The sequence below is a fragment of the Actinomadura sp. KC06 genome, from assembly GCF_004348735.1.
Lineage (GTDB): Bacteria > Actinomycetota > Actinomycetes > Streptosporangiales > Streptosporangiaceae > Spirillospora.
On record NZ_SMKT01000058.1, the window covers coordinates 1 to 48094 of the forward strand.

Annotated in this window: 50 protein-coding genes; 32 read left to right on the plus strand and 18 right to left on the minus strand. The window is 71.7% G+C overall.

Features of this window, described 5'->3' with window-relative positions; genetic code table 11:
* Positions 1-35: 35 nt before the first annotated feature.
* A complete protein-coding gene (locus E1287_RS19735) occupies positions 36-746 on the minus strand; it encodes a helix-turn-helix domain-containing protein (protein ID WP_165969091.1) in 711 nt (236 codons plus the stop codon).
* A gap of 89 nt (positions 747-835) precedes the next feature.
* Between E1287_RS19735 and E1287_RS19740 the strand changes: the two genes are divergently transcribed.
* From E1287_RS19740 to E1287_RS19755, 4 genes are all read left to right on the plus strand, one after another.
* Positions 836-1135 carry a hypothetical protein gene (locus E1287_RS19740; protein WP_165969092.1) on the plus strand — a complete coding sequence of 100 codons (300 nt, stop codon included), beginning with the start codon at positions 836-838 and terminating at the stop codon, positions 1133-1135.
* The gene (locus tag E1287_RS19745; RefSeq protein WP_131966484.1) at positions 1128-2291 is read left to right on the plus strand and encodes an acyl-CoA dehydrogenase family protein; all 1164 of its coding nucleotides are present in this window, start codon (positions 1128-1130) and stop codon (positions 2289-2291) included. Before E1287_RS19740 ends, E1287_RS19745 begins: the two co-directional genes overlap by 8 nt.
* A gap of 121 nt (positions 2292-2412) precedes the next feature.
* Positions 2413-3423 (plus strand): TauD/TfdA family dioxygenase, encoded by a 1011-nt coding sequence (locus tag E1287_RS19750; protein ID WP_131966486.1) that lies wholly within the window; start codon positions 2413-2415, stop codon positions 3421-3423.
* The gene (locus E1287_RS19755) at positions 3420-4355 is read left to right on the plus strand and encodes a TauD/TfdA family dioxygenase (protein WP_165969093.1); all 936 of its coding nucleotides are present in this window, start codon (positions 3420-3422) and stop codon (positions 4353-4355) included. The genes E1287_RS19750 and E1287_RS19755 overlap by 4 nt, the downstream gene beginning before the upstream one ends.
* A 16-nt stretch (positions 4356-4371) precedes the next feature.
* Here the strand turns inward: E1287_RS19755 and E1287_RS19760 are convergent, their stop codons facing one another.
* The gene (locus tag E1287_RS19760; RefSeq protein ID WP_165969094.1) at positions 4372-5097 is read right to left on the minus strand and encodes an enoyl-CoA hydratase/isomerase family protein; all 726 of its coding nucleotides are present in this window, start codon (positions 5095-5097) and stop codon (positions 4372-4374) included.
* Between the two features lie 75 nt (positions 5098-5172).
* On the opposite strand from E1287_RS19760, the gene E1287_RS19765 reads away from it, so the two are divergent.
* The 18 genes from E1287_RS19765 (at position 5173) to E1287_RS19850 (ending at position 25205) form a co-directional block, all read left to right on the plus strand.
* A complete protein-coding gene (locus tag E1287_RS19765) occupies positions 5173-5430 on the plus strand; it encodes a hypothetical protein (RefSeq protein WP_131966491.1) in 258 nt (85 codons plus the stop codon).
* A complete protein-coding gene (locus E1287_RS19770) occupies positions 5427-7016 on the plus strand; it encodes an amidase (protein WP_131966493.1) in 1590 nt (529 codons plus the stop codon). The genes E1287_RS19765 and E1287_RS19770 overlap by 4 nt, the downstream gene beginning before the upstream one ends.
* A 1-nt stretch (position 7017) precedes the next feature.
* Positions 7018-8130 carry an extracellular solute-binding protein gene (locus E1287_RS19775; protein WP_131966495.1) on the plus strand — a complete coding sequence of 371 codons (1113 nt, stop codon included), beginning with the start codon at positions 7018-7020 and terminating at the stop codon, positions 8128-8130.
* 87 nt (positions 8131-8217) lie between these two features.
* The gene (locus E1287_RS19780) at positions 8218-9096 is read left to right on the plus strand and encodes an ABC transporter permease (protein WP_131966497.1); all 879 of its coding nucleotides are present in this window, start codon (positions 8218-8220) and stop codon (positions 9094-9096) included.
* Positions 9093-9950 carry an ABC transporter permease gene (locus E1287_RS19785; RefSeq protein WP_131966499.1) on the plus strand — a complete coding sequence of 286 codons (858 nt, stop codon included), beginning with the start codon at positions 9093-9095 and terminating at the stop codon, positions 9948-9950. Before E1287_RS19780 ends, E1287_RS19785 begins: the two co-directional genes overlap by 4 nt.
* Positions 9947-11110, plus strand: a complete 1164-nt coding sequence (locus tag E1287_RS19790) for an ABC transporter ATP-binding protein (protein ID WP_131966501.1) — start codon at positions 9947-9949, stop codon at positions 11108-11110. The genes E1287_RS19785 and E1287_RS19790 overlap by 4 nt, the downstream gene beginning before the upstream one ends.
* Positions 11100-13256 carry an acetate--CoA ligase family protein gene (locus tag E1287_RS19795; protein ID WP_131966503.1) on the plus strand — a complete coding sequence of 719 codons (2157 nt, stop codon included), beginning with the start codon at positions 11100-11102 and terminating at the stop codon, positions 13254-13256. The genes E1287_RS19790 and E1287_RS19795 overlap by 11 nt, the downstream gene beginning before the upstream one ends.
* A gap of 12 nt (positions 13257-13268) precedes the next feature.
* Entirely contained in the window at positions 13269-14132 is an 864-nt protein-coding gene (locus E1287_RS19800; protein WP_131966505.1) for an enoyl-CoA hydratase/isomerase family protein, read from the plus strand.
* A 30-nt stretch (positions 14133-14162) separates the two neighbouring features.
* Entirely contained in the window at positions 14163-15887 is a 1725-nt protein-coding gene (gene hutU, locus E1287_RS19805) for a urocanate hydratase (RefSeq protein ID WP_131966507.1), read from the plus strand.
* On the plus strand, positions 15869-17020 hold the full coding sequence (locus tag E1287_RS19810) for a CoA transferase (RefSeq protein WP_131966509.1): 1152 nt from the start codon (positions 15869-15871) through the stop codon (positions 17018-17020). Before hutU ends, E1287_RS19810 begins: the two co-directional genes overlap by 19 nt.
* A 164-nt stretch (positions 17021-17184) precedes the next feature.
* Positions 17185-17484: an NADH-quinone oxidoreductase subunit A gene (locus tag E1287_RS19815; RefSeq protein WP_243719223.1), complete on the plus strand. Its 300-nt coding sequence runs from the start codon at positions 17185-17187 to the stop codon at positions 17482-17484.
* Entirely contained in the window at positions 17475-18713 is a 1239-nt protein-coding gene (locus E1287_RS19820; protein WP_131966513.1) for a hypothetical protein, read from the plus strand. Before E1287_RS19815 ends, E1287_RS19820 begins: the two co-directional genes overlap by 10 nt.
* Positions 18706-19608: a complex I subunit 1 family protein gene (locus tag E1287_RS19825; protein ID WP_131966515.1), complete on the plus strand. Its 903-nt coding sequence runs from the start codon at positions 18706-18708 to the stop codon at positions 19606-19608. Before E1287_RS19820 ends, E1287_RS19825 begins: the two co-directional genes overlap by 8 nt.
* Positions 19609-19617: 9 nt before the next feature.
* Complete coding sequence (locus E1287_RS19830) at positions 19618-20151, plus strand: NADH-quinone oxidoreductase subunit J (RefSeq protein ID WP_131966517.1); 534 nt, start codon at positions 19618-19620, stop codon at positions 20149-20151.
* Positions 20148-20453 (plus strand): NADH-quinone oxidoreductase subunit NuoK, encoded by a 306-nt coding sequence (nuoK, locus tag E1287_RS19835; protein ID WP_131966519.1) that lies wholly within the window; start codon positions 20148-20150, stop codon positions 20451-20453. The genes E1287_RS19830 and nuoK overlap by 4 nt, the downstream gene beginning before the upstream one ends.
* On the plus strand, positions 20450-22324 hold the full coding sequence (locus tag E1287_RS19840; protein ID WP_131966521.1) for a proton-conducting transporter membrane subunit: 1875 nt from the start codon (positions 20450-20452) through the stop codon (positions 22322-22324). The genes nuoK and E1287_RS19840 overlap by 4 nt, the downstream gene beginning before the upstream one ends.
* Positions 22321-23820: an NADH-quinone oxidoreductase subunit M gene (locus tag E1287_RS19845; protein WP_243719225.1), complete on the plus strand. Its 1500-nt coding sequence runs from the start codon at positions 22321-22323 to the stop codon at positions 23818-23820. The genes E1287_RS19840 and E1287_RS19845 overlap by 4 nt, the downstream gene beginning before the upstream one ends.
* Positions 23817-25205, plus strand: a complete 1389-nt coding sequence (locus tag E1287_RS19850; protein ID WP_207934323.1) for an NADH-quinone oxidoreductase subunit N — start codon at positions 23817-23819, stop codon at positions 25203-25205. Before E1287_RS19845 ends, E1287_RS19850 begins: the two co-directional genes overlap by 4 nt.
* A 61-nt stretch (positions 25206-25266) precedes the next feature.
* Here the strand turns inward: E1287_RS19850 and E1287_RS19855 are convergent, their stop codons facing one another.
* The 4 genes from E1287_RS19855 to E1287_RS19870 all read right to left on the minus strand — a co-directional run bounded on the left by E1287_RS19855 (position 25267) and on the right by E1287_RS19870 (position 29684).
* A complete protein-coding gene (locus tag E1287_RS19855) occupies positions 25267-26694 on the minus strand; it encodes an MFS transporter (RefSeq protein ID WP_131966523.1) in 1428 nt (475 codons plus the stop codon).
* A gap of 106 nt (positions 26695-26800) precedes the next feature.
* Positions 26801-28039, minus strand: a complete 1239-nt coding sequence (locus tag E1287_RS19860; RefSeq protein ID WP_131966525.1) for an MFS transporter — start codon at positions 28037-28039, stop codon at positions 26801-26803.
* A gap of 4 nt (positions 28040-28043) precedes the next feature.
* Complete coding sequence (locus tag E1287_RS19865; protein ID WP_207934324.1) at positions 28044-29162, minus strand: cysteine synthase family protein; 1119 nt, start codon at positions 29160-29162, stop codon at positions 28044-28046.
* Positions 29163-29240: 78 nt separating this feature from the next.
* Positions 29241-29684 (minus strand): hypothetical protein, encoded by a 444-nt coding sequence (locus E1287_RS19870; RefSeq protein WP_131966527.1) that lies wholly within the window; start codon positions 29682-29684, stop codon positions 29241-29243.
* A gap of 340 nt (positions 29685-30024) precedes the next feature.
* Between E1287_RS19870 and E1287_RS19875 the strand changes: the two genes are divergently transcribed.
* From E1287_RS19875 to E1287_RS19905, 7 genes are read left to right on the plus strand one after another with little or no spacing between them, the layout of a single operon-like run.
* Positions 30025-31413, plus strand: coding sequence for a Rieske 2Fe-2S domain-containing protein (locus E1287_RS19875; protein ID WP_131966529.1), 1389 nt, complete (start codon positions 30025-30027; stop codon positions 31411-31413).
* Complete coding sequence (locus E1287_RS19880; RefSeq protein ID WP_131966531.1) at positions 31410-31997, plus strand: 3-phenylpropionate/cinnamic acid dioxygenase subunit beta; 588 nt, start codon at positions 31410-31412, stop codon at positions 31995-31997. Before E1287_RS19875 ends, E1287_RS19880 begins: the two co-directional genes overlap by 4 nt.
* Positions 31994-32317, plus strand: a complete 324-nt coding sequence (locus E1287_RS19885; RefSeq protein WP_131966533.1) for a hypothetical protein — start codon at positions 31994-31996, stop codon at positions 32315-32317. The genes E1287_RS19880 and E1287_RS19885 overlap by 4 nt, the downstream gene beginning before the upstream one ends.
* Complete coding sequence (gene hcaB / locus E1287_RS19890; RefSeq protein ID WP_131966535.1) at positions 32314-33099, plus strand: 3-(cis-5,6-dihydroxycyclohexa-1,3-dien-1-yl)propanoate dehydrogenase; 786 nt, start codon at positions 32314-32316, stop codon at positions 33097-33099. Before E1287_RS19885 ends, hcaB begins: the two co-directional genes overlap by 4 nt.
* 39 nt (positions 33100-33138) lie before the next feature.
* A complete protein-coding gene (locus E1287_RS19895) occupies positions 33139-33336 on the plus strand; it encodes a ferredoxin (protein WP_131966537.1) in 198 nt (65 codons plus the stop codon).
* Positions 33333-34565: an FAD-dependent oxidoreductase gene (locus tag E1287_RS19900; protein ID WP_131966539.1), complete on the plus strand. Its 1233-nt coding sequence runs from the start codon at positions 33333-33335 to the stop codon at positions 34563-34565. The genes E1287_RS19895 and E1287_RS19900 overlap by 4 nt, the downstream gene beginning before the upstream one ends.
* Complete coding sequence (locus E1287_RS19905) at positions 34562-35299, plus strand: class II aldolase/adducin family protein (protein ID WP_207934325.1); 738 nt, start codon at positions 34562-34564, stop codon at positions 35297-35299. Before E1287_RS19900 ends, E1287_RS19905 begins: the two co-directional genes overlap by 4 nt.
* Here E1287_RS19905 and E1287_RS19910 read toward each other — a convergent pair.
* From E1287_RS19910 to E1287_RS19960, 12 genes are all read right to left on the minus strand, one after another.
* Positions 35271-36029, minus strand: a complete 759-nt coding sequence (locus E1287_RS19910) for a hypothetical protein (RefSeq protein ID WP_131966540.1) — start codon at positions 36027-36029, stop codon at positions 35271-35273. The two genes, E1287_RS19905 and E1287_RS19910, sit on opposite strands and share 29 nt — an antisense overlap.
* Entirely contained in the window at positions 36026-37159 is a 1134-nt protein-coding gene (locus E1287_RS19915; protein WP_207934326.1) for an alpha/beta hydrolase, read from the minus strand. Before E1287_RS19915 ends, E1287_RS19910 begins: the two co-directional genes overlap by 4 nt.
* Before the next feature lie 31 nt (positions 37160-37190).
* The gene (locus tag E1287_RS19920) at positions 37191-37961 is read right to left on the minus strand and encodes a glucose 1-dehydrogenase (RefSeq protein WP_165969095.1); all 771 of its coding nucleotides are present in this window, start codon (positions 37959-37961) and stop codon (positions 37191-37193) included.
* A 26-nt stretch (positions 37962-37987) separates the two neighbouring features.
* Positions 37988-38695, minus strand: a complete 708-nt coding sequence (locus E1287_RS19925; RefSeq protein WP_243719227.1) for an ABC transporter ATP-binding protein — start codon at positions 38693-38695, stop codon at positions 37988-37990.
* A 34-nt stretch (positions 38696-38729) separates the two neighbouring features.
* On the minus strand, positions 38730-39482 hold the full coding sequence (locus tag E1287_RS19930) for an ABC transporter ATP-binding protein (protein WP_207934327.1): 753 nt from the start codon (positions 39480-39482) through the stop codon (positions 38730-38732).
* Entirely contained in the window at positions 39475-40335 is an 861-nt protein-coding gene (locus E1287_RS19935; protein ID WP_131966543.1) for a branched-chain amino acid ABC transporter permease, read from the minus strand. Before E1287_RS19935 ends, E1287_RS19930 begins: the two co-directional genes overlap by 8 nt.
* A complete protein-coding gene (locus tag E1287_RS19940; protein ID WP_131966544.1) occupies positions 40335-41213 on the minus strand; it encodes a branched-chain amino acid ABC transporter permease in 879 nt (292 codons plus the stop codon). The genes E1287_RS19935 and E1287_RS19940 overlap by 1 nt, the downstream gene beginning before the upstream one ends.
* A gap of 4 nt (positions 41214-41217) precedes the next feature.
* The gene (locus E1287_RS19945) at positions 41218-42408 is read right to left on the minus strand and encodes an ABC transporter substrate-binding protein (protein ID WP_131966545.1); all 1191 of its coding nucleotides are present in this window, start codon (positions 42406-42408) and stop codon (positions 41218-41220) included.
* A 190-nt stretch (positions 42409-42598) separates the two neighbouring features.
* Positions 42599-43372, minus strand: a complete 774-nt coding sequence (locus E1287_RS19950; protein WP_165969096.1) for an SDR family oxidoreductase — start codon at positions 43370-43372, stop codon at positions 42599-42601.
* Complete coding sequence (locus tag E1287_RS43835) at positions 43369-43896, minus strand: hypothetical protein (RefSeq protein WP_165969097.1); 528 nt, start codon at positions 43894-43896, stop codon at positions 43369-43371. The genes E1287_RS19950 and E1287_RS43835 overlap by 4 nt, the downstream gene beginning before the upstream one ends.
* A complete protein-coding gene (locus E1287_RS19955; RefSeq protein ID WP_131966547.1) occupies positions 43893-44969 on the minus strand; it encodes a hypothetical protein in 1077 nt (358 codons plus the stop codon). The genes E1287_RS43835 and E1287_RS19955 overlap by 4 nt, the downstream gene beginning before the upstream one ends.
* A gap of 14 nt (positions 44970-44983) precedes the next feature.
* Positions 44984-45496: a VOC family protein gene (locus E1287_RS19960; protein WP_131966548.1), complete on the minus strand. Its 513-nt coding sequence runs from the start codon at positions 45494-45496 to the stop codon at positions 44984-44986.
* A gap of 100 nt (positions 45497-45596) precedes the next feature.
* Here E1287_RS19960 and E1287_RS19965 point away from each other — a divergent pair, with 100 nt between their 5' ends.
* The 3 genes from E1287_RS19965 to E1287_RS19975 all read left to right on the plus strand — a co-directional run bounded on the left by E1287_RS19965 (position 45597) and on the right by E1287_RS19975 (position 48004).
* Entirely contained in the window at positions 45597-46025 is a 429-nt protein-coding gene (locus E1287_RS19965; protein ID WP_165969098.1) for a DUF3237 domain-containing protein, read from the plus strand.
* Positions 46026-46153: 128 nt separating this feature from the next.
* Positions 46154-46963, plus strand: coding sequence for an IclR family transcriptional regulator (locus E1287_RS19970; protein WP_131966550.1), 810 nt, complete (start codon positions 46154-46156; stop codon positions 46961-46963).
* Between the two features lie 66 nt (positions 46964-47029).
* Positions 47030-48004 carry an LLM class flavin-dependent oxidoreductase gene (locus E1287_RS19975; RefSeq protein ID WP_165969099.1) on the plus strand — a complete coding sequence of 325 codons (975 nt, stop codon included), beginning with the start codon at positions 47030-47032 and terminating at the stop codon, positions 48002-48004.
* Positions 48005-48094 lie beyond the last annotated feature (90 nt).

Below are 48094 nucleotides of genomic sequence, written 5' to 3' on the forward strand. Positions count from 1 at the left end.
GGAGCCGGACGGGGCAGGGGCGTTCGCCGCCTCGGTCAGCCGCCGGACGGATCGGACGTCGCGTCAGCGTCGGCGTCGAAGTCCGGTGTGCCGAGTTCCCGGGACATCGCTTGAGCGCGTGCGGCGACCAGGTTCCCGATCTTCCGCACCTGCGCGTCCGGGATCCGGAACGTCGGCCCGACGACGCTGATCGCGGCCGCGACGCTGCCGTCCGCCCAGCGCACGGTCCCGGCGATGGCCGTGACGCCGTCCTCCAGGGCGTGGCTCGCGGTGACGTAGCCGGACTCGCCGCAGCGGCCGCGCAGGGCGGTGCCGATGGCGGTGCCCTCGACGGGCACGGTCCGGCCGAGCCAGCCGCTGTGCCGGATCGACTTGCCGCTCTCGGCCATGCGCGCGTACAGCACCGTGTTCTGCGGGCCGGCGACGCCGAGATAGGCGCTCTCGCCCGCCTCGTCGCGCAGGGCGGCGAGGTGCGGTTCGGCGAGCCGGTACAGCGGGACGCTGCCCATGAACGTCACCGCCACCTGGATCAGCCGGCTCGCGCCGTGGTACGCGCCGTCCTCGTCCCGCCGGACGAACTCGGTCGCCTCCAGCGTGCGCAGCAGCCGCGAGGCGGTCGCGGGCGACAGGTTGACCCGTCGCGCGAGGTCCACCAGGCCGAGGCCGTCGTTGGTGGCGACCTCCACCAGCAGCGTGAGAGCCCGCTCCACCGTGCGCGTCGGCGCTGGACCGTTGTCTGTCGACACCCTGTTCGTCCTCCGTGGTCGTCCCGGGAGCGAGTCTTGCCAGGCCCCCGGTCGTATGCTTTCATCTAGTGACCTTCGATTTTTACTAGATGACAGGGTTGCAGATGAGAGTCGAGCTGTCCAGCGCCGGAGCACCGCCGCGCACCGGGCTCCGGGTCGCGTTCGCGGACGGGGCGTGCACGGCTCGGCAGCCTCGTCTGGAACGTTCCGTCAAGGGCCTCGTCAATGAGGCGGACGGCTTCCCGACGCTGGGCAGGGGCTTCCGGATCGCCGGGTCGCGTGCGGACGGCGTCCCGGCACCCTCGCTGGGCCGGCACGACGGCCTGGTCGCCGGCCGGCTGGACGAACCGGTGCGCACCGGTGCCGGACGGGAGGGGAGCGATGTTTGACCTGCTCGACGACCAGCGGCGGGAGTTCCGCGACACCCTGCGGGTGTTCTGCCGCAGGGAGGTGATGCCCGGCGCGGCGCGGCGGGACGCCGAGGCCGAGTACCCGGCCGAGCTGGTGAGCCGGCTCGCCGGGATGGGGCTCATGGGCATCACGATCCCCGAGGAGTTCGGCGGGCTGGGCCTGGACATGGTGACCCAGGTCCTCGCGATGGAGGAGGTCGCCTACGCCGACGCGTCCCTGGGGTCGGTGTTCGCCGGCCACTACCTCGGCATGGAGACCCTGCGCCAGTTCGGCTCGGACGAGCAGCGCAAGCGGTACCTGCCGGGCCTGGCCGCCGGGTCCCTCCGCGTCGCCTTCGCGCTGACCGAGCCGGACGCGGGCTCGGACATCAGCCGCATCCGGACCCGCGCCACCGCCGGGCCGGACGGCTGGACCCTGTCCGGCGGCAAGACCTTCATCAGCAACGCGCGGGAGTCCGACGAGATCGTCGTGTTCGCCATGACCGAACCGGGCGCGGGGTTCAAGGGCATCACCGCGTTCCTCGTCCCCTCCGGCGCGGACGGCCTCGGCTTCTCCGCACCCATCGAGAAGCTGGGCATCCGCGGCGAGCACGCGTACGAGATCTCCTTGGACGGCGTCCGGGTCGAGCGGGGCGCCGTGCTCGGCGAGCCCGGCGGGGGCGGGCGCATCGCGCTGGAGGTGCTCAACAGCGCGCGCATCGACGTGGCCGCGCTGGCCGGCGGCGTCGCCATGCGCGCGGTGGACCTCGCGACCGGGTACGCGTCGACCCGGGTCCAGTTCGGCCGGCCGATCCGCGAGCTGCAGGCGATCCAGCTGCTGCTCGCCGAGATCGACGCGCTCGTCCAGTCCGGGCGCCTGCACGCCTACCACGCGGCGGCGCTGCGCGACCAGGGCCGGGACGTCCGGCGGGCCGGGTCGATCGCGAAGTACGTGGCCAGCGAGAACTGCTTTCAGGCCGTCGACAAGGCACTCCAGGTCCACGGCGGTTACGGCTACGTGAAGGAGAGCGAGATCGAGCGTCTCTACCGGGACTGCCGGATCTTCCGGATCTACGAGGGGACCTCGCAGATCCAGCTGCTCACTGTCGCGAAGCTCCTCGCCCGGCTCCACGACGAGAACGGAACCGTGGTCTAGCCCGGTGTAGCCACAAGCCCACACCGGTTCAGGCCGTGCACGAGACGGCCGCCTCACCGCCGTGCGTCCTGCCGCGGGCGGCTCGACGTGATCACCAATCGTCCCTGTTCGGAGTTCTGTGATGGTTGACATTCTGAGAGAGCCGGTGACCGGACGGAGCGTCTGGACGGCGGCCGACATCGGCGCCGAGGACTCCTACGCCCGGAGGTTCACCGAGGACGACCTCCAGGAGTTCGACCGGGCGCTGGCCGGCGTCCGGGAGAGGTCCGCGCCGGAGCTGTCCAAGCGCGACTTCCCGCTGCCGTCGTTCTCGGAGAAGGTCCGCGACGTCCTGGACGAGCTTGAGCACGGCACCGGTTTCGTCCTGCTGCGCGGCCTGCCGATCCACGACCGCTACAGCGCCGAGGAGGCCGCCAAGATCTACTGGGCGATCGGCCTGCACCTGGGCGAACTCGTGCCGCAGAACCGCAGGGGCGAGCTGATCGGCCACATCCGGAACCTCGGCGCCAAGGGCCACAACACGCGGGGATACGCGACCGCCTCGGCCGCCGCGTTCCACACCGACCAGACCGACATCGTCGGGCTGATGTGCCTGCGCCCGGCGCGCAGCGGAGGGATCAGCCTGGTCGCCAGCGCGATGGCGCTCTACAACATCGTCCTGGACGAGCACCCCGAGTGGCTCGACGTCCTCTACAAGCGGTTCCCCACCGACTGGGTCAGCGAGGAGCCGCCCGGCAGCCCGGGCTGGTACTACTCCCGGCTCTACTCCTACGTCGACGGGCTGCTGTCGGCGGCGTACCGCACCGGCCGGATCCTCAGCGCGACCCGCTTCCCGGACGTCCCGCGCCTCAGCGCCCGCGAGGTGGCGTGCCTGCTGTTCCTCGACGAGATCCCGACCCGGCCGGGTGTCGCGCTGGACATGACGCTGGAGGTCGGCGACATCCAGTTCGTCAACAACTTCGTGACCGTGCACAGCCGGACCGGCTTCGTGGACGACCCCGACGACCCGGCGTTCCAGCGGCACCTGCTGCGGCTGTGGGTCAGCCGTCCCGACACCGGACGGGTCGTGTGCCCCGAGTACCACTACTGGCGCAGCGGCATCTCCCGCCTGGAATGGGCGCGGTCCGCATGAGCGCCGAGATACTGAACCGGCCGGTGACCGGCCCGAGCGTGTGGACGGCCGCCGACTTCGAGTCAGGCGAGCCGTACGTCCGGCATCTCACCGGCGCGGAACTGGACGCGCTCGACCAGAAGGCCCCCGACCCCGGCAACCTGATCGCCGAACTGATGGAGCGGCTGGAGAACGGGATCGGCTACGCCGTCCTGCGCGGCCTGCCGCTCGGAACGCGGTACACGTCCGAGCAGGCGTCCCGGACGCACTGGGCGATCGCCGAGCGCATCGGCGAGATCGTCCCGCAGAACCGCGACGGCGATCTGGTGCGCGTCCTCGAAGACGCCCACCACCCCGCCCAGCGCGGCGGGACCTACGCCAGCAAGGCCGGCGCGCCGTTCCACACCGATCCCACCGACGTCGTGAGCTACCTGTGCCTGGCGCCCGCGAAGAGCGGCGGCGCGCGGGTGGTGGCCAGCGCCGCGACGGTCTACAACACGCTGGTCCGCGAGCATCCGGAGTGGCTGGACCTGGTCTTCCGGGAGTACGCCACCGACTGGGAGGGCGAGGAGCCGGACGGCGAGCCCGGCTGGAGCCCGCGGCCGATCTTCTCCTCCGCGGGCGGCGCCCTGACCTGCTCGCTCGCGACGAAGCGGATCGTGAGCGCGATGCGGTTCGAGGACGTCCCGCGGCTCGGCCCCGAGGAGATGACCTGCCTGATGTACCTGGACTCGCTGCTGCGGCGTCCGGGGACCGCCGTCCATGTGGAGCTGCGGGCCGGTGACATGGAGTTCGTCCACAACCACACGGTGATCCACTCGCGGACGGGATTCGTGGACGACCCGTCCGACCCGGGTCGCCGGCGCCGCCTGCAGCGCCTGTGGATCAGCCGGGGCGCCGTGGGGCGCCCGCTCGTCTCTGCGCTTCGGCGATGGCGGGACGGGCTGCGATGAGGACCCCGGCGACGCCTCAATCCCCTGGCCGCGCGGGCGGCGGGGCGAAGGTCATGTGCTCCTCCGACCAGTCGTCCAGCGGCCGGACGGCGTGGTCGGCCCACTGCCGCAGCCACGCCATGCCCGCGGTCACCACGTGCCGGGGCGCCGCGCCGAGCTCGGCGGCGAGGTCGCGGGCGGCCGGGAGCGCCTGCCCGGCGGGCGCCACATCGGTGACCAGCGCGTGCGCGGCCGCCTCGTCGGCGTCGAGGTGCCTGCCGGTCAGCGCCCAGCGCAGCACGACGTCCGGGCGGACCCGGCGGACCACATTGGGCGCCGCGCCCATCGGGAAGTATCCGAACTGCGCTTCCGGGAACCCGAAGCGCGCGGAGGCGCCCGCCACCGCGTACGTGCACGCGCCGACGAGCCCCGCCCCGAGGCCGAGCGCCCAGCCCTCGACCGCCGCGACGACCGGCAGCGCCGTGGTGCGCACGACGCGGAGCATCCGCGCATGAGGGGTCTGCCGCCACGGGACGCTCGCCGGGTCCGGCGCGGGCTCGCTCACGTCCGCGCCCGAGGAGAGGTCGCCGCCCTGGCCGCACAGCACGATCGCGGTCACGCCGGGGTCGGCGTCGAGGCGGGCGACCGCCTCGGCCAGCAGCGTCGCGGTCGCGGAGTCGACGGCGTTGCGCTTGCGCGGACGGCGGATCTCGACCACCCCGACCGTGCCGGTCACGTCGGTACGCAGCGTTTCGGCACTCACGCGCTTCTCCTCCAGGTCAGGCGGCCCGGCCGATCGTACTCACGCCATTTCCGCGACCGAAGGGACGGCCTCCCGATGGACGGCACGAACAGCACATCGGACGGCCGGGCGGGCGAGGGCGCGGAGGCGGCCGTCCACGCGGCGGAGTCCGCGCTGCGCGCGGCCGGGCTGGCGCTCTCCGCGGACGAGATCGTCCGGCTCGCCAGCGGCTACGACGTGCTGCGCGCGAAGGCCGACGCCCTGTCGGCCCTCGCCCTGCGCGACGACCCGCCGATCGACCCTGTCGCTATGGCGCAGACCTCCGCGCTGCCGGGTGAAGGCGCACGCCCATGACGCCCCCGGCTCTACCGCTCACCATCGAGGACGCCGCCGCCGCCCTGCGCACCGGCGCCGTGACCTCGACGGCCCTGACCCGGACGGTGCTCGACCGCATCGCCCGGCTCGACCCCGCGCTGGGCGCCTACGTCGCCGTCACCGAGGACGAGGCGCTCGCCGCGGCGGCCGACGCCGACGCCGACTTCGCGCGCGGGCACGACAGGTCGCCGCTCCAGGGCGTCCCGCTCGTGGTCAAAGACCTCATCGCCACCCGGGACGCGCCGACGCGCGCCAACAGCGAGGTCCCCGCCCCCGGCTGGAGCGACAGCGGGGACGGCGGGGGTGACGGGTGGGGCGATGGCGTCGACGCACCGGCGGTGGCGCGTCTGCGGGAGGCGGGGAGCGTCCTGCTCGGCAAGTCCACGACGAACGAGTTCGCGTGCGGCCTGCCCGACCGCACGACCCGCTTCCCCTTCCCGCGCAACCCGTGGAACGCCGAGCACACGCCGATGGGCTCCAGCTCGGGGACGGCGATCGCGGTCAGCGCCGGGCTCGCCCTCGGCGGGCTGGGCACCGACACCGGCGGCTCGGTGCGCGGCCCCGCCGGGGCGAACGGCTGCACGGGGCTGAAGGTCACGTTCGGGCGGGTGCCGAAGAACGGCGTCGTCCCGTGCGCGTTCACCCTCGACACCGTCGGCCCGATGGCCCGCAGCGCCTACGACTGCGCGCTGATCCTCGACGCGATCGCCGGTCACGACCCCGGCGACCCGTACTCCTCGCCCGTCCCGCCCGGCCGATACGCCGAGGGCGTGCGCGGCGGCGGGGTCGAGGGGCTGCGCGTCGGCGTCCCGACCCGGTACTTCCTGGACTCGCCGCTGCTGGACGGCGAAGTCCGCACCGCCGTGCTGCGCGCCGCCGACGAACTGGCCCAGGCCGGCGCGACGCTCACCTACGTCGTCGTCCCGCACGCGCAGGAGGCGAACGACGCCAACAACATCACGTTCCTTTCCGAAGCGTTCGCCTACCACCGGAAGAACCTGGCCGGCAGGTGGGACGACTACGGGAGGACGACCCGCGAGCTGCTCGCGCGGGCGGCGTTCTTCACCGGCGCCGACTACGTCCAGGCGCAGCGGGTCCGGGCGCTGTTCCGGCGGGGCCTGGCGGACGTCTTCGCCAAGGTCGACGTGCTCCTCACGCCGGTGTCGTTCACGGCCGCCGCGCCGATCGCGTCGGCGGACCTGGCCGCGGCGCTGTTCCGGCCGGGCTTCCACGGCCCGTGGAACGCCGCCGGCCTGCCGGCGGCCGCCGTCCCCTGCGGGTTCACCGAGGCGGGGCTGCCGCTGTCGTTCCAGGTGGTCGGACGGCCGTTCGCCGAGAGCACGGTGCTGCGGGTCGCCGACACCTACCAGCGCCATACCGACTGGCATCTGAGGGTGCCGCCCGCCACACGCGACGGCATCGCCCGCCCGGACGCCGCCGACCCGGGTGCCGCTCACCAGGACGCCGCTCACCAGAAGGACGTGCACCGGAAAGCCGCTCACCAAAGGGGTGCACACCGGGGGTTCACAGGGTCTTCGCCCACCCCACAAAAAGGAGCAGGATGACATGTCTTCCCAGAGAACGCACGTCAGCGGCGGCAGGCGCGACCGGCGGGGCCGGATAGCGGCGGCGCTCGCGGTCGCCGTGGCCGTCGCGACCGTCACGGCCGCCTGCGGTTCGGACTCCGACTCGGGCGGCGGCTCGGACACCCTGGTCATCGCCGGCTGGGGCGGGTCGTTCACCGCCGCGAACAAGGAGTTCTTCTACGACCAGTTCCAGAAGGACACCGGGATCAAGGTGACCATCGCCACGCCCGGCGGCGGCTTCGCGGCCAAGGTCGCCGCGCAGCGCGCCGGCAACAACATCGAGTGGGACCTGCTGGAGGCGCCCGGCGGGGACACCTCGAAGCTCGTCCTGGACGGCAACCTGGAGAAGCTGCCCGACTCGCTGGTCAAGGAGATCACGCCGCTCGTGGCCGACGGCGCGATCCGGCCGGGGCCGTCGGAACCGTACTACCTCGACCACGGCGGCACGGTGAACCTGATCGGCTGCAACACCAAGCTGGTCAAGAAGTGCCCGACGAACCCGCGCGAGTTCTGGGACGTGAAGAACTTCCCCGGCACGCGGGGCATCACGGCCAACAACCCCATCTTCACCAGCCTGTTCGCGCTGGCGGGCGACGGCGTCCAGCCGCAGCAGTACTTCCCCGTCGACGTGGACCGCGCCATGAACGCGCTCAAGCGGATCAAGCCGAACGTGCAGGTCTGGTCGACGAGCCCCGCGCAGATGCAGCAGGCCGTCGTGGACGGCGAGGTCGCGATCATGCAGGCGCCCAACACCGTCCTGGTCTCGGCGATGAAGCAGGTCCCCCAGCTGAAGCTCCACTGGGACGGCGGCCTGCTCTTCGACGAGGGCTGGTGCGTGCCCAAGGGCGCGAAGAACAAGGAGGCCGCGTTCAAGTTCATCAAGTGGTACGCCGAGCACCGCGAGGCCCAGGCCAGGTTCACGGAGAAGATCTACAGCGGCACCGGCGGGCGCGACATGCAGAAGTACCTGTCGCCTGAGGCGATCAAGAACCTGCCCATCAACAAGACCGGCGTCACCCTCGTCGACGGCACGGCGGGGGCCAAGCAGCAGCAGGAACTCGGAAAAGCGCTGCGGGAGATCCTCGTCGGCTGAGGACGGGCGCGCCGGCGGCCCGCGGCCGGGCCGCCGGCGCGCCGCTCCACGGCGAGCACGGATGGGAGATGACCAGGAGATGAGCACATGCTTCGGATGACGCGCCGAACACGCAGGAGGGGCTGGCAGTCCACGTTCTCCGGCCTGACCGGGCTGGGGCTGATCGCGCCCTTCCTCGTCGCCGCCGGCGTGTTCATCGTCTACCCGTTCGTCGAACTGCTGCGGACGGCGTTCGGCGAGCCCAACGGGTTCGGGAACGTCGGCGACTTCTTCCAGAGCCCGGCCGCGCGCCGGACGCTCTGGACGACCTGCTTCACCTCGCTGATCGTCACGGTGATCGTCGTGGCGGCCGGGGCGGTGCTGGCGTGGTCGCTGCGCACGACCAAGAGCCGGCTGACCCGCATGGTGATAGCGCTCGCGGTGTTCATGCCGCTGTGGATGGGGGCGGTGATGAAGATCTACGTCTTCACCGTCCTGCTGGAGCGGTTCGGGGTCGTCAACCGGACCCTGACGTCGCTGGGCGTCATCGACGAGCCGATGCAGATGCTGCGCACCCAGTTCGCGGTCGTGGCGGGGATGACCTACCAGATGCTGCCGTACGCGGTGCTGCCGCTGTACGCGGTCTACGTCACCATCGACCTGAACCTCGTCCAGGCCGCCGAGAGCATGGGCGCCTCGCGGGTGCGGGCGCTGCGCGACGTGGTGGCGCCGCTGGCGCTGCCCGGCCTGCTGGCCTCGACGGTGATCGTCTACGTGATCTGCGTCGGGTACTACCTGACGCCGGTCCTGCTCGGCGGCGCCACGGCCCCGTTCACGGCGAGCCTCATCGCCGACGACATCTTCAACCTCTTCGAACCGGCGCAGGCCGCGGTCGCCTCGGTGCTGCTGCTGATCGTCGCCGGCCTGGTCATCCTCGGCGGGCTCCGCCTGGTGGGCCGGGAACGGCTGCGGAGGGCGCTGGGATGACGACCGAGACCCTGACCTCGCACGCCCCGCCCGAGACCGCGCCGCGGGCCGTCCGCGACACGGCCGGGCGCCGGGCCCTCACCCGCGGCGTGAAGGCCGCCGACCTGGTGGTGCGCACGCTCGCGGTGCTGTTCCTCGGCGTGCCGATCCTGTGCGTCGTCGTGCTGTCGTTCTCCAACGCCGAGGTACTGCAGTTCCCGCCGGAGGAGTGGGGGCTGCGCCAGTACCGGTCGTTCCTCGGCTCGGACACCTGGATCGACGCGATGGTGCTGTCGTTCAAGCTGGCCACCGTGTCGGCGGCGATCTCGCTTCTGATCGGCGTCCCGGCGGTGTTCGCGCTGCACCGGTCGCGGCTTCCGCTGAAGGGGGTGCTCCAGGCCGTCGGCCTGAGCCCGCTCGTGATCCCGGGCGTCGCCTACGCCGTGGCGCTCTACACCCTGTTCGTCCAGTTCAGGCTGACCAGCAACATGGTGGCGCTGGTGCTGACGTACGCGGTGCACGGGCTGCCGTTCGTCCTGCTGATCCTCGGCTCGGCGATGGCCAGGCTCCCGGCTGAGACGGAGCTGGTCGCGATGACGCTCGGCGCGTCCCGGCCGCGCGCCATGGTCGGGATCACCCTGCGGCAGCTGCTGCCCGCGATCGGCGCGTCCTACATCTTCGCGTTCATCACCAGCTTCGACGAGGCGGTGCTCATCAACTTCCTCGGCGGCCCCGGGACGGTGACGCTCCCGAAGGCCATCTTCGACAACGTCAAGACGGGACTCGATCCGAACATCACCGCGATCGCGACCCTGCTCATGGCGGGCACCGGCGTCGTCGGCTCGCTCGCGTTTCTGCTGCGGAGGAAGGTATGAACGTCAGGGCACGGAAGGAACCGCGGCAGCGGGCGGAGGCGGAGGCCGAGCCAGGCTCCGCCGCGCCGCCCTCCCCCGCCGGGACGCAGGCAGGGCTCGAACTGCGCGGTCTCGTCAAGCGCTTCGGCGGCACGGAGGCGCTGCGGGGCATCGACCTCGTCGCCGAGCGCGGCAACTTCGTCACCGTCCTCGGGCCGAGCGGCTCGGGGAAGACCACGATCCTGCGCGTCGTCGCGGGCTTCCTCGCGCCCGACCAGGGCGAGGTGCTCATCGACGGCCGCGACGTCACTCGGGTGCCGCCGGCGTCGCGCGAGATCGGCATGGTGTTCCAGAACTACGCGCTGTTCCCGCACATGACGGCCGCGGACAACATCGCCTACGGCCTCAAGATGCGCCGCTGGACGAAGGCCGACCGCGACCGGCGGGTGGCCGAGATGCTGGAGCTGGTCGGCCTGGACGAGCTGGGCGGACGGCTCCCGCGCGAGCTGTCGGGCGGGCAGCAGCAGCGGGTCGCCGTCGCCCGCGCGCTGGCGTTCCGCCCCCAGCTCCTGCTGATGGACGAACCGCTCGGCGCCCTCGACCGCGAACTCCGCATGCGCATGGCGGTGGAGCTGCGCCGCCTCCACAAGGAGGCGGGCGCGACGACCGTCTACGTCACGCACGACCGCGAGGAGGCGCTGACCCTCTCGGACTGGATCGTCATCATGCACGACGGCCGCATCGACGCGGTCGGCACCGCGGAGGAGCTCTACACCCGTCCGCGCAACGCCTTCGTCGCGAGCTTCTTCGGCGGCCACAACGTCGCCGAGGCCACCCTGGACGGGCTCGACGGCGACAAGGCGCGCGTCGGGTTCGCCGGGTGCGACATGGAGGTGCTGTGCGGGCAGCCGCTGGAGCCGTCCGCCGGACGGGTCGGCCTCAGCATCCCCGAGGAGGCGCTGAGCCTGACGCCGTCGGGCCCGGCCCCGGCCCGGCTTGAGCTGCAGGTCCTCGACGACCTGTACCTGGGCAACGGCGTGCGCGTCACGCTGCGCACCGGCGAGGGCGTCACGCTGCGCGCCACCCTGTCCCGCGACGCCCGCGAGTCGATCCGGCACGGCGGCACGCTGACGGCCTACCTCGACACGACGCAGGTCGCGGCGGTGCCCCATGAGCGGTAGCGGGCGGGCGTACAGGCAGCCCGCGCTGGACGACCTGCTGAACCCCAAGAGCGTCGTGATCGTCGGGCTGTCGCCGCGTCCGGGCTCGACCGGCCGGCGGATCCTCGGCAACCTCCGGCGGGCGGGCTTCGGCGGCGCGGTCCACGGCGTCCATCCGGGCGGCCGGGGCGTCGACGGGGTGGCGGTGTACCGGACGCTCGCCGACGTGCCGGACACCCCGTCCGTGGCGCTGGTCTGCACGCCGGGCGACACCGTGCCCGCGCTGGTCGAGGAGGCCGGCGAGAAGGGCTGCCGGGGCGTGGTCGTCTACGCCTCGGGGTTCGAGGAGACCGCCGACGGCGCGGCGCGGGCCGCCCGCCTGCGGGAACTGGCCGGACGGTACGGCATGAGCCTGGTCGGGCCGAACTGCCTGGGCGTGTTCAACCCCGGCCGGGCGCTGTGGCTGACCGGCACCGACTTCGGCGCGGACCTGCCCGCCGGGCCGGTCGCCGTGGTGTCGCAGTCGGGCTCCGGGTGCATCCTGCTCGCGGGCTCCGGACGGCTTGGGTTCTCCTACGTCGTCTCCAGCGGCAACGAGACCGTGACCGGGCTGGCCGACTACCTGGACTATCTCGTCCAGGACCCGTCCACGCGGGCGGTCGGCCTCGTGGTGGAGGGCATCAGCGACGCCGACGGGGTCATGGAGGCCGTCCGGAAGGGGCACGGCAACGGCGTCGCTGTGGTGGCCCTGAAGGTCGGCCGGACGGAGCTGGGCGCACGCAACGTCGCGTCCCACACCGGCGCGATCGCCGGGGACGCACGCGCCTACGAGGCGTTCTGCCGCCGCGCCGGGATCGTGACGGTGGACGACTTCGACGAGCTGACCGAAGCGCTGGTCGGGTTGTCGACATTGCACACCGCCCCGGCGGGTGACCGCGTCGCGTTCGTCGGGCTGTCCGGGGGCGAGATCGGGCTGGTGGCCGACGTCGCCGTCGATGGTGATGTGCGGCTCGCGGAGCTGTCGGCGGGCACCCGCGAAGAACTCGCGCGGATCCTGCCGGACTTCGCCACGATCGCCAACCCCCTCGACGGCACCGGTCAGCTCGTCGGCGATCCCGAGCGGTTCGGACGCCTCGCGGCGGCCGTCGCGGACGATCCGGGCGTCGATCTCCTCACCGTGGTGCTGGACGCGCCGCCGTCGCTGGGCGATCGGCTGGCCGCGTCCTATACCCGCCTGCTGGCGACGCTGCCGGGCGTCCGGCAGCGCTCCGGCACGCCGGTCATGGTGCTGTCGAACTACGGCGGCGGGCTGCACCCGTTCGCCGCCGGCGCGCTGGCCGGCTCGGACATCCCCGTCGTGCACGGCACCCGCGCCGGCATGGCCGCGATCGCCGCCGTGACCGCCGCGAGCACGCACCAGGTCTCCGATGAGGGGGAACGGGACGTGCCTCGCGTGGCCTCCTCGCAGGCCGTACGGCGGGCCTTGGACGCGTCGCCGTCCAGGCAGGTGTCCGGCGAGGTGCTGGAGGAGCTGGCAGAGCAGTACGGGCTGCCCCTGCCGCGGCGGGACGTCGCGGGCTCCGCTGCCGAGGCGGTCGCGGTCGCCGAATCGATCGGCTTCCCGGTCGTGCTCAAGACCGCGTCGCCGAAAGTCGTCCACAAGAGCGACGTCGGCGGTGTCGCGGTCGGGCTGTCCACGCCGTCGCAGGTGCGCGACGCGTACGAGACCGTCGCGTCGTCCGTGGCGAGGCATCTCGGCGAACCGGCGCCGCAGGTCGTGGTGGAGGAGATGGTCACCGGCGGCGTGGAGGCGTTCGTCGGGTGCGGGCTCGACCCGGTGTTCGGGCAGGTCCTCGCGCTGGGAGCGGGCGGGACGCTCGTCGAGCTCCAGCCCGACCCGGCGCTGGCGCTGCCGCCGGTATCGCCAGAAGAGGTATGCGCGCTGATCGCCGGGACGCCGCTGGCGCGCCTGTTCGCCGGGTATCGCGGCTCCCCGCCGTGCGACGCCGACGCGTTCGCCGACCTCGTCCTGCGGGTCGCGCGGCTCGCCGCCGACCTGCGCGAGGCGGCGGTGGAGATCGACCTCAACCCTGTCGCCGTGCTGCCGCGCGGGCAGGGCGTGCGGGTGCTCGACCTCCGGATCGTCCAACCGACCCAGACACGTTAGGAACGGTCCGCCATGGACTACGAGACCATCCTCTACGAGGTGGACGACGCCGTCGCCACCGTCACCCTCAACCGGCCCGAGGTCATGAACGCGCTGTCGTCCGACCTGGAAAGGGAGCTGCACGACGCCCTGCGCCGCGCGGGGGCCGACCCGGACGTCCGCGCGATCGTCCTGACCGGGGCCGGACGGGCGTTCTGCTCCGGCTACGACATGGCGGCCGTGGACGGGGCGAGCACGTCCGAGTCCCGGTACCCGGCGGACGTCATCGGCGGCTGGTACGAGCGCAACCAGGCGGAACTCGACCACCTCAGGGAGATCTGGAGCCTGCCCAAGCCGGTGATCGCGGCGGTCAACGGCTGGTGCATGGGCGGCGGGTTCTGGTACGCCCTCGCCTGCGACATCACCATCGCGTCGGCCGCCGCCGTCTTCGCCCAGCCCGAGGTGCGGATGACGTCCAGCTCCATCTTCCTGTTCGCGGCGCTGTGCGGATGGAAGAACGCCAACCGCTACGCGCTGACCGGCGACCACTTCGACGCGGCCGAGGCGCTGCGCATCGGCGTGGTCAACGAGGTCGTCGCGCCCGAGGAGTTGCTGTCCGCCGCCCGGCGGCTGGGGCGGCGCATCGCGCAGGTGCCCGCCGCATCGGTGCGGCTGAACAAGGCCATCACCATGCAGGGCCTGCGCGCGGCCGGCATCGACAGCGGCCTGCTGCTCAACGGCGCGCTCAACGCGATGGCCCACTCGTCCTACGGGCCGGAGCGCGAGCGGCTCAACGCGGCGAAGGCCGAGGGCGGCCTGCGGGCCTTCCTCGGCGCCCGCGACGACCCGTTCCGGCCCGAGCCGTTCGGGCCGCGGTCGGCCCCGGCCGGCGAGTAGGTGGCAGCCCACGTGATCGAAGGAGAAGCGATGGCGGGACCGCGGACGGTCAGGGCGCCCCACGGGCGCGACCTGACCTGCAAGGGCTGGGCGCAGGAGGCGGCCCTGCGCATGCTCATGAACAACCTCGACCCGGACGTCGCCGAACGTCCCGACGACCTCGTCGTCTACGGCGGCAACGGCCGCGCCGCGAGGTCCTGGCGGGACTTCGACGCGATCGTCGCCACGCTGCGCCGCCTGGCCGACGACGAGACCATGCTGGTGCAGTCGGGCCGTCCGGTGGCCGTGTTCCGCACGCACGAGTGGGCGCCGCGGGTGCTGATCTCCAACGCGATGATCGTCCCGGAGTGGGCGACGCTGGAGGAGTTCCGCCGCCTCGAAGACGCCGGGCTGACGATGTTCGGCCAGATGACCGCCGGGTCATGGGCCTACATCGGGTCGCAGGGCATCCTGCAGAGCACGTTCGAGACGTTCGCGGCGGTGGCGTCCAAGCGCTTCGGCGGGACGCTGGCCGGGACGCTGACCGTCACCGCGGGCCTCGGCGGCATGGGCGGCGCGCAGCCGCTCGCGATCACCATGAACGGCGGCGCGGCCCTCTGCGTGGAGGTCGACCAGGCGAAGATCGACCGGCGGATGCGGCTCGGCTACCTCGACGCCCAGGCCGACGACCTCGATCACGCCCTGGCCCTGCTGCTGGCGGCCCGGGACGAGCGGCGCGCCCTCTCGGTCGGGCTCCGCGCCAACGCCGCCGAGGTCCTGCCCGAGATCGTCGCGCGGGACGTCCCCGTCGACATCGCCACCGACCAGACCTCGGCCCACGACCCGCTCCTGTACGCCGTGCCCGGCATGTCGCAGGAGGAAGCCGGCGACCTGCGCGCCCACGACACGCGGACCTACGTGCTGCGCGCCCGCGCGAGCATGGCCGACCACGTCAAGGCGCTGTGCGCGCTGCTCGACCGCGGCGCCGAGGTGTTCGAGTACGGCAACGGGCTCCGCGTGGAGGCCGACCTCGGCGGCTTCAAACGGGCGCTCGACTACCCCGGCTTCATCGTCGCCTACATCCGCCCGCTGTTCTGCGAGGCGAAGGGGCACTGCCGCTGGATCGCGCTGTCCGGCGACCCGGCCGACATCGCCGTGATCGACGCGGCGATGCTCGACGAGTTCGCCGGCAACCCGTCGGTCACGCGGTGGCTGCGGCTGGCGGCGCGGCACGTCCGCGTGCAGGGCCTGCCCGCGCGCACCTGCATGCTCGGCTACGGGGAGCGCGCCCGCGCGGGACGGGTCATCAACGACCTCGTCCGCGACGGGAAGGTCAGCGCGCCCGTCGCGATCGGGCGCGAGCACCTCGACTCCGGGTCGGTCGCCTCCCCCTACCGGGAGACCGAGGCGATGATCGACGGCAGCGACGCCATCGCCGACTGGCCGGTGCTGAACGCGCTGCTCAACGCGTCCAGCGGCGCGACATGGGTGGGCGTGCAGCACGGCGGCGGCACGGGCATCGGACGGTCGGTGCACACCGGGATGGTGGTGGTCGCCGACGGCACGCCGCTCGCCGCGCTGCGCGTCGAGCGGGTGATGACCAACGACCCCGGCAGCGGCGTGGTGCGCCATGCCGACGCCGGCTACGAGCGCGCGGTCGAGTTCGCCGCCGAGCAGGGCATCTGGATGCCGAGCCTGGACGCCGCGGCGTCCCGGGACGGCGCCGCCGCAAGCGACGCCACAAGGGAGGGGACCTCATGGACGCCGCGCCCCTGAGCGACATCCGCGTGCTGGAGTTCGGCCACTACATCGCCGGGCCGTTCTGCAGCCAGATCCTGGCCGACCAGGGCGCCGACGTGATCAAGGTGGAGCCGCCGGAGGGGGACGCCAGCCGCGGCACCGAGACCCTGTCGTACAACGACGTCTACTTCCACGCGCTGAACCGCAACAAGCGCAGCGTCATGCTCGACCTGAAGTCCGACGCGGGGCAGGAGGCGCTGGTCACGCTGCTGCGCTCGGCCGACGTGGTGGTCACCAACTACGCCGTCGGCATCCCCGAGCGCCTCGGCTTCGGCTACGCGCAGGCCCGGGACGTCAACCCGCGGCTGGTCTACGTCCACGCCAGCGGGTTCGGCAACGACAGCCCGTACGCGAAGCGGCCCGCCTTCGACGGCATCATCCAGGCGATGTCGGGCCTGGTGCACCTGACCGGCGAGCCCGACGGGATGCCCATGCAGGCGGGCCTGTTCGTGCCCGACCACGTCACCGGCCTCTACGCCGCCCTCGCGGTGATGTTCGGCCTCAGCCGGCGGGAGGCCACCGCCGAGGGCTCGTTCACCGACCTGAGCATGCTCGACAGCATGATGTCGCTGCTGGGCCCGTGCCTGGCGGAGGCGGTCCAGCTCGGCGCGAGCCCGACGCGGGTCGGTAGCAAGGTGCGGCGCTCCTACGCCGGCACCTACACCGCGGCCGACGGCTACGTGTACCTCGCGCCGATGACCCTGCGGATGTGGACGGCGCTCGCCGGCGTGCTGGACACGCCGGAGCTGCTGCCCTACTTCGCCGCGCCGGCCGCCGACACCCGGCTGGACCACCGCGACGAGCTGGACCGCACCATCGAGGCGTGGACCCGCGCGCGTCCGGTGGCCGAGGTCGTCGCGCGGATGGGCGACGTCGGCGTGCCCTGCAGCCCGATCTTCAGCGTGGACGCGCTGGCGGCCGACCCGCACGTCCGGCACCGCGGGATGGTGCGGTCGATCCCGCTGGAGAGCGGGGTCGGCGAGGTGATCGTCCCTGGCTCGCCGCTGCCGGTGGTCGACTCGGCGTTCGCCGCCGGGCCCCCTTCGATAGGCCAGCACACCAAGGAGATCCTCGGCACCGCCCCGGACGCCGCGCCCCGGCCGAGCTGAACCGGCTGTTCTGTCGGGGCACGCGGTGGGCGGCGGGGCGGGTGCTGGCCATGTGAGCGGGCGTCAAGCATGATCTCTTACGGAGAGTAGGAGGAAGTCGACCCAGGGGCGCCGGTTTGCAGTCGTACGTAGCGGTACTCGCACTTCTGGGTTTGCTGGCGGCCGTGGTCACGGCCGTGTACGCGCTGTCGTTCGCCTACGCGCCGCCCGGCGCCCTTGGCACCGGTCCGTTTCTGGCGGGCGGACGTCCCCAGGAGCATGCGGTGTCGCGCTTTCACGTGCGCTGGTACGTCGTGACCATGGTCTTCCTGGCCTTCGACATGGAGATGGTCTTCATGTACCCGTGGGCGGTGGTGGTCGCCTCGGTCGGGACGAAGGCCGTCGTCGAGATGTTCGTATTCCTGGCGCTCCTGGTGGTCGGGGTCATATACGCGTGGCGCGAGGGGGCCTTTCGATGGGCCTGAAGGCGGGGCTCTTCCGGTTCGCCCACGCGCGTCCCCACGCCTTCGTCATCACGGCTCCCGGCGCGACGCGGACCAGGTTGTTCGTCGAGGCCGAACTGACGCGGCGCGGCGGGCGTCCGGTCCGGTCGCCCGCGGCGGCGGCGATCCTCGTCGTGTGCGGACGTCCCGGCGCGGGCCTGGCGGCGGCTGCGGACACGATCTGGGAGGACGTGCCAGGGCCGCGCGCCCTCGTCCGGTTGGACGAGGTGGCGTCGGCCGAGGACGTCGCGGCGGAGCTCGACCGGGCGACCCGGGAGCTGGCCGACACCTCCGCGCAGTGGGCGGATGCCCTGGCCCGCAAAGACCGCGGACCGTGGTCGCCCGCCGACGAGCCCGATCATGGCGGGCACATGGAGCACGGCGGGCACATGGAGCACGGCGGGCACATGGAGCACGGCGGGCACGAGCATCACATGGGGGCTCCGGCGGGGCTGGCCATGGCGGGGCGTGCGGCGGACCGGGATGGTCTGAAGCTGGACGTCCTGCACATCCCGCTCGGCCCGGCTCTCGCGGACTGGCCCGCCGGACTCGTGCTCGACCTGACCGTGCAAGGCGACGTCGTCCAGTCCGCGGAGGCCGTGGTCATGGACGGCTCGGCGGCCGGGCCCGCCTTCTGGGACGAGCCGTGGTTGCGAGCCGCCGCGGGCGAGCGGGTGACGACCGGGGACGCGGAGCGGCGCAGGGCCGCGAGCCACCTCGACAGCGCGGGACGGCTGCTGGCCGTCGCGGGCTGGGACAGTGCCGCCGACCAGGCCCGCGTCCTGCGCGATCAGCTCGTCGCGGGCGAACCCCAGAGCGAGCTGGCGCCGCGCGTCGGCAGGTTCGTGCGCCGTGCTCGCCGGTCGAGAACGCTGCGATGGATGCTGGGCGGTGTCGGCGTCATCGACCCTGAACTGGCCGAGCGCCATCTGCCGAAGGCGTCCACAGGCTACGTCGGAGACGTGTTCGCTCGGCTGAGCGCCTGGCTCGACACCATCGGCGAAGCCGCGCGACGGCTGGACGATTCCGCGCCCTTGCGGGATCTCGACGGCCCGCGGGGTCCGGTGGACGGCCGGACGAGCGCCGCGTTCGTCGCGATGCTTCCCGAGCTGCTGGAAGGCATGGAGCTCGCGGCGGCGAGGCTGACCGTCGCCAGCCTGGATCCCGACCTCGACCAGATCGGCGTCCCCGCGGAGGTCTCCGGTGAGTGAGCCGACGCCTGTCTGGGCCGTCGTGGCGCTTCCCCTCGTGCTGGGCGTTCTGGCCTACTCGGCCGCGGCGATGGACTCGGCGTTCCGCACCGGGGACGGGGTGGTCGCCCCGTTGCGGGAGGGCGTCCGGCTCATCGTCCAGCAGCGGCGGCGCACGCATGCGCCGGACATCCTGCTCACCCGGATCGGTGTGATCAGCCTTCCGACCGCGGCGCTGCTGGCGGCGACGGTGATCCCGTTCGGTGACACGAGCGTGTGGGATCTACCGGTGAGCGTCGTGTGGTTCAACGCGATGGAGGTCGTGGCCTGGGGTTCGCTCTGGCTGACCGGGTGGGGGGTCAACTCGGCGTTCCCGCTGATCGGCGGCTATCGGTTCGTCGCCCAGGGGCTGGCGTACGAGCTGCCGCACATGTTCGCCCTCATCACCGCCGGCCTCGGGGCCGGTTCGCTCGGCTTCGAGGAGGTGGCCGCGGCGCAGGACGGCCTCTGGTTCGCCGTCTGGATGCCGGTCGCGTTCGCCGTCTACCTGCTGTCCGCGCTCGCGATGGCGTTCTGGGGACCGCTGAGCCACCCGGTGGCGGACGATCTCGCGGGCGGAGTCCCGGCCGAGCTGTCGGGCCCGGACCGGCTGCTGTTCTTCGCCGGACGGTTCGCGCTGCTGACCGTGGCGGCGGCGGCCGCGGTGCCGCTGTTCCTGGGCGGCGGCGCGGGGCCGTGGCTGCCGGGCTGGGCCTGGTCGCTGATCAAGACGTACGCGGTGCTGGCCCTGCTGGTCTGGGTCCGCGGGCGGTTCCCGGTGCTCAGGATGGACCGGTTCATGACGGCCGCTTGGGTGGTCCTGATCCCGGCAATGCTGCTGCAGGCCCTGGTGGTCGGCATCGTGGTCGTGAACTGAGGAGGTGAGATGCAGGACGTCGCGTTCTGGGTCCTGGCGGCGGGGGCCGTGGGTTTCGGCATCGCCGTCTTCGTCGTGGACTCGATGGCGCGGGCGACGTTCGCCCTGCTGGCCTCGTTCCTGTGCGTCGGCGTCGAGCTGCTGCTGCTCGACCTCGACTACCTGGGCGTCCTGGTGATCCTGATGATGATCATGGAGATGCTGGTGATGGCGGTCTTCATGATCATGTACATGATGAATCCCGGCGGGCTCATGCCGATGACGATGGTGCACAACAACCTGGGGGCGCTCGTCATCGCCGGCGGCGTCTTCGCCGCGCTCGTGGCCGGGATTCTCCTCACCCCGTGGCCGCGGCGGCGCGGGACCGTCCCCGCCGACCCGACCTTCGCCGTCGGCGAGGCGATCATGGGGCCGAAGATGCTGGCGATGATGGTGATCGGCATCGCCATCCTCGCCACGATGATCGCCTCCGTCGTGCTGGCCACCGACCGGGGACGTTACGACCGGCCGCCGGGGCGCGGGGGCGGGGGCGGTGCGAGGTGAGTCTTGAAGCCTTTCTCGTGCTGGCCGCCGCCCTGTTCTCGGTCGGGCTGTACGGGGCGCTGTCGCAGCAGTCGATCGTGATGCTGATGATGGGCCTCGAACTCATGATCAACGGGCTGCTGGTGGCGGGCGCGGCGTTCTGGTTCTACGTCTCGCCCGGATCGGCGGACGGCCAGGTCCTGGTGCTCGTCGCCGTCACCGTGATGGCGCTGGAGATGGCGATGGGGTTCGCCGTCGTCACCGCGCTGTTCCGGGCGCGCGACGTCGATCTGACCGATGATGCCGGAGATCTCAAAGGATGAGTTTTCTGGGCTGGCTGCTGCCGGCGGTGCCGATCGTTACCGGTGTGCTGCTGCTCGGCGGACGGTTCGTCCTCGGGCGCCGGGTGGATCGTCCGGCGCCCGCGATCGCGGTGGGGGCCGCGTCCGTCGCGCTGTGCCTGGCGATCGCGGGGGCGGCGGCCCGGCCGACCGTGCGGTTCCCGCTGTTCGAGCGGTTGCCCGGCGGGCTGGCGGTGGACGGGCTTTCCGCCGTTCTCGTGCTCACGGTCACATCGGTCAGCCTCGCCGTCCTGGTGTTCGCCGGCGGAGAGTTCGCCGCGGACGAGTCGCGGGGGCGCTTCTTCGGGCTGATGCTGGTGTTCACCGGGGCGATGCTCGTGACGGTCACCGCCACCGACCTGGCCGTCCTGCTGATGGGCTGGGAGGTCATGGGCGCGATGTCGTACGCGCTCATCGGCTTCTGGTGGCGGGAGCCGAGACGGGTCGGTTCCGCGGACGTCTCCTTCGTCACCACGCGCGCCGGTGACCTCGGCCTGTACTTCGCCGCGGGCGCCGCCCTGATCGGCACCGGATCGCTGAGCCTCGACGAGCTGGCCACCGCGGAGGGTCACTGGCGCGACTTGATCGCGGCCGGCGTCGTCCTGGCGGCGCTGGGCAAGTCGGCGCAGCTACCGTTCTCCTTCTGGCTGTCGCGGGCCATGGACGGACCGAGCCCGGTCTCCGCGCTGCTGCACTCGGCGACCATGGTGGCGGCCGGGGCGTACCTGCTGCTGCGCCTGGAACCGCTGCTCGACGCGACGGGCTGGGCCGCGTCGCTGGTGGCGTGGGCGGGTGCGCTCACCGCGCTTCTGCTGGGTGTGGTCGCGCTGGCCCAGCGCGACCTGAAACAGCTGCTGGCGGCCTCCACGTGTGCGCAGATCGGGTTCATGGTGCTCGGCGCGGGAGCCGGCACGGTGACCGGAGGCACCGCGCATCTCGCCGCGCACGCCGCCGTGAAGAGCCTGTTGTTCCTCGGCGCTGGCGCGTGGCTGAGTGCGCTTGGAACCAAAGACCTCGGGGAGTTGCGCGGCGCCGCTCGCCGGTACCGGCTGGTCGGAGCGGCCTTCGGCGTCGGGATGCTCGCCCTCGCGGGCACTCCGCCGCTGTCGCTCTGGGCCACTAAGGACACTGTCCTCAGCGCCGCCCTGGACGTGTCTCCCCCGCTGTACGCGGTCGGGCTCGCCGCAGCGCTCCTGTCGGCGGGCTATGCGGCGCGTGTGCTGTTCGCCGTGACCCGTCCGGCCGGCGCGGCTACGCGATCGGACACCGAGGAGACCGGGACGCGGCGCATCGGACTCCTCGAAAAGGTCACGCTGCCCGTGCTGGCCCTGTGGTCCGCCGCGCTCGGAATCTTCGCTTTGCCCGTGGTGGACGAGGCATGGACGAACCTCCTCGGCACCGGTCATGGGCCAGCGCCGGGCGCGGTCGAGCTGGCGCTCTCCGGTGCGTTGGCGCTGCTCGCCGTCGGAATGACCTGGGCCTTCATGCGGCACGGTGGTCGAGTCCGGGCGGCGTGGACGGCCCCCGCCCTGCACTGGCTGCATCTCGAACGGCTCGCCGGGCTGCTCGTCGCGCGTCCGGTGTTCATGCTGGCCACCGCGCTGGCCAGGTTCGACGACCGCGTCATCGACGGGGGCGTGCACGCGGCCGCCGCGACGGGACGGCTCGCCGCCGCGCTCGCCGCCCGCCGGATCGAGATCAGGGTGGACGGCCTCGTCACCGCGGCAGGCCGGAGCGCCCGCCTGCTGGCGGACCTCGCCCGCCGCCCGCAGACCGGGCAGGCGCACACCTACTACGCGCAGGCCGCCGTCCTGCTCGCCGTGCTCATCGTCGTCGTCCTCCTGGTCAGGTGACCGTGCTCTCCGTCGTGATCTTCCTGCCGCTCGCCGTCGCGCTCGGGCTGTACGCGGTGCCCCGGCCCGGCGCCCGCGCGGTGGCCTGGACGTGGATCGCCGCCTGCGCCATCGACCTCGCTCTGGTCGTCGCGATGTGGATCGGGCACGGCACGGGCGGCGGGATCTCCTACGAGACGAACGTGCGCTGGATCCCGTCCGTCCGGGCCGGCTACCACATCGGGGTCGACGGCCTTTCGCTGCCGCTGCTCGCCCTCACCTCCCTGCTGTTCCTGGCCTGCGCGGTCTACTCGCTGCGCCAGGAACGGCAGGTGCGGGCCTTCGCCGCGCTCTTCCTGTTCCTGCAGACGGTGTCCCTCGGCCTGTTCGCGGCTCTGGACCTCCTGCTGTTCTTCGTGTTCTTCGACCTGTCGATCGTCGGGATGTACTTCGTCATCGCCGGGTGGGGACACGGCGACAGGATGCGGTCGGCGCTGAAGTTCTTCCTCTACACCTTCCTCGGCTCCCTGATCCTGCTGCTGGGGTTCATCGGGCTCTACCTGGGCGCCGAGCCGCACACCTTCGACATGGTGGAGCTGACCCGGACTCCGCCGCTGGCCGGGTCGGCGGGGCTCGCCGGGCTCGTGCTGCTGGCGATCGGCGTCGGGCTGGCCATCAAGACGCCGACCGTCCCGTTCCACACCTGGCTGCCGCCCGCGCACACCGACGCGCCCGCCGCGGGCTCGGCGATCCTGGCCGGGATCCTGCTGAAGATGGGCGCCTACGGTTTCGTCCGGATCGCGATGCCGATGCTCCCGGACGCGTGGCGCCGCTACGCCTGGGTCGTCATCGTCGTCGGCGTGATCAGCGTCCTGTACGGGGCGCTGGTGGCGTACGCGCAGGAAGACCTCAAGCGGCTGATCGCGTACACCTCGGTCAACCACATGGGGTACATCGTCCTGGCGCTCGGCGCCGCCGGCGCGGCCGGCGACCAGGCCGCGCGGCGGCTCGCGGTGACCGGCGCGGTCACGCAGATGGTGAGCCACGGGCTGATCACCGGCGCGCTGTTCCTGCTCGCCGGAGTGCTCTACGGCCGGGCCGGCACCTATGACATGGGACGCTTCGGCGGCCTCGCCGGGCGCGCCCCGGTCTACTCCGCGCTCGTCGCGGTGGGCGCGTTCGCCTCCCTCGGGCTGCCCGGCTTCTCCGGCTTCATCGCCGAGTTCCAGATCTTCACCGGCGTGATCGGCAGCGGCGGCACGGGGCTCGCCGTCGCCGGGGCGCTGGCGATCGTGGGGATCCTCATCACCGCCGCGCTGTTCCTGCGCCTGCTGCACCGCGCCGTCCTGGGCCCGCCGGGCGAGCTGACCGCGCGGGTCACCGACGTCCACCGCAGCGAACTCGGCGCGATCGTCCCGCTGCTGCTGCTCGCGGTGGTCATCGGGATCGCGCCGCGGTTCCTGCTGGACGTCATCGAACCGTTCTCGGCGACGGTGGTCTCGCTGGTGGCGCGATGATGCGCGAGAACCCGGCGGACCTCCTGCCGGAGCTGCTCGTCCTCGGCGCGGCGGTGATCGGGCTGCTGACCGGGTCGTTCCTGCCGCGGGCGCGGCAGTGGATCGTCGGGCTGATGTGCGCGTCCGGGCTGGTCGCGGGCCTGGTGGCGGCGGCGCTCGCCGCCCGCCGCGCGGATCTGATGACCTTCGACGCGTTCATGCTCGACCCCGTCACCCACGTGACGCGGGTCGTCGTCCTGGCGGCGACGCTACTGGTCATCGTGCTCGCCGCGAGGCCGATGCGCGGCCACCGGCGGGAGAGCGAGTTCTACGTCCTCGTCATGCTCGCGGCGCTCGGCACGATCGTGCTCGGCGCTACGTCCGATCTCCTGGTGCTGGTGGCGGCCTACCTGCTGGCCAGCATCCCCGGCTACGCGCTCGCGGGCTTCGGGAAGGACGCGCCGGGCACCGAGGCGGCGCTCAAGTACTTCCTCATGGGCGCGTTCCTGGGCATCTTCATGCTGACCGGCGTCACCCTGCTCTACGGGCTCGGGCGTGGCACGTCCTACGAGATGCTCCGCGCCGAGCTCGGGACGGCCCCGGACGGCGCGGTCACGGTGGGCGTCGTGCTCCTGCTGGCCGGGCTCCTCTTCAAGGCGGGCGCCGTGCCTGCGCATTTCTGGGTGCCGGACGTCACCGAGGGCGCTCCCCCGGTGGTCGCGGCGTTCGTCACGACCGTCCCGAAGATCGGAGCGTTCGCCGCCCTCTACCGCTTCGCCGCCGAGGCGCTTCCGCCCGGCGCCGGCGACTGGCCGCTGCTCATCGCGATCATCGCCGCCGCGACCATGACGCTCGGCAACCTCGCCGCGTTCGCGCAGGACAACGTCCGGCGGCTGCTCGCCTACTCGACCGTCAGCCAGGCCGGTTACCTGCTCGTCCCGATCGCGGTGGCCGGACGGACCGACCTGGCCGAGCCCGCCCTGCTGTTCTATCTCGCCGCCTACGCCGTCACCAATATCGGCGCGTTCGCCGTGGTCATCGCCGTCGGACGCGACGAGCTGCCCGCCTACGGCGCGCTGATGCGACGCTCCAAACTCCTGGCGTTCTCCCTGGTCATCTGCCTGCTGGGGCTGGTGGGCACCCCGCCGGCAGCCGTGTTCGTCGGCAAGCTGCTGATGTTCGGCGCGGCTCTGGACGGACGCTACGCATGGCTCGCCGTCGTCGCGGCCGTCAATTCCGTCGCCAGCGTCTTCTACTACCTGCGCTGGATCGTCCCCGCATACGCCAAGGACGCTCAGGACACCGCCGGGCGTCTGGATCGCGTCGCCCAGGGAACGGCCTATCTGGCGGCCGCGGGTTCGCTCGTTCTCGGCATCGGAAGCGGCATCGTCCTCGCCATCGGCTGAAGCCCGTCCAGGGCCGTGCCGCCCGGGTCGGTGACCCGGGCGGCGGCCTTGGTACAGCCGATCATGCCTGGATCCTCTCCTTGACGGGCTCGTCCGCGCCGGCCTGTACAGCGCGGGTTCGCAGGGTGACCAGGGCCAGACCGGCGCCCGCCAGAGCGACGACGGCGGCCCCGATGAAGGCGGCCTGGAAGCCGTCGGTCAGGCTGGACAGGTCGCCCAGCTCGTCCGCGCCCCGCGAGGTGGCGATCGCGGTCATCGCCGCGAGCCCGATCGCCGAGCCGACCTGGTACGTGGTGTTGACGATGCCCGACGCCAGACCGCCCTGCTCAGGTGCGACGCCGCCGAGCGCCGCCATCGTGGCGGGGATGAACACCAGCGACATGCCGACCGCGGAGATCAGCGACCCCGGCAGCACGTCGGCGGCGAAGCTCCCGCCCGCGTCGATCGTGGACAGCACGGCCAGCCCGGCCGCGAGGACGACGAGGCCGGTGACGATGAGCGGCTTGGTCCCGAACCGGCCGATGAGCCGTCCGGTGACGCCGACCATCAGCACCATCATCAGCGCCGTCATCGGCAGCAGCGCCGCGCCGCTCGGGAACGCCCCGTAGCCCAGGACCTGCTGGAGGTACAGGTTGAGGAAGTACCACATCGGGATCCACGCGGCGCCCAGCAGCGTCATCGCCACGTTGGCGCCGGCCAGGCTCGGGGTGCGCCACACCGACAGCGGCATCAGCGGGTTGCGGGCGATCCGCTGGACGCCGACGAACGCGGCCAGCAGCAGGACGGCGCCGCCGAGCTGCAGAGCGGTCGCCGGAGCGTCCCAGCCCCGTCCGGGCGCCTGGACGATCGCGTAGACCGCGAGAGCGAGCCCGCCCGTGACGGCGAGCGCGCCCAGCACGTCGAGCCCGGTGCGGCGTCCCGGGACGTCCGGCAGGACGGCCGGGACCAGCGCCAGCGTGACCAGGCCGATCGGGATGTAGATGATGAACACCCAGGGCCAGCTCAGCCACTCGGTGATGACGCCGCCGAGGAACACCCCGGCGGTGCCGCCCGCCGGGGCCGCGGCGCCGTAGAACGCCATCGCCTTGGCCAGTTCCTTCGGCCGCGCCGAGAACAGCACCATCAGCAACGTCAGCGCCGACGGTGCGATCAGCGCGGAGCCGACGCCCTGAACCGCGCGGCCGACGATCTCGGCCTCGGCGCCGGTGGCGGCCGCCGCGACGACGGAGCCGCCGATCAGCACCAGCCATCCCGCCGCGAAGACGCGTCTCGCGCCGAGCAGGTCCGACAGCTTGCCGCCGAGCAGCAGCAGGCCGCCGAGGGCGACGACGTAGGCGTTGAACACCCATTGCAGGCCGCTCTGGCTGAAGCCGAGCTCGCGCTGCATGTCGGGGAGCGCCACCCCGATGATCGAGGTGTCCATGATGACCATGAACTGGGCGGTGGCGAGCACGGCCAGCGCCCACCAGCGCCTTGGATCTGCGGACATGAGCGTCCACCCTTCAAGAGATTTACCCGTGGGGGGTATGTCGCGATGAACCGTAACATACCCCCCACGGGTAAATAATCCCGCCATGAGATGCGCGTTTGGCCGCTCACCCGGCGGCGGCCACCAAGGGCTGTTCCGCCTTCTTGTTGCGCGGGTCGCTGAAGGCCGTCATCCCCGGGACGAGCAGCGCGGCGAGAGCGCTGCCCATGACCAGGAGCCCCGCCGTGGTGAGGACGCTCTGGGCGCCGGCGGCGTCCACCATCGGCGGGATGAGCGCGAAACCGACCGGGCTCATCCCGTAGGAGACGAGGAAGTCCAGCGACGAGATCCGGGCCTGCAGATGGCCGGGCACCTCGCGCTGGATCGCGGTGAACCACGGGATGTTGAAGACCTCGATGCCGATCCCGCCGATGGCGCAGGCGGCGATGATGACCCAGCTGTGCGAGGCGTAGGCGAGGGAGAGCGGGACGAGCCCGTAGCTCCCCAGCATGATCATGGCGGGGATCCCGACGCGCCGCGGCCTCCACCGGCTCATCAGCATCGCGCCCGCGATCGCGCCGGCCGAGTAGGCGCCGAGGGCGAGGCCGATGAGCGCCGTGGAGCCGAACCTCTCCTGGCTCACCACGGGCAGCATCACGTACTTGGCGGCCTCGCCGAGGGCGAGCCAGGCGATCAGCGCGGCGAGGCCGGCGAGGAACCAGCGGTGCCGGCGCGCCTCGTCCAGCCCCTGGCGGAACTCGGTCAGCATGCCGGTGCCCGCGTCCGGCCGCGCTGCCGCCGAGCCCTTCACCGGGACGGCGGCGGCGAGCAGCGCCGAGCCGAACCACAGCGCGGCCGCCGCCGTGAGGCTGACCCCGCGGCCGAACTCGGCGTACAGCGCCACCGCCGCGGTGGGTCCGCCGACCAGCCAGATCCGCAGGCTGAGGGTGGTGGCGGCGTTGGCCTCCTGGAGCCGGTCCTTGCCGATGTGGTCGGCGACGAGGGCCTGGTAGGCGCTGCGGAAGGTGCCCTCGCCCGCGCCGGCGAAGGCGATCGCGATGCAGACGGCCAGGACGGGAAGGCCGGCGGCGAGGCCCACGGCCGCGGTCGCGCCGCCCCGGACGGCGCTGGAGATCGCCAGCACCCGCGTGCGCGGGTAGCGGTCGGCGATGACCCCGCCGGGCAGGGACCCGGCGACGAACCCGAGCGTCCGGGCCCCGAGGACGAGCCCGAGCGCGGACAGGCCGTGCGGCCCGTCCAGGACGGCGAGCGTCAGCGCCGTCGGCATCATCCCGGTCGCCGCGGCCGAGGCGGAATAGCTCAGCCACAGGCGCCGGAAAGGGCGTTCACGGAGAAGCGCCAGCATCACGTCACCGCCACTCGGAACGGGCGAGCACGAGCGTGGGAGAGCCGAGTTCGGCGGCCAGGCCGGGCAGGTAGTTCGCGCATTCCTCGGCCGGCCGGGTGGAGTGCGGGACGAGGTGCCGCGCCCGTTCCCGCAGGTCTTCCGGGTCGGCTGTGGCGCTGAGTCCGTTGGCCTTCAGCCAATCGTCGTTGAAGGCCGTGGCCAGATAGCGCTCGCCACGATCCGCGGCGAGGAAGGCCACCTGCTGTTTCGGCCTGGCCCGCATCGCTTTGGCGAGCGCGACGGTGAGGGCCGCGCCGGTGGAGACGCCTGCGAGCAGTCCCTCGGAGCGCACCAAGGTGCGGCAGGCCTGGAAGGCGTCCTGGTCGGTGACCATGTACACCTCGTCCAGCAGGGACAGGTCCGGCAGGTTGGACGGCGTCCAGCTCAGCCCCACCCCCGGAGTCAGATACGCGTGCGGCTCCCCGCCGAAGACGGTGGAGCCCTGCACGTCGACGCCGATCACCTCGACGTCCGGCGCGTGCTCCTTGACCGCCCGGGCGATGCCGCCGAGCTGGCCTCCGGTCGAGACCGTGCAGACGACCGCGGCCAGGTTGCGGGTCTGCGCGAGCAGCTCACGGGCGGTGGCGTTGTAGTGCGCCTGGCTGTTGAGCGGGTTGAAGCACTGGTCCGGACGGAACGATCCCGGGGTCTCGCGGTGCAGCCGGTTCGCCAGCTCGATGCGCGTCTTGTGGTAAGAGCCGGAGTCGTCGGGTTCGTCCACGACGATGATCTCCGCGCCGAACGCCTCCAGCAGGCCGCGGTTGGTGGGAGTGATCTTCGGGTCCACGACGGCCACCACGCGGTAGCCGCGGGACGCGCCGATCATGGCGAGCGCGATGGAGAAGTTGCCCGACGACGACTCGATGAGCGTCCCGCCCGGGCGCAGCCGCCCGGTCCGCTCCGCGTGCTCGACGATGTACCAGGCGGGCCGGTCCTTGAGGCTCCCCGCGGGATTGGCGTTCTCGAGCTTGACGACGAGTCGCGCCTCGTCGGGGGTCGTGAGATTGCGCAGGCCCACGACGGGCGTTCCGCCGATGACGTCCAGGATCTGGGGCACGCGGACACGGCGTGTCGGCTTCATGGGTGATGGTCCTTATCAGTCGCGATACATGACATGGGCATGTATGCGCCGACATCTGCGGCCGGCGCACGCGACTGATCAGGTTCGGGAAATGCAAAGCGCTGCGAGGGCGGCGGCGCCGGTGCGGTACCCCGCCAGGCCGAAGCCGTTTAATGGCTCGCCCGGTGGACGCGGAATGCCTCCATGCGCGCTCAGCTCCACGGAGACCAGGAGGACATCTGCCGCAGGCGCGGACGCGGAACCGGGCGAGCCCGTCGCCTGCGAGTCGGGCATCACTCCATGCGGCGGATCCATGTGACACGGCTCGGCGTCCGCCTTGACCTCGGAGGATAGGTCGGTCGCCGTGCTGATCAACGGCTCCGAGGCCGCCGTGCTGGACACCACATGCTGGCCATGACAGTGCCCCAAAGGCACGCACGGCGAGCCGTAGGCGAGGAAGACCGCGACGACCAGCAAGCCGAACAGGCACCTGTCGAGACGCCTGCGACTTCGCACCGGTCGCGCCGCGAGTTCCACAATCACGTGATGCTAGCCTCGGCGCTCTATTTTCTTCCAGCGAGCAACTAGAAGCGATTTTCAATGTTTATTAAAGCCGGGCCAGAAGACGCACCTTAGATAGCTCCTTTCACCGCTTGAAGATCATCTCCTGCCTCGTGTGAAGATGCATCGGTCGCGCTTTGATCGCGGACGCGATGCGCAGGTGGACCTTCCGGTGCCGGTGAGGTGGCTTCGGGCGGCCCTTGCGGGAGCCTGGGCGCCGGTTGACAGTCGCGCTGGCTCGCTGTTCTACTAGCCAGAGGAAAACTCTGTAGTACAGAGAAACTTGGCGGTGGGAGACGAGGGTCGTGGGGAGACGTCGCAGATGATCGACCAAGCGGGTGTCCTGGGTAGTGTGCGGCGGGGCATGATCCCGGCGCACATCTACAACGACGAGCACGTCTTCGCGCTGGAGAAGGAGCGGGTGTTCGGCAGGGCGTGGATGTTCGTCGCCCATGAGTCGGAGATCCCCGGCACCGGCGACTATGTGGTCCGCCGCGTCCTGGACGACTCGTTCATCGTGGTCCGGGACGAGAAGGGCGAGATCCATGCGCACTTCAACATGTGCCTGCATCGGGGCATGCAGGTCTGCCGGGCCGAGATGGGCAACGCCTCGCATTTCCGCTGCCCGTACCACGGATGGTCCTACCGGAATGACGGCCGGATCGTCGGCCTGCCGTTCCATCAGGACGCCTACGGCGGGGAGGCCGGCTTCAAGCGCAAGAGCCAGCGGCTTCTGCCCGCACCGAGAATCGACTCCTATAATGGCATGATCTTCATCAGCCTGGACGACGAAGCGCCGTCGCTAGAGGATTATCTCGGCGACTTCGCGTTTTATCTCGATTACTATACTCGGCAGAGTCCGAGTGGGATTGAAATGCGCGGACCGCAGCGGTGGCGGGTCAAGGCCAACTGGAAGATCGGGGCGGAGAACTTCGCCGGGGACATGTACCACACACCCCAGACCCATACCAGTGTGGTCGAGATCGGACTGTTCCGGGAGCCCAAGGCGGAGAAGCGCCGGGATGGCGCGACCTATTGGGCCGGGAATGGCGGGGGCACCACGTACAAGCTGCCGCCAGGCGGGCTGGACGAGCGGTTGCGGTACGTCGGCTATCCCGACGAGATGATCGCCCGGATGAGACGGGAATGGTCGCGGGAGCAACGCGACGTCATCGGCCGGGACGGGTTCATGATCTCGGCGGCCTCGGTGTTCCCGAACCTGAGCTTCGTGCACAACTGGCCGCGGGTCGAGGACTCCGACGACGTCGTCCCGTTCATCTCGGTGCGGCAGTGGCAGCCGATCAGCCAGGACGAGACCGAGGTCCTGTCGTGGTTCGCCGTGGACGCCGAGGCCCCGGAGGAGTTCAAAAGGCTCTCCTACAAGGCTTATCTGATGTGTTTCGGCAGCACGGGAATGTTCGAGCAGGACGATGTCGAGAACTGGGTGTCGTTGACCAACACGGCCGCGGGATCGATGGCGCGGCGGCTGCGGTTGAACAGCCGGATGGGCCTGCTGGAGGACGACACGGCGGTCGTCCCCGCCCTGCCTCCCGAGCAATTCAGCGGGCCCGGCATCGCCCGCGTCGGATACAGCGAGTACAACCAGCGGGCACTGCTCCGGCGCTGGGCCGACCATATGGAACGGCCGATGCCGAAGGCCGCCGGTGTCGAGGTCGGCACGAATGGCCATCGGGCGGAGGACGGGCAGTGACCGGCGAGCAGAGCACGCATTCGGCCCGGTCGGTCCTGGGCGGTCATGCTCCGCGCGAGCAGCGTGTCGGCTCCACTTTGCCGTTCGGCGACGAACGTCATTTGCTGGCCCATCAGTGGCTGGTCGACGAGGCTTATCTGCTGGACGAGCAGAACTACACGCAGTGGCTGGAACTGCTGACCGACGACATCCATTATTTGATGCCTGTACGGGTGACCACGGCCTTGGGGACGGGTTTCGACACCGCGCCCGGGGCAGCTCATTTTGATGAGAACAAGTACTCCTTGTCGCGGCGCGTGGCCCGGTTCCTCACCGAGCACGCCTGGACGGAGGACCCGCCGTCCAGGCTGCGCCACCACATCACCAATGTGCGAACGTTCGCGGCCGGCGACGACGACCATCTCATCGTCGACTCCGGGGTGCTGCTGTTCCGCAGCCGCGGCGACGTCCGCGAGCCGTCCCTGGTCTCGGCCGGGCGCGAGGACCTGCTGCGGCGCGAGGACGGCGGCTGGCGGCTGGCGCGGCGCACGATCCTGGTGGACGAGTCCGTGATCCGCATGCAGAACCTGGCGATCTTCCTATGACGATCGGCTGGGAAGGCGAGCGGGCGGACGCCGAGAAGGCCGCGCGGTCCGAGCGGGAGCGGCTGCGGCTGCTGGAGCACGCGCAGGGCGAGCCGCTCGTGCTGGGCAACGAGTTCTCCGAGATCAGGGTCACCAAGGTCGAGACGCGGAACGGCGCCCGGCTGCTGGTGGAGTCCCCGCGCTCGGGACAGTGGATCGCGCTGTGCCCGCTGGAGCTGGAGGCGCTGACCTGGCAGCAGACCGCGACGTTCTCGGAGATGATCGGCCACCCGTTCGGATCGCTCGTGGAGGACGAGTCGCTCGCGGAGGACGGCGAATGACCGGATGGCTGGACGGGCGGCGCGCGCTCGTCGTGGGCGCCGGCTCGGGCATCGGGCGCGCGGTGGTCGACGCGTTCCGCGCGGAGGGCGCGTCCGTCGCGGTACTGGAACGGGACGCGGGCAAGGCCGCGGCGATCGGCGAGGCGCTTCCCGGCGTGCCGGTCACGGTCGGCGACGCGACGACGCGGGAGGCGAACGACGAGGCCGTCGCGGCGGCGGTCTCGGCGTTCGGCGGCCTGGACGTGCTGGTGAACTGCGTCGGCGTTTTCGACTTCTACCGCGGCCTGCAGGATCTGGACGCCGACGTGATAGACGACGCGTTCGCGGAGATGTTCTCGACCAACGTCAAAAGCCATTTGCACGCGGTGAAATCGGCGCTGCCCGCGCTTCGCGAGTCGCGTGGCTCAATCGTGCTCACCGAGTCGACGTCTGCGTATTACCCAGGACGGGGCGGTGTGCTGTACGTGTCGTCCAAATTCGCGGTTCGTGGGCTGGTGACGTCGCTGGCGCATGAGCTGGCGCCGGACGTCCGCGTCAATGGTGTCGCTCCGGGCGGGACGCTCAATACCGATCTGCGGGGAATCCCCAGCCTGGGGCAGCAGTCGCAGCGGCTGGACGACACCCCGGGCCGGGCCGCGGACCTGGAGGCGCGCACTCCGCTGGGCGTCGCGCTGAGCGGGACGGATCACGCGTGGAGCTATGTGTTCCTCGCCTCGTCCCGGTCCCGGGGAATCACCGGCGACGTCGTGCATCCGGACGGCGGGATCGCCGCCAAGGCATGACGGACGGACGTCTCACAGAAACGGAAAGGAGCTGCCGCCATGCCCATCCTGCGGGCTGACCAAAGCGCCTGCCAGGGCTATGCGAATTGCGTCGCCGGCGCCTCGGACGTCTACGACATCGACGATGACGGCGTCGTCGTCCTGCTCAAGGAGCGCGTCCCCGAAGAGGAACGGCGACGCGTCGAAGAGGCGGCGAGGAGCTGCCCCGTTTCGGCGTTGACCGTCGAGGGCGAATGAGCCGCACCGCGGTCGTGGTCGGCTCGTCGGTGGCGGGTATCCGCACCGCCCAGGCGCTGTCCGCCGGCGGTTTCGACGGTCGTGTTCTCGTCGTCGGCGACGAGAACACCGAGCCATATGACAAACCACCCCTGTCCAAGCATTTCCTCACCGGCGATTGGGCGGCCGGCAAGCTGTCCTTGCTGAACGGCGGGCCTGCGGACGAGCGGGTCGAGTTGCGTCTCGGAGTCGCCGCCGAGCATCTGGACGTCACGGATAAGCAGGTTCGGCTCGCCGACGGCACGCGGGTGCCTTATGACGTGTGCGTGATCGCGACCGGTGCGTCCGCCCGCCCCTCACCGTGGGCGGCGCGCGACGGCGTCCACGTGCTGCGGACACTGAGCGACAGCGCCGCGTTGCGGCGGGATCTGCTGCGCGGCGGCGAGGTCGTGGTCGTCGGCGGCGGGTTCGTCGGCGCCGAGGTGGCCGCGACGGCGAACCGGCTCGGCTGCGCGGTGACCGTCGTCGATCCTCTTCTCGATCCGATGGCGCGGGTCCTCGGGCCGGAGGTCGGCCCGCTGCTGACCAGGATCCATGAACGCCACGGCGTCCGGACCCGCTTCGGCACTGGCGTGGTCGCGATCGAAGGAACCGGCGGTGACCTGCGGGTGTTCCTGGACGACGGGGACGTCCTGCCCGCCTCGACCGTCGTGGTCGGCATCGGGGCCGTTCCCAACGACGGGTGGCTGCGCTCGTCCGGCCTGGACGTCGCAGACGGCGTGATCTGCGACGAGTACTGCCGCGCGCAGGGGACGCAGGACGTGTTCGCGGCCGGTGACGTGGCCCGGTGGCTCCACCCGCGCTATGGCGAGCACGTCAGGGTGGAGCACTGGACGAACGCCGTCGAGCAGGCGGCGTGCGTGGCCCGCAACATCGTCCACCCCGGTGAGCCGCTCCCCTACCGGCCGGTGGAGTATGTGTGGAGCGACCAGTACGACTGGAAGATCCAGATCGCCGGCACCCCGGCGCGGACGAGCGGCCACAAGCTGATCGGGGATCTCACGGGCGGCAGGCCGCGGGCCGCCGTCGCCTACACCGGCACCGGCGGACGGCTCGGCGCAGCCGTCACCCTCAACTGGCCGCGAGCGCTGGTCGCGTGCCGGCGGCTCCTGGCCGCCGAGGCGGACTTCACCCAGGCGATCGCCGAGCTGGACCTGCTCGCGAACGCCCAGCCCACAGGAAGGCGATGATGACCCGACCCTTCGCCGAGCTTCGCCGGCAGATCGCCGACGCCTGCCGCGTCCTCGCCGTCCGGGGCCTGGCCGACGGGATCCTCGGCCACATCAGCCTGCGGACCGGCCCCGACCAGCTCCTGGTCCGCTGCCGCGGGCCGCGCGAGCGCGGGCTCGCGCACACGGCCGCGTCCGACATCCACCTGGTGGACCTCGACGGCGCACCGGCCGCCGAGGGCGAACTCGACGGAGGCTGGACGCCCCCGAACGAGTTGCCCCTCCACGCCGAGGTGCTGCGGCGGCGTCCGGACGTCCAGGCCGTCGTGCACGCCCATCCGCCCGCCGTCGTGGCCGCCGACCTGGCCGGGCTGGCGATCCGGCCCATCATCGGGGCGTTCGACATCCCCGGCGCCCGGATCGCCCAGGCCGGGGTGCCGGTGTATCCGCGCGGCGTGCTGGTGCGGGACCGGCGGCTGGCCGGGGAAATGGTCGACGCGCTCGGCGACAAGGCCGTGGTCCTGCTCAGAGGGCACGGCATCACCAGCACCGGCGTCACCGTCCCCGAGGCGGTGCTGCGCGCGATCTCGGTCGACACGATCGCGCGGATGTCGCTGACGGTCGCGAGCGCGGGCGGGACGCTGCGCGACCTTCCCGACCGCGACCTCGCCGAACTTCCCGACCTAGGCGGCGGCTTCAACGAGGCCACCGCCTGGCGCCACGAGCTCAGCCGCCTCCAGCCGCTGGAGCACTGAGCTCGTCGCGGAGGCCGTGGAAGACGGCGAGCACGTCCCGTCCGTCCAGGGTCTCGGCATGGCCGGACGCCTTCAGCCGCACCTGCTCGCCGAGGTCGTGCACGATGAAGCCGCCGTCGAACTCGTTGTGCCCGAGGTGCAGCTCGTAGGCGCACAGCGCGTGCAGCCCGCGGGTGAACAGGTCGCGCGGGGTGCGCAGCGCGCCGCCGGGCCAGGAGATCTCGACCTCTGAATCGTGGATCTCGAAGGCGAAGCCGCCCGCCCTCCGGCTCGTGTCCGGCGTGACCGGCTCGGCGCCCAGGCCGTCCCAGAACGGGTTGCGCGGCATGAGTTCCAGGCTGATGCGCCGCTTGCCGTCGCCGGAGTACGTCCGGTGGGCGACCTCTTGGGGCAGCCGCAGCAGGTCACCCGTCCTGCCCAGGTAGTGGCCGTACTGCCGGTCGCCCTCGGTCTCCTTGAACTCGACCCGGACGCTGCCGTGCACGATGTACAGGTACTGGTCGCCGTCGAGGTTGGTGTTCCAGAACGGCAGGCGGTCGGCAGCGCCGGTGGACTCCCAGATCGCGACGGGGCCGACGGCGCCCAGCTCGGCGGGCACGTGCGTAGGACGGTCCGCGGCCCCGCCGAACGCGATGACGTTGACGACGTCGAACAGCTCGTGCCTGCCGTCGATGTGCGACTCGCCGGGGCTGACCCGGAGGTCGGCGAAATCCGGATGCAGCTCGCTCATGCCCGTAGTCCCTTCGACTCCAGCCAGCCGACCAGCGTGTCCGCGACGTACGCGATCAGGTCCGGCTGTCCCTGCAGGTAGTGGTTGCCGCCCTCGACCGGGACGAGCCGCCGGTCGCCATGGGGGATCGCGTCGTACATCGACCGGGCGTGGCTCGGGAAGCAGACCTGGTCCGCGGTGCCGTACATGACGAGCGTCGGGACGCTGGTCCGCGCGAGGTGGTGCGGGCCGTCGCAGTTGGAGTCGTCCACGCTCCACTGGCTCAGCCACGAGCGCAGGCTGGTGTGGTGGCCGAGCGTCGCCGGCAGCAGGTTGGACGTCACCGCCGGGCCCCACAGGGTGCCCGGCTTGCGGTCGGACGCGTCGAGGGTCATGTCGAGGAACCGCGGGTCGGCGACCGTGCCGTGCACAAGGAACGGCAGGTCGCGCAGACCGTCGGCGCGCTCGTCCAGCTCGGCTAGCTGGTCACGGACCCAGGCGGTGATCCGCCGGCTGCGGGCGAGCTGGGCGGCCCGGTACCGCTCGACGAACTCGGGGCCGTACGGCGGGCCGTTGCGCGGATCGAACATGTCGAGGTGCGGGTCGCGCTCGGACGGGTCGTGCTCGTCGACGATCGCCGGGTCCAGCCACTCGGTGTACACGATCGCGCGGCCCGGGTGGGCCATCAGCGACACGAGGCCGTCCACCGGCGGCAGCGCGGCCTTCGTCAGGTCGGGCGGGTCGCCCGCGGGCGTCGCGCGCACGGACGGGGACTCGGCCTGGCTCTGGTAGAAGGCGGTGAGCCCGCCGCCGCCGGAGTTCCCGATCAGGACGATCTTCTCGTAGCCGCGCTCGCGCAGGAACCCGACGGCCGACCCGACGTCGAGCACGCAGTTCTCCATGATGAGCGTGCTGTCGTTGCCGATGTACCGGGTGTTCAGGCCGACCGCGTCCACGCCGCGCTCGGCCAGGTGGCCCAGCAGGTAGTGCCCGAGGAAGTTCGAGCTCGGATGCACCACGACGACGGCCGTCCGCGACGGTTCCGCCGCGCGGTGCAGGGACGCCCACACCTTCCCGGCCATCCGGGCCACCCCGGAGTAGATGTCGACGCCGGCGCCCGCCGCCATCGGGATCCCGAGCAGCTCGATCACCGCTCACGCACCTTTCGTCCTTGTTCGGTTCTCATGCGATGAGGCGGCCGCCGTCCACGACGAGCGTCTGGCCCGTCATGAAGCGGGACTCGTCTCCGGCCAGGTAGAGGACGGCCTCGGCGATGTCCTTCGGCTCGCCGGGATGCCCGACGAGCAGCTTGCCGGTGAGGAAGCCGAGCCGGTCCTCGTCTTGGAAGACGGGGTCGGTGGCCGGCGTCCTGATCAGCCCCGGAGCGACCGCGTTGCACCGGATGCCCTGCTTGCCGTAGTCGAACGCGACCGACCTGGTCAGCGCGATGACACCGCCCTTGGCCGCCATGTACGCGGCAAAGCTCGGGCTGGCCACGAGCCCGGCCGTGGACGCCGTGTTGACGATCACGCCGCCGCCCCCGGCGACCATGTGCGGGATCGCGTACTTGCAGCCGAGGAAGACGCTCTTCAGCGTGGTGTCGATCGTCCTGTCCCACTCCGGCAAGGTCGTGTCGGCGACCGGACGGCCCAATGGCGCCCAGTAGGCGTTGTTGTGCAGGACGTGCGGCCCGCCGTGCGCCTCGGCCGCGCCGTCCACCATCGCCTGGACGGCCTCCGGGTCCGAGACGTCGGTCCGGCAGGCCCGCGCGGTGCCGCCCTCGGCGGCGATGGCCTCGACGGTCTGCCGGGCGCCCTCCTCGTCGATGTCCGCGACGGTCACCAGCGCGCCCTCGCGGGCGAAGCGGACGGCCGTCTCCCGGCCGATGCCGGACGCGGCGCCGGTGACGATGACGGACCTCTCCTCAAAACGGCGGCGGGACGGCGACGGCAAAGTGACTCTCCCTTGTTCGAGTGCGGCTATTCGCTGGAGCCGAGGTAGCCCTTGAGCAGTGACGGGTCCTCCGCCAGTTCGGCGGCGGCGCCGGACGCGGTGACGCGCCCGGCGGTGAGCACGTAGCCCCGGTCCGCCACGGCGAGCCCCTGGGCGACGTTCTGCTCGACCAGCAGGACGGTCTGGCCGTCGGCGGCGAGCGTTCTGATCATCGCGAACACCTCCCGGACCAGCAGCGGCGACAGGCCGAGCGACGGCTCGTCCAGCAGGAGGAGCTTCGGCTTGGCCATCAGCGCGCGGCCGATCACCAGCATCTGCTGCTCGCCGCCGGAGAGGGTCCCGGCCTTCTGCGCGCGGCGGTCCTTGAGGCGAGGGAAGCGGTCGAAGATCTCGTCCAGCGTGGTCCGGACCTCCGCGCGGTCCCGGCGGGTGAACGCGCCGACCCGCAGGTTCTCCTCGACGGTCAGCCGGGGCAGCGCGCGCCGCCCCTCGGGCACGTGCACCATGCCGGCGCGCACCAGCAGGTCGCTGCGCAGGCCGGTGACGTCCCGGCCGTCCAGGGCGACCTTGCCGGACCAGGGGCGGATCATCCCGGAGACGGCGCGCAGCACGGTGCTCTTGCCCGCGCCGTTGGGCCCGAGCACCGCGACGAGCTCGCCGCGGCGCACCTCGACGCTCACGTCCGCCACCCCGGTGACGCGCCCGTACCCGGCGCGCAGCTCCGTGATCCGCAACAGCTCTTCTCGTTCAGGTGCCGCGTCTTCTCGTTCAGGTGCCAAGGTAGGCCGTCCTTACCTCTTCGCTGGCCAGCACCCGTCCGGGCGGTCCGTCGGTCAGCCTGCGACCGAAGTTGAGCACGGTCACGTGGTCGCAGATGTTCGAGATCACGTCCATGTCGTGCTCCACCACGACGACGGTCAGCCCCTCGTCCCGCAGCTCCCGGATCTTCGGGACGAGGGACCGCCGGTCCTCGGCGGTCATCCCGCTCGCGGGCTCGTCGAGCAGCAGCACCCGCGGCCGGGCCGCGAGGGCGCGCGCCATTTCGAGCTGTTTCTGCAGGCCGTAGGGCAGTTCGGCGGCCCGCCGCCCGCGGTAGGCGGTCAGCCCGAACAGCTCCAGGGACTCCTCGGCCTGGGCGCGCAGGCGCCGGTCCGTGCCGGTCCTGAGCGGCCAGAGCGAGCGCGCCCCGGTGATCGCCCGGCTGTGCTGCCCGAGCAGCACGTTCTCCAGGACGGTCAGCCCGCCGAACAGCCGGATGTTCTGGAACGTCCGGACGATCCCGAGCGGCACCCGGCGCTGGGGGGTGAGGCGGGTGACGTCCCGTCCGGCGAGGACGACCCGGCCCGCGTCCGGCGGCACGTAGCCGGAGACGACGTTGAGCAGGGTCGTCTTGCCCGCGCCGTTCGGGCCGACGACGCCGTGCACCGACCCCTTCGCCACGTCCAGATCGACCGCGCCGAGCGCCTCGACGCCCTGGAAGTTCTTGGTCACCGCGGACACCCGCAGCAGCGGCTCAGCCAACGGACTCACGCTCCCGTCGCGGGACGAGCCGCGGCAGCTTGATCCCGCCGTCGCCGCCCCGGCCGATCAGGCCCTGCGGACGGACGATCATCAGCGCCACGAACAGCAGGCCGTAGACGATCTCGTACCACTCGTTGAGCCAGTCGAAGTAGATCGGCAGCAGGCTCAGCACGATGGCGCCGATGGCCGCGCCCCAGAAGTACTCGACCCCGCCGAGCACGCAGTACAGGATGATCACGAGGGCCTGGTGCGGGCCGAACAGCTCCGGGGTGATGACCATGAGCTGGTGCGCGGACAGCGCCCCGGCGACGCCCGTCACCGCGGCGGACGTGGCGAACGCGCCCACCGCGATGCGCGTGATGCGCAGCCCGGACGCCATCGCGGCGCGCTCGTCCTCCCGGATCGCCTTGTGCGCGAGGCCGAGCCGGGACCTGCTCAGCAGGACGAGGTACCCGACGACGAGCAGCACGCACCCGAGCACGAGTGGCACCGTCGTCCCGGTCATCCCGACCATGCCGCTGGCGCCGTCGACGTAGTCCCACTGCGAGATCAGCAGGTTGATCAGCTGGGAGAAGACGAACGTGATGATGGCGAGGTACAGCAGCGAGAGCCGCAGCGCCATCCACCCGATCAGCGCGCCCGCGACCGCCGCCGTGACGCCCGACGCGGCCATGGCGAGCGGCAGCGGCCAGGCGAAGTTGAGCGTCAGGATCGACGCGGTGTAGGCGCCGATCGCCATGAAGGCCGTGTGGCCGAACGAGTACTTGCCCGTCGAGACCGCGATCCAGTACCCGAGGGCCAGCAGCACGTTGATGCCGACCTGGAGGACGACCGCCTCGTTGAAGCTGGACATCAGACCCTCTCCAACACGCCGGCGTTCCGGCCGAACAGCCCCTGCGGCCGCACCAGCAGGACGATGCCGACGAGGATGAACACGATCAGGTCGCGGAGCGTCGCCGACAGGTAGGCCACGGTCAGCGTCTGGATCAGCCCGATGAGCAGGGCCGCGAACACGCCGCCGGTGACGCTGCCGAGCCCGCCCAGCACGATGATCATCAGCGCGGTGAGCGTGGTGGTGAACCCGTCGAACGGGCTGATCGAGTGGTAGGCGAGCCCGGTCAGCAGCCCCGCCGCCCCGGCCAGGACGCCCGAGAGCGCGAACGTGAGCAGGATGACCCGCTGCACCGGCACGCCGAGCAGGCCCGCGACGGTCGCGTCGTCCGACACCGCCCGGATCGCCGTGCCCCACGGGGTGCGTTCGAGGAACACGTACAGCCCGGCGGTCAGCAGCGTCGCCAGCAGCAGGATCACCAGCTGCGCGCCGGACACCGTGAAGACGCCGAGGTCGAGCCGGACGCCGGACAGCACGTCCGGCACCGAGCGCTGGTGGCTGCCGAACGCCTTGGTGACCACGGCGGTCAGCACCAGCCCGCAGCCGAGGCTGCTGAGGATCGACGCCGTCGGGAAGTCGGCGGACACGAACCGGAACGAGACGAAGTACACCGCCACCGCGACTCCTCCGCCGATCAGCGTCGCCGCGACGAAGCTCACCAGGAACGGCACCGGGGTCTCGGTCATGATGAGCGCGCCGAGGACGGCGCTCAGCATCGCCGTCTCGCCGAGGGCGAAGTTGAGCCGGTCCATGGCGCCGACCACCAGGTTGAAGCCCAGGGCGACCAGGCAGAAGGTCGCCCCGAGCAACAGACCGTTGAACAGTTGCTGTGCGAGCATGCGGTCAGCCGGCGCTCTTGTCGATCACGAACTTGCCGTTCTGGACGACCGCCTGCAGCTGCGGCCGCTGCGCGATGCCGTCCTTGAAGGTGGTGGCGTCGGCCATGCCCTGGTAGTTCTGCATGGCGTTGAGGCTCTCCTGGACCGTGACCCGGGCCTTCGCGACGGCGCCGGAGTCGGTCTTCACGCCCTTCTCCTCGATGGCCTTGGCGATCATGTGGACGGCGTCGAAGGCGTAGGCGAAGTTGAGCGAGATGTCGGCCTGGCCGGTGGCGGCCTGTGCCTTCTCCAGCAGCGCCTTCGCCGCGGGCGTCTCGCTGTGCGGGTCGTACTGGGCCGCGGCGAGCGTCCCCTCGGTCGCCTTCCCGCCCGCCGCGACGTAGGCGGCGCCGCCGGACTGCAGCGAGCCGGTGCCGAGCAGCGCGAAGCTCTGCCGCTGGCTCCGCACCTCCCGCGCGATCCGGCCCGCGTCGTCCGGGCCGGCGGCCAGCGCCAGCACGTCCGGCTTGGCGGCGGCGAGCGAGGTCACCTGCGAGGCGAAGCTGGAGTCGCCGCTCTTGAACGTCACGCTCTTGACGATCTCGACGCCGTTGGCGCCGAACACGCTGCGGAACAGGTCGGCCTGCGCCTTGGTGGTGGCGTTGGCCTCGTCGCTGATGATCGCGGCGCGCTTCAGCTTCCGGTTCTGGATGATCTTGGTGAGGACGGGGGTGCTGTTGTCGGCGTCCGGCTGGGCGATCGTGAAGCCGTACGGGCGGGCGTTCTTCAGCACGCCCGGACGGGCCGCGCCGGGGCTCACGATCGGCACCTTGAGCTTGTTGGCCGCGCTGCAGGCGACCTCGCAGCCCGCGCTGTCGACCGGGCCGACGATCGCGAGGACCTTCTGCTTGGCCGCCAGCTGCGGGATGAGCGTCGCGGTGGTGGCCGGCTTGTTCTGGCTGTCGACCTTGACCAGCTCCAGCTTGGCGCCCTTGACGCCGCCCGCCTCGTTCAGCAGCTTCACGGCGTACTCGGCGCCCGCCTCCATCGTCTTGGAGTTGCTGGCGAACGGCCCCGCGGAGCTGGTGACGAGACCGATCTTGTAGGTGCCGGACCCGTCGTCCGAGCCCGAACCCTCGCCGCCGCAGGCCGCCAGGGCCAGCGAGACGGCGGTCAGCCCGACCGCGACGCGACCGGCGGTGCCGGTTCTGATCATCGTGGGATCCCTTCATCTGATGCGCGTGCGAAGCACCTGCCAGGCACGGTCTCGGCGGGGAGGTTCTCTTTTCTCCAGAATTAGTTTCTGGAGAATAGCGATTATGGGGTCGTGCGTAAAGACCCTTCCGGTCTCTACGTGGTGGATGTTTCCGCTGGTCGGGCGACGCGGGGCGCGGGCGCGGCGTCCGTCAGCCGTGCGCCCAGCCGCCGTCGACGTTGACGACCTGCCCGGTGATGAAGTCCGAGGCCGGGGAGCACAGGAACTCCACCGCGCCGCAGAGATCGTCCGGTACGCCGACCACGGGCAGGCACTGCTCGGTCTTCATGCGCTCCCGCAGCGCCTGCGCAGCCTGCGGGGTGTGCACCGTCTTCCTGGTCTCGACCGGGATGTAGCCGGGGGCGACGGCGTTCACCCGGATCCCGTCCGGGCCGAGCTCCCGCGCGAGGGCCCGGGTCAGGCCGACCACCCCGGCCTTCGCCGCGACGTACGGCGCGAGCCCGACCGGCAGGCCCTTCGACACCATCGTCGAGCTGACGTTCACGATCTTGCCGTGGCCGGCCGCGCGCATGTGCGGGACGACCGCCGCCGCGCACAGCCACTGCCCGGTCAGGTTCACGTCGAGGACCCTCGTCCAGTCCGCCCGGCTGAACGAGTCGAAGGGCCCGGACGGCAGCAGCGCCCCGCCGGCGTTGTTGACCAGCGCGTCGACCCGGTCCCAGCGCTCGACCACCGCGCGGACGACGGCGCCGACCTGCTCCTCGTCCGTGACGTCGGCCTCGTACGCGCTCACCCGGTCCGCGCCCACGTCCGCGGCGATGCACTCGGCCGCCGACCGCGCCGCGTCCCCCGCCACGTCGACGACGGCGACGCGGTTCCCCGCCCCGGCCAGATGGGTCGCGTACGCCCGGCCGAGCCCCTGGCCCGCGCCGGTGACGATCGCCACCCGCTCGCCCGCGCTCACCGGTCCCCCTGCGCGCGGATCTGGCCGCTCGCGTCCTCGGCACGCGCGGCGAGCAGGTCGCCGGTCAGCGACCCGAGCGGATGGTCGATGACGGTGAGCGGCAGGTCGGGGACGCCCGCCGCCCGCGCCGCGATCCTGGCCGTGGTGACCAGCTCCGTCGTGCACACGACGTAGGCCGGGATTCCGCGGCGTTCGAGCGCGATCGCGTCCCGCACCGTGCACGAGCAGCACCCGGCGCAGTCGCCGACCCCGGTGACGACGACGTCGCACTTCGCGGCGAGGTCGTCGAGCATCTCGCCGGACGCGACGCGGCCGATGCTGGGCTTGCGCGCCCAGGCGGCGTCCTTCGCCCCGTCCTCCCGGAGCCTCGAGGCCAGCAGCTCAAGGAAGCGGTCGCTGTTCGGCTTGCCGTTGTCGAGGTACCCGACCGCGAGGCCGGACAGCGACCGCGGGCGGGGCAGCGACCCCGCCGTCTCGTGCGGGACGTCGGCGGTCGGATCGAGGACGACGAGTCGTCCGGTCATGGCGTCTCCCTCTGCGGTATCCGGCACCTCTCGGCCTCCTGCGCGGAGAGCGCCTCGGTGACGGGCGCGGACTCGTGGCCGCCGACCCAGTACGGGACGACCGCGGAATATCCGTAGAGGTCGCCTCCGGCGACGGTGATCAGAATGTCCTCCGGGCTCCGGACGACGGTTCGCAGCTCGTCCTCGCCGTCCGGCGTCGAGGCGTCCGGCGCCGCCGGGCCCGGCAGGCGGCCCGCGCGCCTGAGCGCTCCGACGCTGCGCCTGGCCAGGCGGAACAGCTCCTCGCGCACGGCCGCCTTGTCCATCCCGGCACGCTGGATGATCTCGGCGTGCCGGGGGCCGATCACCACGACGAAGCTCCCGTCCGTGTAGTGGCACGGCAGCATCGCGTCGGCGATCGTGGCGAGGATCGGGCCGGGCTCGCTCGCCCAGTCGTTCCGCGCGTTGACCGGCGCCTCGCCCGCGAAGACCGTCACCGCGCTCTCCTCGGCCGGCACGCCCCGGTCGGCGTGCAGCGGCGGCCACGGCGACGTCCTGCTCTCGCCGATGCAGTACGTGTACTTGCCCGGATGCCCGAAGGTGGCCTTGTCCAGGACGCCCGGTATGCCGCCGCACAGGTTCTGCAGGACGAAGCGGACCGCCCGTCCGATCGTGGCGTTGGCGTGGTGGCCGGGCCCGAACACGCTGAACGAGGTGTTGACGTTCAGCTGGTCGACCACCGGCCCGCTGATGATCAGCAGCGGCGCCGTGGCGCCGCTGACCGTGGTGCTGTGCAGGTTGAACGGCTCGCGGGTCAGGGCGCGGACCGTCGCGACGAGCACCGACATGTACTCCTCGCGGCAGCCCGCGGCGACCGCGTTGATCGCGATCTTCTCCAGCGTGAGCGCGGCGCCCTGCTCGGCGATCTCCCCGATCACCCGATCGGCCGGGATGCCGGACGCGGCCACGAACCTCTCGACGCGCTCCGGCGTGGGCGGGATGACGGGCAGCCCGTCGCCCCAGCCGTTCCGCGTGAACAGGTCCTGCGCCGCGTCGTCGTCGGCCACCGTGTACGGGGTGGACGCGAGCGTCATACGGGACGCGACCGTCATGCGTTGGCCGGGCCGTGCTCGTCCTGCCAGGCCTTCACCGCCTTCTCCGCGGCCGCCGCGTCGTCGTCGTTCAGCGGCCGGTTCTGGTAGGTCAGCTCCAGGCGCACGCCGTTGGGGTCGAAGAAGTAGATGGACGACCAGATGCCCTCGTGATCCACGACGCCCTTCACCTCGATCCCGGCCGCGGTCAGGCGGTCGCGGGCGGCCTCCACCTCGTCCAGGCTGTCGAGGGAGAGCGCGATGTGCGGCGCCCAGCGCGGCAGCGGAGACTCGTGGTGATCGACGTCGACGCCCTCGATCTCGAAGAACGCCAGGCACGAGCCGTCCCCCATCTCGAAGAACGTGTGGAGGAAGGTCGTCGGCTCCCCGGTGCTGCCCACGCTGTCGTCCATGGCGTAGCCGACCAGCCGCAGGCCGAGCAGCTCGGTGTAGAAGCGCTTCGTCGCGGCGGTGTCACGGGTCACGTACGCGACGTGGTTGAGGCCGCGAGGTCGGGCGAATCCAGTCATGGCTGGCCTCTCTGATCAGCGAGGGTGTCTGTTGATTTCTTCAATGCAGAATGCTTTTCTGTGCATCCGGATGTCAACCCCCGAGCAGAAGGAGACCCGCGTGGGCATCGAGCTGGACCCGCTGGGCACGCTGACCATCACGATCGAGCGGCAGACGATGCTGCCGTCCACCCCCGAGGGCGGCCGGCTGGTCGGCGAGGCCGCCGACTGCCGGTGGGAGGGCGACCGCGTCCGGGCGAGCCAGCTCGGGCGCAGCGCCAGCGACTGGGTGCGCGTCCACGCGGACTCCACGGTCAGCGTGGACGCCCGGATCCTGCTGCGCACCGACGACGGCGCCGTCATCGCGATGACCTACCGGGGGAAGGCGGACCGGCCGCCGGCGGACGGGGGCGTCATCTTCACCGCCCCCACCTTCGAGACCGACGACGAGCGGTACGGGTGGCTGAACAAGATTCAGGCGGTCGGCATGGGCCGCCGTACGGGCAGCACGCTCGTCTACGAGCTGTACGCCCTGACCGCCGGTCCCTGACCCGGACGGCGACGCCCGCATCGGAGCGAGAGACGCCCGCATCGGAGCGATAATGGAGGATCCCGATCGGGTGCGTTGCCCGACGCGGACGAGACCTGCGTTCCATGACGACCGCCAGAAAGGCACCAATGCCCGATCACGCCGCACGTCCGGACGCGGAGCCGCCCATCGAGCCGGAGCACTCCGCGCCCCCGCAGTACCCGATCGAGTCGGTCGACAACGCCCTCCGACTGCTCTGGCTGATCGGCGAACGCGGCGCCCTGCGCCTGACCGACGCGGGAGACTACCTCGGGGTGGCCTCGTCGACCGCTCACCGGCTCCTCGCCATGCTGCAGTATCGCGGTTTCGTCCGGCAGAACCGCCAGTCCCGGATGTACGAGCCGGGGCCGTCGCTCGACAAGATCGCCTTCTCGCTGCTGGGGCGCCTCGACGTGCGCGAACGCGCGCGTCCCGTGCTGGAGCGCCTTAACGGGGAACTGCAGGAGACCGTCCATCTCGGGACCCTCGAAGGGCAGATGGTCCGCTTCATCGACTCGATCGAAAGCCCGCGCGCCGTCCGTGTGGGGTCCCGTCTCGGCCGGTCCATCCTCGCGCACTGCACCTCGACGGGTAAGGCCATGCTGGCCCAGCTGCCGGACGCCGACCTGATCGAGTTGTACCCCGAGCCGAAGCTCGAACAGATGACGGGCGCGTCGATCGACTCCCGCGACGCCCTGCTGGAAGCGCTGAAGGACGTCCGCCGCAAGGGCTACGCGACCAGCAAGGAGGAAAGTGAGGAAGGCGTGATGTCGGTGGCGATGGCCCTGCCTCGCTCGAACCGTCCGCCGATGGCCCTGAACATTTCCGTCCCGGCGAGCCGCATGAACGTCCCCACCCGCCGCAAGATCGTCTCAGCCCTCACCGGCGCGGTGCAGGAGATCGACCAACTGATCATCTAGCCGTTGCCCGCCTCGCCCGGCACCGGGGTCTGCTCTACAGAAACCTGTTCTGCAATGATGTCGGGCATGAGCCTCGGTCTGTCCATCGCGTCGAACAGCGGTCTGCCTCCCGCGGAGATGGGCGAACTGGCCCGCGCCGCCGAGGACGCCGGGTACGACGCCGTCTTCGTCGCCGAGGTCAACGGCGACGCCCTGACGCTCTGCCATCCCTTGATCGCGGCGACCGGATCGGTGTCCGTGGGCACCGCCATCGCCAACGCCGCGCTGCGCCCGCCCGTGCTGGCCGCCAAGACCGCCGCGCTCCTGGACGACGCGTCCGGCGGCCGCTTCCGGCTCGGCCTGGGCCTCGCCAACGCGGCCAAGAACACCCAGTTCGGCCTGCCGCAGCATCCACCGCTCCAGATGGTCGAGGAGTACGTGGCGGTGGTCCGCGCCGTCCTGGCAGGTGAGCCGGGGTTCAGCGGCGGCATCTTCCGTACCGGCCGGGTGCCGCTCGACCGTCCGCCGCACCGTCCCGACCTGCCGATCCACCTGGCCGCGCTCGGCCCGCGCATGCTGCGGCTGGCGGGCCGCATCGCCGACGGCGTGATCCTCAACCTCATGTCACCGGAGCGGGCGGCGGAGGCCGTGGCGACGGTGCGCGAGTCCGCGGCAGACGCGGGCAGGGAACCGGCGGACGTCGAGATCGTCTGCGTCGTCCACACCTGCCTGGCCGATGACGCGGAGGCCGCGGCCCGCGGGGCGTGCGCCATCGTTCCCCGCTATGCCCTGCATCCCGCGGCGCCTAGCCTGTTCGGCGACCCGCTCGGCATCGTCCAGGAGCTGGCCCGCGCGGGCGACTGGGCCGGTGCCGTCCGGCACGTCCCGCAGCACGTCGCGGACTCGTTCGTGGCCCACGGCGACGCCGCCGCGTGCGGCGCCCGGATCGAGGAGTACCGGAAAGCCGGCGTGGACCTCCCCGTCCTGTACCCGGTACCGGTGGACGGCGCGTGGCCCTATGCGGACGTGATCACCGGCCTGGCCCCGGGCAAATCGACTTGAACGTACCGAGCTCAGCGATGCGGACACGGCTCCGGACTTCGTTCCCGTATAACCCTGAGAATGGCCGTGCCGGTCAGGAGTGGGGAATCG

What these genes read in the sequence shown, in the direction of transcription:
- hutU (WP_131966507.1), top strand. Translation starts at nt 14,163, where the DNA reads ATGGCGGGACCGCGGACGGTCAGGGCGCCCCACGGGCGCGACCTGACC.
- E1287_RS19910 (WP_131966540.1), bottom strand. Translation starts at nt 36,029, where the DNA reads ATGAGCGAGCTGCATCCGGATTTCGCCGACCTCCGGGTCAGCCCCGGC.
- E1287_RS19855 (WP_131966523.1), bottom strand. Translation starts at nt 26,694, where the DNA reads ATGTCCGCAGATCCAAGGCGCTGGTGGGCGCTGGCCGTGCTCGCCACC.
- E1287_RS19885 (WP_131966533.1), top strand. Translation starts at nt 31,994, where the DNA reads ATGACGATCGGCTGGGAAGGCGAGCGGGCGGACGCCGAGAAGGCCGCG.
- E1287_RS19810 (WP_131966509.1), top strand. Translation starts at nt 15,869, where the DNA reads ATGGACGCCGCGCCCCTGAGCGACATCCGCGTGCTGGAGTTCGGCCAC.
- E1287_RS19940 (WP_131966544.1), bottom strand. Translation starts at nt 41,213, where the DNA reads ATGCTCGCACAGCAACTGTTCAACGGTCTGTTGCTCGGGGCGACCTTC.
- E1287_RS19970 (WP_131966550.1), top strand. Translation starts at nt 46,154, where the DNA reads ATGCCCGATCACGCCGCACGTCCGGACGCGGAGCCGCCCATCGAGCCG.
- E1287_RS19830 (WP_131966517.1), top strand. Translation starts at nt 19,618, where the DNA reads ATGCAGGACGTCGCGTTCTGGGTCCTGGCGGCGGGGGCCGTGGGTTTC.
- E1287_RS19775 (WP_131966495.1), top strand. Translation starts at nt 7,018, where the DNA reads ATGTCTTCCCAGAGAACGCACGTCAGCGGCGGCAGGCGCGACCGGCGG.
- E1287_RS19770 (WP_131966493.1), top strand. Translation starts at nt 5,427, where the DNA reads ATGACGCCCCCGGCTCTACCGCTCACCATCGAGGACGCCGCCGCCGCC.
- E1287_RS19785 (WP_131966499.1), top strand. Translation starts at nt 9,093, where the DNA reads ATGACGACCGAGACCCTGACCTCGCACGCCCCGCCCGAGACCGCGCCG.
- E1287_RS19865 (WP_207934324.1), bottom strand. Translation starts at nt 29,162, where the DNA reads ATGAAGCCGACACGCCGTGTCCGCGTGCCCCAGATCCTGGACGTCATC.
- E1287_RS19955 (WP_131966547.1), bottom strand. Translation starts at nt 44,969, where the DNA reads ATGACGCTCGCGTCCACCCCGTACACGGTGGCCGACGACGACGCGGCG.
- E1287_RS19840 (WP_131966521.1), top strand. Translation starts at nt 20,450, where the DNA reads ATGAGTTTTCTGGGCTGGCTGCTGCCGGCGGTGCCGATCGTTACCGGT.
- hcaB (WP_131966535.1), top strand. Translation starts at nt 32,314, where the DNA reads ATGACCGGATGGCTGGACGGGCGGCGCGCGCTCGTCGTGGGCGCCGGC.
- E1287_RS19780 (WP_131966497.1), top strand. Translation starts at nt 8,218, where the DNA reads ATGCTTCGGATGACGCGCCGAACACGCAGGAGGGGCTGGCAGTCCACG.
- E1287_RS19875 (WP_131966529.1), top strand. Translation starts at nt 30,025, where the DNA reads ATGATCGACCAAGCGGGTGTCCTGGGTAGTGTGCGGCGGGGCATGATC.
- E1287_RS19960 (WP_131966548.1), bottom strand. Translation starts at nt 45,496, where the DNA reads ATGACTGGATTCGCCCGACCTCGCGGCCTCAACCACGTCGCGTACGTG.
- E1287_RS19820 (WP_131966513.1), top strand. Translation starts at nt 17,475, where the DNA reads ATGGGCCTGAAGGCGGGGCTCTTCCGGTTCGCCCACGCGCGTCCCCAC.
- E1287_RS19935 (WP_131966543.1), bottom strand. Translation starts at nt 40,335, where the DNA reads ATGTCCAGCTTCAACGAGGCGGTCGTCCTCCAGGTCGGCATCAACGTG.
- E1287_RS19800 (WP_131966505.1), top strand. Translation starts at nt 13,269, where the DNA reads ATGGACTACGAGACCATCCTCTACGAGGTGGACGACGCCGTCGCCACC.
- E1287_RS19745 (WP_131966484.1), top strand. Translation starts at nt 1,128, where the DNA reads ATGTTTGACCTGCTCGACGACCAGCGGCGGGAGTTCCGCGACACCCTG.
- E1287_RS19740 (WP_165969092.1), top strand. Translation starts at nt 836, where the DNA reads ATGACAGGGTTGCAGATGAGAGTCGAGCTGTCCAGCGCCGGAGCACCG.
- E1287_RS43835 (WP_165969097.1), bottom strand. Translation starts at nt 43,896, where the DNA reads ATGACCGGACGACTCGTCGTCCTCGATCCGACCGCCGACGTCCCGCAC.
- E1287_RS19755 (WP_165969093.1), top strand. Translation starts at nt 3,420, where the DNA reads ATGAGCGCCGAGATACTGAACCGGCCGGTGACCGGCCCGAGCGTGTGG.
- E1287_RS19850 (WP_207934323.1), top strand. Translation starts at nt 23,817, where the DNA reads ATGATGCGCGAGAACCCGGCGGACCTCCTGCCGGAGCTGCTCGTCCTC.
- E1287_RS19860 (WP_131966525.1), bottom strand. Translation starts at nt 28,039, where the DNA reads ATGCTGGCGCTTCTCCGTGAACGCCCTTTCCGGCGCCTGTGGCTGAGC.
- E1287_RS19900 (WP_131966539.1), top strand. Translation starts at nt 33,333, where the DNA reads ATGAGCCGCACCGCGGTCGTGGTCGGCTCGTCGGTGGCGGGTATCCGC.
- E1287_RS19750 (WP_131966486.1), top strand. Translation starts at nt 2,413, where the DNA reads ATGGTTGACATTCTGAGAGAGCCGGTGACCGGACGGAGCGTCTGGACG.
- E1287_RS19975 (WP_165969099.1), top strand. Translation starts at nt 47,030, where the DNA reads ATGAGCCTCGGTCTGTCCATCGCGTCGAACAGCGGTCTGCCTCCCGCG.
- E1287_RS19945 (WP_131966545.1), bottom strand. Translation starts at nt 42,408, where the DNA reads ATGATCAGAACCGGCACCGCCGGTCGCGTCGCGGTCGGGCTGACCGCC.
- E1287_RS19765 (WP_131966491.1), top strand. Translation starts at nt 5,173, where the DNA reads ATGGACGGCACGAACAGCACATCGGACGGCCGGGCGGGCGAGGGCGCG.
- E1287_RS19795 (WP_131966503.1), top strand. Translation starts at nt 11,100, where the DNA reads ATGAGCGGTAGCGGGCGGGCGTACAGGCAGCCCGCGCTGGACGACCTG.
- E1287_RS19905 (WP_207934325.1), top strand. Translation starts at nt 34,562, where the DNA reads ATGATGACCCGACCCTTCGCCGAGCTTCGCCGGCAGATCGCCGACGCC.
- E1287_RS19790 (WP_131966501.1), top strand. Translation starts at nt 9,947, where the DNA reads ATGAACGTCAGGGCACGGAAGGAACCGCGGCAGCGGGCGGAGGCGGAG.
- E1287_RS19895 (WP_131966537.1), top strand. Translation starts at nt 33,139, where the DNA reads ATGCCCATCCTGCGGGCTGACCAAAGCGCCTGCCAGGGCTATGCGAAT.